This window comes from Microbacterium sp. (assembly GCF_031180975.1).
In the GTDB taxonomy this organism is placed as follows: Bacteria; Actinomycetota; Actinomycetes; order Actinomycetales; family Microbacteriaceae; genus Microbacterium.
On record NZ_JAPSLI010000003.1, the window covers coordinates 1 to 55,852 of the forward strand.

Sequence of the window (55,852 nt, forward strand, 5' to 3'; positions counted from 1 at the left end):
GCTAAGCCTCACAGCGCCGATGGTACTGCAGGGGGGACCCTGTGGGAGAGTAGGACACCGCCGGACTTCTCTTAAGCAAGATGGCCACCCAAAGCTGGGTGGCCATCTTGCGTTAACACCTCAACAGGGAGTCAGGATGTCGGAAGAGCAGCGAGACCGTCGCGACGGCGGGGACGGCGCGAACGATCGACGCCACGACTCCCCGCGCCAACCGCGCTACTCGGATTTTTCGCGAGAGCGCCGCCCGCAGTCCGGCGGCGATCGTCCGGAGCGCGGTGGTGACCGCCCGTACCGTGGTGATCGCCCGCAGCAGCAGGGCGGCGATCGCCCGTACCGTGGCGACCGTCCGCACCACGGCGGCGACCGCCCGCAGCGAGACGGTGACCGTCCGTACCGCGGCGACCGTCCGCAGCACAACGACCGTGACCGCCGTCACCAGGGTGATCGCCCCCAGCGCGACGGCGAGCGGCGCGGCTTCCCGCAGCGCGGCGGTGTGGACCGCCCGCGTTCCGAGTTCGCCCCGGTGCGCGAGCGGGTTCCCGAGCCGGAGATCCCCGAGGAGATCACACCGCGCGACCTGCACCCGGCCGCGCGCAACGAGCTGAAGACACTCAGCAAGGAGAACGCCGAGCAGGTCGCCCGCCACCTCGCGATGGCGGCCCGTCTGATCGACGAGGACCCCGAGCGCGCGCACGAGCACGCCCTGGCGGCATCCCGTCGCGCCGGCCGCGTCGCCGTCGTGCGGGAGACGCTCGCCATCACGTCCTACCGGATCGGCGACTTCGCCCTCGCGCTTCGCGAGCTGCGCACCTACCGCCGCATCTCGGGCAAGGACGACCAGATCGCTCTGATCGTCGACTCCGAGCGCGGCGTCGGTCGCCCCGACCGTGCCCTCGAGGAGGGGCGCGCGGTCGAGCGCTCCAGCCTGACCCCGGCCGCGCGTGTCGCGCTGGCGATCGCGATGTCCGGAGCGCGCCTCGACCGCGGCGAGACCGAACTCGCACTCGGCGAGCTCGAGATCCCCGAGCTCGACCCGGACCGCGCGTTCGAGTGGAGCCCGGCGCTGTTCTCCGCGCGCGCCGCCGTGCTCGAGGACCTCGGTCGCACCGACGAGGCCGCCTTCTGGACGCAGCGGGCCGAGGCCGCGGCATCCGCTCTCGGTCTCGACGACGACGAAGACGAGATCATCATCGAGGAGACCGAGCTCGAGGAGACAGAGGAGGAGAACGAGGACTGATGGGGCTGTTCCGCCGCGCCGCCGCGCCCGCCGCGCCGGCATCCACTCCGCTCACCGGACGTGACGTGCTTCTCGCCGACCTCGACGGCGTCGTCTACGCCGGACCCGGCGCGCTGCCGCACGCCGTCGACAACCTCAACCGGGCGGCCGAGACCGTCCGGCTCGGTTACATCACCAACAACGCCTCCCGCACCGACGCCTCGGTCGCCGAGCACCTCTCCAGCCTCGGCCTGTCCGTGCGCGCCGAGGAAGTCGTCACCAGCCCGCAGGCCGCCATGCGCCTGCTCGCCACGAAGGTCCCGCCGCCAGCCACGATCCTGATCGTCGGGGGAGAGGGACTGGTCGTCGAAGCCGAGAAGGCCGGTTACACCGTCACCCGCAGCGCGGAGGACTCCCCGCAGGCCGTGGTGCAGGGCTTCGCCCCCGAAGTCGCCTGGACCGACCTGGCCGAGGCCGCGTTCGCCCTGAAGGTGCCGGAGAACGAGGGCGGGATCCCGTGGATCTCGACGAACACCGACTGGACGATCCCGCGCGAACGCGGCGTCGCTCCCGGAAACGGCACCCTGGTGTCCGCCGTGCATACCGCCGTCGGCCGGCTCTCGACAGTGGCGGGCAAGCCCGAGACCCCGATCTTCAAGGAGGCGTTGGCCCGCTTCGGCGCCAGCAACGCACTGTTCCTCGGCGACCGCCTCGACACCGACATCCTCGGCGCCGCACGCGCGGGCATCGCCTCCGCTCTGGTCCTGACCGGCATCGACCGGCCCAAGCACGTGCTCGCCGCTCCGCCGGGATCCCGGCCGGACTACATCCTCGGCGACCTGCGAGAGCTGCACGAGCCCTACCCGGAGATCACCGAGAAGGACGGCGTGTTCACCGTCCGCGGTGCTTCGGTGCGCGTCGTCGACGCGGACGTCCACATCCTCGCCGAGGGGGCATCGCAGATCGACCTGCTCCGTGCCGGCGCGGCGGCCATCTGGGCGACCGGCCTCGCGATCTACGCGTTCCGGGTGCCGGAGAAGCTGTACGCCGACCCGTTCCACCGCCCCTGAGCGTCGCCGACGTCGGCCGGGGATCGGCGGGCTACAGTGGTCGGATGGAGCACACGCGAGAAGAGCCGACCGACGCGCTCTGGAGCAGATTGCGCCTGATCGAGGGACAGCCCCTCGCCGCCCGCGCCGAGGCGTATACGGCGCTGCACGACGAACTGATGAAGCGGCTGGAGAGCACGCCGCGCTCCGACGCGCGTGACGCCGCGCCGAGTCCCCGATGACCCGGCTGGACGCAGAACTCGCCGCACGCGGCCTCGCCCGCTCCCGCACGCACGCCGCGGCGCTCGTCGCGCAGGGCCTGGTGCGCGTCGACGGACGACCGGTCGTGAAACCCGCGACCCCTGTCACGCCGGACTCCGACATCGCCGTGGACGGCGGCGACCACTACGTCAGCCGCGGCGCTCACAAACTCGTCGCCGCTCTCGACGCGTTCCGGATCCCGGTCGAGGGGCGTCTCGCCCTGGACATGGGCGCCTCGACCGGCGGATTCACCCAGGTGCTGCGCGAGCGCGGCGCCGAGAAGGTCCTCGCGGTCGACGTGGGGCACGGCCAGCTCGACGCCCGGATCGCAGCCGACCCAGGTGTGATCGCCGTCGAGGGCTTCAACGTCCGCTTCATGGACGCCGCTCGTCTCGCCGAAGCCACCGGCGAGACGCCGCGCCCCGACCTCGTCGTCGGCGACCTGTCGTTCATCTCGCTGTCGCTGGTGCTGCCCGCCGTCGCCGCGGTCGCCGCGCCGGACGCGGACGTCGTGCTGCTCGTCAAGCCGCAGTTCGAAGTCGGCCGCACCGCCGTGCGCGGCGGACTGGTCACCGACCCGAACACCAGGGTGGATGCTGTGGAGCGGGTGCTGTGGGACGCGCACGACGCCGGGCTCGGCACCGCCGGCATCCTGCCCTCGCCGATCCTCGGCACGCACGGCAACGCCGAGTACCTCGTGCACCTCACGCCCGGCCGCGGCGGTGATCCGACAGAATGGACGGAGCAGATCGCACGCGCAGCAGGAGGACGATGAACGAGCGAAGCATCCTGGTCGTCGCCCACGCCCGGCGCGCCGACACCGTCGCCGCAGCGCTGCGGGTGGTGCGCGCGCTCCGCGACGCCGGAGCGACGCCGGTGCTCCCCGCCGCCGACCGTGACGAACTCGCCGCCGTCGAACCCGGACTCGCCGACGTGAGTCTCCTCGGGGCGGACATTCCCCTCGACCGGCTGGAGCTCGCTATCGTCCTCGGCGGTGACGGCACGATCCTCCGCGCCGCCGAGCTGGTCCGCGGCTCCGATGCACCGGTGCTCGGCATCAACATGGGCCACGTCGGCTTCCTCGCCGAGATCGACCGCGACGACATGGACAACGCCGTGCACCGCGTGATCGCCCGCGACTACGAGGTGGAGGAGCGCCTCGCGCTCTCCGTGCGCGTCAAAGACGTAGAGGGCCGTGTCGTGTTCGAGACGTGGGCGCTCAACGAGGCCACCGTCGAGAAGGCCAGCCGGGAACGCATGATCGAGGTCGTCCTCGAGATCGACGGCCGTCCGCTGTCGAGCTTCGGCTGCGACGGTATGGTCGTCTCCACCCCGACCGGGTCCACCGCCTACAACTTCTCCGCCGGCGGCCCGGTGATCTGGCCGTCCGTCGAGGCCATCGCCGTCGTGCCGCTGTCCGCGCACGCCCTGTTCGCCAAGCCGCTCGTCGTCGGCCCGGAGGCCGCGGTGGCCATCGAGATGCTCGAGCGCACCGACGGCACCGGCATCCTGTGGTGCGACGGCCGTCGTTCGCACGAGCTGCCGCCCGGCGCGCGCGTCGTGGTGCGGCGCTCGTCCCACCCGGTGCGGCTGGCGCGACTGCATCCCACCGCCTTCACGAACCGGCTGGTGCGCAAGTTCCAGCTCCCCGTCGAGGGATGGCGGGGCGCTTCATGATCGACGAGATGCGCATCCGCGGTCTCGGCGTCATCGACGACGCCGTGCTGCCCCTCGGCCCCGGCTTCACCGCTGTCACCGGCGAGACCGGCGCCGGCAAGACCATGGTCGTCACCGGGCTCGGTCTGCTGCTCGGCGCCCGCGCCGACTCCGGAGCCGTGCGGGCCGGTGCCGCCCAGGCGTCGGTCGACGGCGTCTGGCTGGTCCCGCCGCAGGGGCGGGTTGCCGAGATCGTCGCGGATGCCGGGGGAGAGCTGGAACCGGCAGGGGACGCCGCGGAACTGTACCTGTCACGCACGTTGACCGCCGAGGGGCGCAGCAGGGCCAGCGTCGGCGGCCGCGCGGCGCCCGCCGGCGTGCTCGCCTCGCTGGCCGAGGAGCTCGTGGTGGTGCATGGCCAGTCGGAGCAGCTGCGCCTGCGCTCCGCCGCCGCCCAGCGCGACGCGCTGGACCGCTTCGGCGGACCGGCGATCGGCGACGCCCGAGAGCGATACGCGGAACTTTTCCACCGCTGGCGTGAGCTCGACGCCCAGATCGCCGACCTCACCGGCAACCGCGACCGGCGCTCCGCAGAAGCCGCGCAGCTGCGCGAGGAGCTCGCCGAGATCGAGCAGCTCGACCCGCAGCCCGGCGAGGACGTCGCGCTCAACGAGCGCGCCGAGAAGCTCGCCAACGCCGAGGAGCTGCGCCTGGCGGCATCCGTCGCCCGCAACGCGCTCTCCAGCGAGGAGGACGAGCCGGACGTGGCCACCCTGCTCGCGGAGGCGCGCCGCTCGCTGGAGCGCGCGGGCGACCCTCAGCTCGCCGAGATCGGCGAGGCCGCGGCGGAGCTCGGCTACCGCGCCGCCGACCTCGCGCTGCAACTGTCCGGTTTCCTCGCCGACCTGGACGAATCCGGTCCGCACGAGCTCGCCGCCGTCGAGGAGCGCCGCGCGGCACTGGGCGGGCTGATCCGTCGGCACGGCTCGCTGGACGCCGCCCTCGAGCTGTGGCGGACCGGTTCCGCCCGTCTCGCCGAACTCGACGACGACGACGACCGCATCGAGCGGCTGCGCGAGGAAGCCGAGCAGTGCCGTGCCGAACTGGACGCCGCCGCGGCCACGCTGACCGCCGCCCGCACCGCGGCCGCCGAGCAGCTGTCGGATGCCGTGACAGAGGAGCTGCACGCGCTGGCCATGCCGGACGCCCGGCTGGAAGTGCAGGTCGCCCCCGGCGCCGAGTCCGCGCACGGCCGCGACGAGGTCGCGATCCTGCTCGCCCCGCACCCCGGCGCCGAGCCCCGACCCGTCGCTCGCGGCGCGTCCGGCGGTGAGCTGTCGCGCGTGATGCTGGCCATCGAAGTGGTGATCGCCGGCGCCGACCCGGTGCCCACCTTCGTGTTCGACGAGGTGGATGCCGGCATCGGCGGCGCCGCCGCCATCGAGGTCGGGCGGCGGCTGGCGCGACTGGCCGAGACGTCGCAGGTGATCGCGGTCACACACCTCGCGCAGGTCGCCGCGTTCGCCAACAACCACCTGTCGGTGGTGAAGTCGAACGACGGGTCGGTGACCGCCTCCAGCGTGCGCCGGCTCGACGGGAAGGAGAGGGAGGCCGAGATGGCCCGCCTGCTCTCAGGACTCGCCGACTCGGATGCCGCGCTCACCCACGCGCGCGAACTGCTCGAGCTGCGCTGACGCATCAGCGCAGCTCGCGGACCGACTCCCGCATGATGAGCGGCATGGGCACCCGCTCGTGCGCGAGTTCACGGTCGCCGATGAGCATCTCGACACCCCGGCGCGCCATCTCCTCGTACGGCAGCCGTGCGGTCGTCAGCCCAGGACGCTGGTAGTCGGCCAGCTCCTCGTCGTCGAACGAGATTACCGAGACGTCCTCGGCGACCTTCAGCCCGCGCTCCGCCATGGCCTGATAGATCCCGAAGGCGACGCGGTCGTTGCCGGCGATGAGAGCGGTAAGGCCGGGAGCCGACTCAAGCATGCGGGTTGCGAGCGTGAACGCGTCCGCAGGGTTCCAGTTCTGCATCGGGGCACGGGGAGCGTCGATGCCGGCGCCCGCCAGCACTGCGTCGATGCCCTCGAAACGCTCACCGATCGTCACCGTACGGCGCGGATCGGCGATCACATCCGGCAGCTCTCCAACGATGCCGATGCGGCGGTGGCCGTACTCGACGAGATGCCGGGCGACCGCCGATCCCGCCTCGCGTTCGGCGGGCAGGACACTCGGATGCTCGCGCGACGACGTGCCGTTCACGACGACGAGTGGCACCCGGTGACGAACTTTCGGCAGGTCGATCATGCGCGCCACCATCAGGCCGACGATGATGCCGTCCACCCGCCGGTCGACCATGGTCTCCACGGACTCGCGCAGCGACTCGGGGTCGCCCCCCGTCTCGGCCATGAGGACCGTGTGATCATGCGCCTTCGCCGAGTCGAGGACGCCGCGGATCATGCCCGACGCGAACCGGGTGATCGTGACTTCGTCGGAGATGAAGCCGATCGTCTTGGTCGTGCCCAGCCGCAGGCTCTGCGCAGCGGGGTGCGGACGGTAGCCCAGCTCTTCGGCTGCGGCACGGACCCGCTCGGCGGCCTCCGCCGAAAGCCGTGAACCGGGTCTATCGTTGAGGATCATGCTCACAGCAGCGCGTGACATCCCCGATAGGGCGGCGACGTCGGCCAGAGTCGGCCGGCGACCGGCTGCTGCGTTCATTGCGCCCCCTGCTCCGGACCACCCGACATCCTGGGAAACTTCTTGCGTCTCCCTCAGACGCGATGCTAGCATCCGATTGCTGAATCAATTCAGCAATCGGATCTCGCCTTGCTGAATGCATTCAGCTTGTCGTGATCGTACGCTCGCACAGCGCAAAGGAGCAACAGCGTGGTTGATATCTCGAGGAGGGCGATGCTCGGGCTCATCGGGCTCGGGGTCGCCGGCACCGCCCTCTCCTGGCCCCGGCTCACAGGTGGCGACATCCCGGGGCGTGGCGACGAGGCCCTCACCGTGGCGCTGCTCGGCACGGCGCAGGACGCTGCGGCACGGGCATCCTTGGTCGAAGGGTTCCAGCGCAAGCACCCCGACATCCCCGTCCGGATCGTGGCCATCCAGGGGCAGGACTGGAGCAACTACTTCGCCAAGATCCTGACCATGGTGGCCGCCGGCACGGCACCCGACGTGGTCACCGTCGCGACCGAGGGCACCCAGCTCTTCGCCTCGCGCATGGCGCACCCGCTGGACGACTACGTGCGCCGGGACGCCGCCGAGATCCAGGACTTCTTCGACGACGTCAGCCCCACGCTCGTCGAGGCGATGATGTACCAGGGGAGCCTGTTCCAGCTGCCACTCGGATGGAACGCCGCGAACGTCTACTACAACACCGAGGCGCTCAACCGGGCCGGTCTCGACCGCCCGCGCGACAACTGGACGGTGGACGACTTCTTCTCTGTCGCGCGCGCCATGCAGAGCGCGGCTCCCGGCAACTTCGTTCCGTACTTCTGGAACAACCGCCTGTGGGGTGGCGTGGTCCCCTGGCTGTACATCAACGAGACCAGCATCCTCACCGAGGAGAAGGCGTCCGGCGGCGACTGGTTCTGGAACCGGTTCTATCCGAACGAGACGCCGCGCGGCGGCGGCTACCTCTGGGAGAACGCCGACGCCCTCAACGAGCGCACCATCGAGAGCTTCTCCGTGCTGGAGACCATGGTGCGCGAGGGGATTGCGGCGAATCCCGCCCAGGGTGGCGGCAACGAACTGGTCGCTCTGTTCTCCACCGGCGCCGTCGGGATGACCCCGGCAGGCGGCTACTGGGTGCAGGGCCTGCACGATGCCGGATTCCGCAACGACGAGTACGACGTGACGTACTTCCCGAAGATGCGCGGCCAGCGTCATCAGTTCGGCGTCGACGGCTACGCGATCATGGAGACCTCTCAGCGCAAGGACGAGGCGTGGGAGTGGATCAAGTACAGCGCCTCCTTGGAGGGCATGCGCTTCGCGCGGCCCAAGCCGGATTCGAACGCCGCCCGGCGCTCGGTTAACGACGAGCGCTACAGCGCGGGTATCGGACCCGCGCACTGGAACGTGTTCTACGACACGCTCGACAATTTCCCCGACACGGGCCCAATCCCCGCGCCGCCGCAGCAGGCGGCCGTCGAGTCCGCCCTCATCAAGAACGTGGTCGGAGCGATCACGAACGGCCCTGACGGGGTCAAGCGCGGCCTGGAGACCATGCAGCGCGACCTCGAACTCGCACTGAAGGGACGCTGATGTCCATCACCACTGCACCCGTCGACCCCTCGACCACGCGCGCCAACGTCGTACCCAAGGGAGTCAGACCCGCGGGCGAGAAGAACCGCGGCAATCGCCTGCTCATCTGGGTGTTCCTCGCGCCGACCCTGATCGGGCTCGGGGTGTTCACCTTCATCCCGATCATCGGGTCCGTACTACTGGCATTCTTCCGATGGGACATCATCACGGCGCCGGAGTTCGTCGGCATGGACAACTTCGTCCAGCTCGCCGCGAATCCCACCGTGCGGGTGTCGTTCCTGAACACGATCGGTTTCGTCATCGTCGCAGTCATCGTGCAGCTCGCCGTGGCGCTCGGGCTCGCGGTGCTGGTGCAGTCCAAGATGCCGAACTGGCTTCGCACGTTCTTCCGTTCGTCGCTGTTCTTCCCGCTCATCCTGTCCGCGGCATCCGTCTCCCTGGTCATGGCGTACCTGTTCAACCAGGAGTTCGGTCTGGTGAACCAGGTGCTGTCGTTCTTCGGCGGGGAGAAGGTCGGCTGGCTCACCACCGGGTTCGGTGCCAAGGTCGTCGTGCTGCTGGTGTACGTGTGGCAGAACTTCGGCTTCACGTTCCTGCTCTTCATCGGCGGTGTCGCCGCCATCCCGAAGGAGGTCTACGAGGCGTCCTCGATCGACGGTGCTACCGGCTGGACCCAGTTCCGCCAGATCACGCTTCCGCTCATCAGCCCTACCATGCTGGTCGCCTCCGTGATGGCAATCATCGGCGCGCTGCAGATCTTCGATCAGCCGTACGTCCTCACCCGGGGCGGTCCCGGCGACGAGACGCGCACGGCGGTGATGGTGATCTACGAGTCCGCCTTCCAGCAGCTCGAGTTCGGCCTCGCCTCCGCGATCGGCATCGTGCTGACCCTCCTGATCATGCTGGTGACGGCCATCCAGTTCCAGCTCAGCAAGCGGTTCGTCTTCTACGGGTGAGGAAACAGACATGACCATCGAAGCAGTCCAGAAGCCCTCGCCGCTGCGCGGCCTCGGCAGGTTCGGCAAGTTCGCGTTTCTCGGCCTCGCGGTGTTCCTCACCCTGGCGCCGGTCGTCTGGACCGTCATCACCGCGATGACGCCGTCCAACCTCGAGACCGGTGCCGTCGAGTTCGGCTTCGGCGCGTTCATCGACGTGTTCAACCGCATCCCGGTATGGCTGTACACCTGGAACAGCGCCCTCGTCACGCTGCTGATCGCCGTCGGCCAGATGCTCAGCGCCGCCATGGCGGGCTATGTGTTCGCACGGTTCGAGTTCCGCAGCAAGAAGCTCCTGTTCGGACTCATCCTCGCCACGATGATGGTGCCGATGCAGGTCACCATCGTCCCGGTGTTCATGCTGATCCGCGGCATGGGCCTGGCCGACACCCTGCTGGCGCTGATCATCCCCGCGCTTCCCACGGCGTTCGGGACGTTCCTGATGCGGCAGTACTTCCTCGGACTCCCCGCCGAGCTCGCCGAAGCTGCTGAGATCGACGGCGCGGGTCCTTGGCGGGTGTTCTTCGGGGTGTACCTGCCTCTCGCGACCCCTGGGCTGGCGATCGTCGGCATCCTCGCGTTCAACTACCACTGGAACGAATTCTTCCGACCGCTGATCATGACGATCAGCGAACAGAACTTCACGCTTCCACTCGGTCTCGTCACCCTCCAGGGGAACCTCGGGACGGGCAGCGTCTCGACAGTGCTGGCAGGCGTGGTCATCTCGATGATCCCCGCACTGCTGGTGTTCATCTTCGGACAGAAGCCGCTGCGGGAGGGACTGACCGCCGGGGCCGGCAAGTGACGGACTCCGCGTTCCCCGCGCTGCACGGCCGGCCCGCCCAGGGGTGGGTCAACGACCCGAACGGGCTGGTCGTGCACGACGGCCGCTACCACGTGTTCTTCCAGTACAACCCGGATGCACCTGTGCATGCCGATATCCGGTGGGGGCATGTCAGCTCGTCGGATCTCGTCCGGTGGCGGGAGGAGCCGATCGCTCTCTCGCCTCGGCCCGGCGCGCCTGATGAGGCGGGATGCTGGAGCGGGAGCACCATCGTGGAGGACGGCGTCCCGACTATCCTGTACACCGGGGTCGACCGCCGTGGCTCGGGAGAGGCCGGCGTACTCCGGGCGGTGCCGCGTGACGCCGGACTTCAGGAATGGACGGTTGACGGGGGCACGATCCCGGGTACGGCCGGTGCCGGTGGACTCGAGGTGAGGGATCCGTATTTGTTCCACTTCGGCGGTCACCGGTATGCCGTGCAGGGCGCGGGAACCGCGGGCGGCGAGCCGCTGGTCGCCCTCTACACCTGCGACGACCTCGACCGGTGGAGGCCGCTCGGCGCCCTCCTCGACGCGGCGGACCCCGTGGCGGCGCAGCTGCCGCCGGTGCAGATCTGGGAGTGTCCGAACTTCTTCCCGATCGGTGACTGCTGGGTGCTGCTGCTGTCTCTGTGGCGCGCGGACGGCGGCCCGCTGGGACGCGGAGGTGTGGTCTGGCTGATCGGAGACCTGGAGCAGACGCCGGACGGTCCGCGATTCCGCCCGCAGAGCAGTGGCGTGCTCGACGGCGGCGACGTGTTCTACGCGCCGCAGGTGCTGCAGCACGGCGAACGCCGCCTGCTGTGGGGCTGGCTGCGCGAGCCGGTCGGTGAGACACGCGCTGTCGACGCGGGCTGGTCGGGAGTGCTGACCTTCCCACGGGAACTGTCCCTCGACGACGGCGAGCTGCGTTCGGCTCCCGCTGGGGAGCTGACCGCACTTCGGGCGGATCCGGTCCGGATCGGCGCCGACGGCAGCATCGAGGCGCAGGCTTACGAACTGTCCGGGACCGCCTCGGAGATCCGCCTCGTCCTCGCCGGCGACGCGGCCGAACCCGTCTACGCTTATGACGGGCCGCCCCGCGAGCACCGCATCCTCGTGGACGGCAGCGTCGTGGAGGTCTTTGCCGCCGGCGCTGCGCCGGTCAGCATCCGTACGTATCCCGCCCGAGGGCGGAAGTGGCGCCTCGACGCCGGCGAAGGGCTGCATGCCCGTGTACTTGCCCTCCCCACCGAAAACGGAAAGTAAGGACCCATGAACGCCCGCACCCCCGCTCTCCCCCACGCGTTCGGAAGCCTACCGTACGCGCACTTCGCGCCGCAGCGGAACTGGATGAACGACCCGAATGGGCTCGTGCACCATGACGGGCGTTACCACCTCTTCTTCCAGTACAACCCGGACGGCGTCGACCACGCGAAGATGAGCTGGGGGCATGCCTCGAGCACGGACCTCGTGCAGTGGGAGGAGCACCCTGTGGCGCTGCTCTGGCAGGACGGCGCGCAGATCTTCTCCGGCTCCGCCGTGGTCGACCACGCGAACACCTCCGGCTTCGGCACGGCGGAGAATCCCGCGCTCGCGGCGATCTACACCTCGGCGGCGCCCGGGCTGCAGAACCAGGCGCTGGCCTACAGCGTCGACGGCGGGACGACGTGGACCACCTACGGCGGCAATCCTGTGCTCGACCGCGGCTCGGCCGACTTCCGCGACCCGAAGGTGTTCCGGTACCGCGGGGCGGCGGGGGAGTACTGGGTGATGGTGGCGGTCGAGGCGGTGGAGCGCCGCGTGGTGATCTATCGGTCCGACAACCTGAAGCTGTGGACCCATCTTTCGGACTACGGCCCGCGTGGTGCTGTCGAGGGCGTTTGGGAGTGCCCCGATCTGTTCCCGCTCGCCGTCGACGGCGATCCGTCCGACGTGCGCTGGGTGATGCTGATCAGTCTCAACGAGGGAGCTCCGGGTGGGGGATCCGGCACTCAGTACGTCGTCGGCTCGTTCGACGGCGTCACCTTCACTCCCGATGACGACGGCGAGGACGCGGCCGTGCTCTGGCTCGACTACGGCCGCGACGACTACGCGGGCGTCACCTTCTCGGGTCTGCCGGAACAGGAGCGGACGCTCATCGCGTGGATGAGCAACTGGGACTACGCGAAGGACCTCCCGTATCGCGAGGACGAACCGCGTCGCGGGGCGATGACCCTGGCTCGCCGGCTGTCGCTGACAATGGTGGAATCGCGCCCGCGTCTGCGGCAGCAGCCGGTCGGGCCTGCCGTGCACAACGTGGCCGAGGCGTCCGGCATCCGGGTGGGTGACTGGACTGCACTGCCGGTCGCGCTTCCCCCGTGCGCTCGGATCGATCTTGCGATCGATCTCGCTGACGCCACCGGGGTCGAGCTGCGGCTCGGCCACGACGAGGAGCGGTCCGGCGGCATTCGCCTCGCCTACGACCCGCGCTCCGGAGTGCTGACCCACGATCGCACCCACGTCGCCGAGTGCTTCCCCGAGGCCTTCCGCACCGTCCAGGCGCTGCCCACGCGCTGCGGCAGCCGGCTCGAACTGACAGCCTGGATCGACGTCTGCTCACTCGAGGTCTTCGCAGACGATGGCGTGTCAGTGCTCACCGACCTCACCGATGTGGCGACCGGTGGGGGAGTGTCGGTCCGCAGCGTCGGCGGCCCGGTGCTGATCGAACGAATCGTGGTCGCGTCGCCGCAGGACTGATCGTGTCCAACCCGCGCTCTCCGGCCGGGGCTGATAGGATCGAAGCCCGTGATGAACTCTTCCACCGCGGGGAACGCGAACGACAACCCGACCACGACGAAGCACATCTTCGTGACAGGCGGTGTCGTCTCCTCGCTGGGCAAGGGGCTCACCGCGGCCAGCCTGGGCAACCTCCTCACCGCGCGCGGTCTGCGCGTCGTGATGCAGAAGCTCGACCCGTATCTGAACGTGGACCCGGGCACGATGAACCCGTTCCAGCACGGCGAGGTCTTCGTCACCGACGACGGCGCCGAGACCGACCTGGACATCGGGCACTACGAGCGCTTCCTCGACATCAACCTGTCGCAGGCCGCCAACGTCACCACCGGTCAGATCTACTCCCAGGTGATCGCGCGTGAGCGTCGCGGCGAGTACCTCGGCGACACCGTGCAGGTCATCCCGCACATCACCGACGAGATCAAGCGCCGCATGCGGCTGCAGGCCACCGAGGAGCCCCGCCCCGACGTCATCATCACCGAGGTCGGCGGCACCGTCGGCGACATCGAGTCGCAGCCGTTCCTGGAGGCCGCCCGCCAGCTGCGCCACGAACTGAGCCGCGACAACGTGTTCTTCGTGCACGTGTCGCTGGTGCCGTTCATGGGCGCGTCGGGCGAGCAGAAGACGAAACCGACGCAGCACTCCGTCGCGGCGCTGCGCCAGCTCGGCATCCAGCCCGACGCGCTGGTGCTGCGCAGCGACCGCCCGGTGAGCGAGAGCAACCGCAACAAGATCGCGCTGATGTGCGACGTCGACGCCGAGGGCGTCATCAACACCGTCGACCTGCCCAGCATCTACGACATCCCGTCCACGCTGAACGACCAGGGCCTGGACTCGTACATCGTGCGCCGCCTCGGGCTCGCCGCCGGCGAGGTCGACTGGTCGCGCTGGCAGAAGGTGCTGCACGCCGTGCACAACCCCAAGCTCGAGGTCACCATCGGCCTGGTCGGCAAGTACATCGACCTGCCGGACGCCTACCTGTCGGTCACAGAGGCGCTCAAGGCCGGCGGCTTCGCGCAGGAGACCAAGGTCAACATCCGGTGGATCCCGTCCGACTCGTGCGAGACGCCCGAGGGCGCGGCCAAGGCGCTCGCCGACCTCGACGGCATCTGCGTCCCCGGCGGCTTCGGCATCCGCGGCATCGAGGGCAAGCTCGGCGCGCTGCGCTTCGCCCGCGAGCAGGGCATCCCCACGCTCGGCCTGTGCCTCGGCCTGCAGTGCATGGTCATCGAGTACGCCCGCAACGTCGCCGGCATCGACGGTGCCTCCTCGACCGAGTTCGACCCGGAAACCGCCGAGCCGGTCATCGCCACCATGGCGGAGCAGGTCGAGATCCTCGACGGCGGCGACCTCGGCGGCACCATGCGCCTCGGCCTGTACGAGGCGGCGCTCGGCGAGGGCACCCTGGCCCGTGAGCTGTACGGCGCGGACGTGGCGTCCGAGCGGCACCGCCACCGTTACGAGGTCAACAACACGTACCGTCCGCGGCTGGCCGAGGCCGGGCTGTCGTTCTCGGGGCTGAACCCCGACCTCGACCTGGTCGAGTACGTGGAGCTGCCGCGCGACGTGCACCCGTTCTACATCGCCACGCAGGCGCACCCCGAGCTGCGCTCGCGGCCCACCTCACCGCACCCGCTGTTCCGCGGCCTGGTCGCCGCGGCCATCGACCGTCACCGTGCGAGCGAGCTGTTCAGCGAAGACGATGCCTGATCTCCGCGACGAGCCGTTCGAACCGGAGGTGCTCAGCAGCGACCTCGTGTTCGAAGGGGCCGTCTGGGACGTCCGCGACGACCGGGTGCGCTACGGCGACGGCGAGATCCGCCGTCAGTACGTGGCACACACCGGCGCCGTGGCGATCGTCGCCCTCGACGACGCCGGCCGCGTGCTGCTGATCCAGCAGTACCGGCATCCGATCCGCCACCGCGACTGGGAGCTGCCCGCCGGCCTGCTCGACGTGGCGGGGGAGGAGCCGCTCGTCGCCGCACAGCGGGAGCTGGCGGAGGAGGCCGACCTCGTCGCCGCGCACTGGGAGCCGCTGCTGTCGTCGTGGACGACCCCCGGCGGCAACGACGAGATGATCCACCTGTTCCTCGCCACCGGGATCTCCGACGCCGACACGGCGCACGCCCGGATCGACGAGGAGGCCGACATCCGCGTCGAGTGGGTGCCGCTGGCGGATGCCGTGGACGGCGTGCTGTCCGGCCGGCTGCACAACGGCATCCTGTCGCTCGGGGTGCTGGCGGCATCGCACCGGCTGCGCGACCGGAGCTGACCGTGCGGCTCGATCGGGCCCTGGACGCGTACCTGCGGCATGTCACGATCGAGCGCGGCCTGTCCGCGCACACCGTCGCCGCCTACCGGCGCGACCTGGGCGGCTACCTGGACTGGCTCGCCGAGCGTGGGATCGAGACGACGGATGCCGTCACCGCGGCCGTCGTGAGCGACTTCGTCGCCGAGCGCTCGCGCGCCGAACCCCCGCCGGCCGCCACCAGCCTCGCCCGGCTGCAGTCGTCGGTGCGCGGGTGGCACCGTTTTCTGGCCAGGGAAGGCATCGAACCCGACGACCCGAGCGCCCGACTGCGGCCGCCGAAGACGCCGCAGCGGCTGCCGAAAGCGCTCACCATCGACCAGGTGGAACGGTTGCTGGCCGCCCCGTCCGCCGACGAGCCGATCGGCATCCGGGACCGCGCCCTGCTCGAACTGCTGTACGCGACCGGCGCGCGTGTCTCGGAGGCGGTGACGCTCGACGTCGACGACCTCTCCTACGGCGACGTGCTGCGGCTGCGAGGGAAAGGCGACAAGGAGCGCATCGTGCCGGTCGGCTCGTACGCCCGCGCTGCCGTGGACGCCTACCTCACACGCGTGCGCCCTGCCCTGGCGGCGAAGGGCAGGGCGACGTCGCGGCTGTTCCTCGGCGCCCGCGGTGTGCCCCTGTCGCGGCAGAGCGCCTGGCTGGTGATCCGATCGGCCGCGGAGCGTGCGCAGATCACCGCGGAGGTGTCGCCGCACACCCTGCGGCACTCGTTCGCGACGCACCTGCTGCAGGGCGGCGCGGACGTGCGGGTGGTGCAGGAGCTGCTCGGACACGCGTCGGTGGCGACGACCCAGATCTACACGCACGTCTCGGTGGATGCGTTGCGCGACGTCTACGCGACCTCGCACCCGCGCGCACGCTGAGACGCAACGGCGGCCCCGCCGCGCGCCGGGAAGGCGGCGAAAGGGCCTGCCGCTACAATCGACCAAGCACGGAAGGCGGGAAACGGTGGCGCAGAAAGCGGCGAAGTCCAGGTCCAGGGCGACGAAGGGGGACGACACCCCCATCGGCCCGACCGGTCGCCCGTACCGCGGGTTCCCCACCCCGCCGCCGCTCGACTCGCACGGGCCGGCGCGGATCATCGCGCTGTGCAACCAGAAGGGCGGCGTCGGCAAGACGACCACCTCGATCAACCTGGCCGCGTCGCTCGCCGAGTACGGCCGCAAGGTGCTGGCCGTGGACTTCGACCCGCAGGGCGCCCTGTCGGCAGGTCTCGGCATCCAGACCCACGACGTGCCCACCGTGTACGACCTGCTGCTGGACACCAAGCGCGACGCGCACGAGGCGATCGTGGCGTCCGCGACGCCCGGCCTCGACGTGCTGCCGGCGAACATCGACCTGTCCGCCGCCGAGGTGCACCTCGTGAACGAGGTGGCCCGTGAGACGATCCTGTCCCGCGTGCTGCGTCAGGTCACCGGCGAGTACGACGTCATCCTCATCGACTGCCAGCCCTCGCTGGGACTGCTCACCGTGAACGCGCTCACCGCCGCGCACGGCGTGCTCATCCCGCTCGAGTGCGAGTTCTTCGCCCTGCGCGGCGTGGCGCTGCTGATCGAGACCATCGACAAAGTGCGCGACCGACTGAACCCGGCCATCAAGCTGGACGGCCTGTTGGCCACCATGTACGACCCGCGCACGCTGCACTCCCGCGAGGTGCTCGAGCGGGTGGTGGAGGCGTTCGGGGACGACGTGCTGGAGACCGTGATCGGCCGCACCGTGAAGTTCCCCGACGCCTCGGTGTCGGGCGTCCCGATCACCGAGTTCGCGCCGGAGCACGCCGCCGCCCAGGCGTACCTGCGACTGGCGCGGGAGCTGGTCGCCCGTGGCGCCGTCGCCTGAGGACCTCTCCGTCGTCGGGGCCGGCGAAGGGTTCCGCGTCTCCCTCGCCAACTTCGACGGCCCGTTCGACCTGCTGCTGAACCTCATCTCCAAGCACGAACTCGACATCACCGAGGTGTCGCTGAGCAAGGTCACCGACGAGTTCATCTCGTACTTGAAAGACCTCGACGGTGAGAAGGAGCTCGACCAGGCTTCCGAGTTCCTCGTCGTCGCCGCCACGCTCCTCGACATGAAGGTGGCCGGTCTGCTGCCGCAGGGCGAGCTGGTCGACGCCGAATCGGTGGCGCTGCTCGAGGCCCGCGACCTGCTGTTCGCGCGGCTGCTGCAGTACCGCGCGTTCAAAGAGGTCTCGGCCTGGTTCGCCCGTTGCCTGCAGCGCGAGGACCGGCGGCACGTACGCGCCGTCCCGCTCGACGAGAAGCACCGCCGCAAGACGCCGGAGCTGGTGTGGTCGCTGAGCAAGGAGGACTTCGCGGCGCTCGCGATGCTCGCGTTCGCCCCGAAGGAGATCCCCACCGTGGGGCTCGACCACCTGCACGCACCGCTGGTCAGCATCCGCGAGCAGGCGGCGATCGTCGTGACGCTGCTGCGCAGCAGCGAGTCGCTGACCTTCCGCGAGCTGGTGACGGGGGTGACCGAGCCGGGCATCGTCGTGGCCCGCTTCATCTCGGTGCTCGAGCTGTACCGCCACGCCGCACTGTCGTTCGAACAGCTCGAACCGCTCGGAGAGCTCACCCTGCGCTGGTCGGCCGACAGCTGGTCGGACGAGCAGCTGGCCACGTTGGGAGCCGACTATGACCGTTGAAGGGACCACGATGGAGGAGGATGTCGTTCTCGAGACGCCGCTCGCCGAGCGTGTCGAGGCGATCCTGATGATCGTCGATGAGCCGATCGGGCTGGTCGCGCTGGCCGCGGCCGTGCACGCGCCGGTGGCGGCGGTGGGGCAGACGCTGGAGCGGCTGGTCGAGGACTACGACGGCCGCGGCTCCGGGCCGCGGCGCGGATTCGAGCTGCGGGAGGTCGGGGGCGGTTGGCGGTTCTACGTCCGTGAGGACCACGACGACCTCGTCGCCGACTTCGTCGGCGGGCAGGCGCCGGCGCGGCTCTCCCAGGCGGCACTGGAGACGCTCGCCGTGATCGCCTACAAGCAGCCGGTCACCCGGGGGCAGGTCGCCTCCATCCGCGCCGTCAACGTCGATTCCGTCGTGCGCACCCTCCTCGCCCGCCGCCTCATCACCGAGCTGTTCGCCGACGCCGAGACCGGCGCGATCAACTACGGCACCACCGACGCGCTGCTCGAGCACCTCGGCATCAACTCTCTCGACGAGCTGCCGCCCATCTCGCCGCTGCTCGACGACGGCGCCGACGGCTTCGACGAAGGGACGTTGCGATGACCGACCCTCAGCCCGACGGCATCCGCCTGCAGAAGGCGCTCGCGAACGCCGGCGTCGCCTCGCGCCGGGTGATCGAGCAGTACATCGTCGAGGGGCGCATCCGCGTGAACGGTCGCACCGTCACCGAGCTCGGCACCCGCATCGACCCCGAGCACGACCTGGTCGACGTCGACGGCACGGCCGTGCAGCTCGACGTCTCCAAGCGGTACGTGATGCTCAACAAGCCCACCGGTGTCGTCAGCTCGATGAAGGACGAGAAGGGGCGGCCGGACCTGCGCCGCTTCACCAAGGACTGGCCGGAGCGGCTGTACAACGTCGGACGGCTGGACGCCGAGACCAGCGGGTTGCTCATCCTCACCAACGACGGCGAGCTCGCCCATGTGCTGGCGCACCCGTCGTTCGGCGTCATCAAGGTGTACATCGCCAAGGTGGAGGGAACGGTCACCGCCCAGACCATCGCACGCCTGACCCGCGGCATCGAGCTCGAGGACGGTCCGATCCAGGCTGACAAGGCCCGACTGATGGACGTGTCGCAGGGGGCGAGTCTGGTCGAGCTGACCCTGCACTCCGGGCGCAACCGGATCGTCCGGCGCATGATGGCGGCCGTCGGCCATCCCGTCATCGAACTGGTGCGGCGACAGTTCGGCCCGCTGCACCTGGGAACGCTCCCGGCCGGCAAGGCCCGCGAGCTGACTAAAATCGAACGTGGTGCGCTGCTGACTCTCGCGCGCCAGGATTCCCCTGCGGACGCGGGTGCGAACGACAAGCAGGAGACCGAGTGACCCCCTCTCTTCCGCCGCGCACGGACGTCGTGCCGGCACCCGGCGTCGCGCCGCGCGTCTCGGGGACCGTGCGCATCGTCGGGGCGGGTCTGCTCGGATCCAGCATCGGGCACGCCCTGCGCGCCAAGGGCGTGGACGTGGTGCTTGCGGACGCCTCGCCGGCACAGCTGCGCCTGGCCATCGACTACGGCGCCGGCCGCGCCGAGCGCGTCGACGACAGCCCCGCGCTGATCGTCGTCGCCGTGCCGCCGGATGTCACCGCTGACGTGATACAGGCCGAGCTCGAGCGGTACCCGGATGCCGTCGTCACCGACGTCGCCAGCGTCAAGCTGGAACCGTTCCACCAACTCATCCGCCGCGGCGTCGACCTGACCCGCTACATCGGATCGCACCCGCTCGCCGGGCGTGAGCGCGGCGGCGCCATCTCGGCGCGCGCCGACCTGTTCATCGGCCGCCCCTGGGTGGTGTGCCGCGACGAGCAGACCCGCGCCGCGGACCTCGCTCTGGTCGAGGCGCTCGCGCTGGACCTCGGCGCGATGCCGCTGGAGATGACCCCGGAGGAGCACGACCGCTCGGTCGCGCTCACCTCGCACGTGCCGCAGGTGGTGGCCAGCCTGCTCGCCGCCCGCCTCGCGGCCGCCGACGAGGGTGCCCTGCGTCTGGCGGGTCAGGGCGTGCGGGACACCACGCGCATTGCGGCATCCGCTCCCGAGCTGTGGGTGCAGATCCTCAGCGCCAACGCCGAGCCGGTCGTGGAAGTGCTCGACGCGCTGGCCGACGACCTGCGCGGGGTGGCCGACGCGCTGCGCGATCCCGAGGCACCCGGCGCCCGTCGCACGGTGGCGGATGCCATCCGGCAGGGCAACGAGGGCGTGGAGCGGCTCCCCGGCAAGCACGGCCAGAACCGCCGCTTCGAGCAACTCGTCGTCATGGTGGACGACACCCCCGGTCAGCTGGGGCGTCTCTTCGGAGAGCTCGGCGAACTCGGCGTCAACGTCGAGGACCTGCGGCTCGAGCACTCGCCGGGTGCGCAGTTCGGTCTCGCCGAGATCAGCGTCGCGCCCGCGTCGCTGCGCGGCGCGATCGAAGGACTCGAGGAACGCGGATGGCGGATTGCGGGGAACACCAATGACTGACGTGCACCGTTTCATTGCGATCGACGGCCCGGCCGGCTCCGGCAAATCCAGCGTCTCGAAGGCGGTCGCCCGCCGGCTCGGCTTCGGCTATCTGGACACCGGCGCCGCCTACCGGGCGCTCGCCTGGCACGTGCTGGAGAGCGGGGCCGACACGGCGGATGCCGAGGCGGTGCGCCGTGCGGCATCCGACTTCCCGCTCGTGCAGCGACTCGACCCCGACGACCGCCGCGTGCTGGTCGGCGAGGTGGACGTCACCGACGCGATCCGTGAGCCGCGGGTGTCGTCGGCGGTGAGCGGTGTGGCCCGCGTGCCAGAGGTGCGCGCGCAGGTCAACGACATGTTCCGCCGCGTCGTCGCCGAGGCCGAGTACCCGGCCGTCGTCGTGGAAGGCAGGGACATCACCACGGTCGTCGCACCGGACGCGCCCGTGCGCATCCTGCTGACCGCGGCACCCGAGGTGCGCGCCGCGCGCCGCGCCGCCGAACTGGCGGGCGAGAACGCGGCGGCGGTCGCCGAGGCGCTGCACAAGCGTGACGCCTCCGACAGCAGCGTCGTCGACTTCCTGAACGCCGCCCCCGGCGTGGACGTCGTCGACTCGACAGAACTTGATTTCGCGCAGACCATCGATGCCGTACTCTCGGTCATCGCTCGGCGGCGCAGTGTGGAAAGAGGAACGGACAATGGCTGAGGACGAGTACGAAGGCGCGCCCGACCAGCTCGCGGAGAAGATGGCCGAGCTAGACGAGGAGCTCGCCGAACAGCGTGCCGCGGCGCTGCGCGCCTCCCTCGCCGACTACGAGCTCGAGGACGAGGATGCCGACCTCCTGGAGGGCGTCACGCGTGGCGAGGACGGCATCGAGTACCTGCCCGCGCTGCCCGTTGTCGCGATCGTGGGACGCCCGAACGTGGGGAAGTCCGCGCTGGTGAACCGCATCCTCGGCCGCCGCGAGGCCGTCGTCGAGGACACCCCTGGCGTGACCCGCGACCGGGTGACGTACAAGGCGGAGTGGATGGACCGGCGCTTCTCGCTGGTCGACACCGGCGGCTGGGAGCCCGACGCGAAGGGCATCGACCGTTCGGTCGCCGCCCAGGCGGAGGTCGCGATCGACCTGTCCGACGTGGTGCTGTTCGTCGTCGACGCGATGGTCGGCGCCACCTCGACCGACGAGCACGTCGTGCGGCTGCTGCGCAAGAGCGGCAAGCCGGTGTTCCTCGTCGCGAACAAGATCGACGATGCCCGCCACGAGCCCGAGGCGGCGGCGCTGTGGAACCTGGGTCTGGGCGAGCCGTACCCCGTCTCGGCCATCCACGGCCGCGGCGTCGCGGACCTGCTGGACGCCATCATGGCGAAGCTGCCCGACGTGTCGGCGGTGGCGAAGGCCGAGATCGGCGGCCCGCGCCGCGTGGCGATCCTAGGCCGGCCGAACGTGGGCAAGTCGTCGCTGCTGAACAAGGCGGCGGGGGAGGAGCGCGTGGTCGTCAACGACCTCGCCGGCACCACCCGCGACCCGGTGGACGAGATCGTCGAGCTGGGCGGCAAGATGTGGCGGCTGGTCGACACCGCCGGCATCCGTCGCCGCGTGCACCTGCAGCAGGGTGCCGACTTCTATGCGTCGTTGCGGACATCGGCCGCGCTGGAGAAGGCCGAAGTCGCCGTGGTCGTGCTCGACGTCAGCCAGCCGATCAGCGTGCAGGACCTGAACATCATCGACATGGTGCTCGAGTCCGGCCGCGCGCTCGTGCTCGCCTTCAACAAGTGGGATCGCCTGTTCGACGACGACATGGAGGGGCAGGACCGCCGCCGCTACCTCGAGCGCGAGATCGAGCAGGATCTCGCGCACGTGGCGTGGGCGCCGCGGGTGAACATCTCGGCGAAGACCGGCCGTCACCTCGACAAGCTGGTTCCCGCGCTCGAGAAGGCGCTGGAGAACTGGGACCGTCGCATCCCGACCGGCAAGTTCAACGCATTCCTCACCGAGCTGGTCGCCGCCCACCCGCACCCGCTGCGTGGCGGCAAGCAGCCGCGCGTGCTGTTCGGCACGCAGGCGTCGACGCGTCCGCCCACCTTCGTGCTGTTCACGACCGGCTTCCTCGACCCCGGCTACCGCCGGTTCATCCAGCGGCGCCTGCGCGAGCTGTACGAGTTCGAGGGCACCCCGATCGTCATCAACATGCGGGTCAGGGAGCGGCGCCAACGCTAGCCTCCGCGCGCGCTCTCGCGGGATAATGGGAGCGGATGCCGCAACACCGCGGCATCCGCAGCGCATGCCCACAAGGCCCGCCGAAAGAGGACGCGATGACGCACCACACCCTGCCCCTGCCCGATTTCACCCACGAGCGGGTGGAGGTGATCACCGGGCGCCGGAGCGGACTGTTCATCGCGGTGGCGCTGCATTCGTCCGTGCTGGGATCCGCCCTCGGCGGGGCGCGGCTGTGGACGTACCCGCACTGGAGCGACGCACTCGGCGACGCGCTGCGACTGTCGGCCGCGATGACGCTGAAGAACGCGGCGGCCGGCCTCGACGCCGGTGGCGGGAAGTCGGTGATCGGGCTGCCCGAGGGCACCGTGCTGGATGCCGAGCGGCGCCGTGACGCTTTCCTCGACCTCGGCGACGCCGTGGAGATGCTGGGCGGCCTGTACCGCACGGCGGAGGATGTCGGCTCGACGACCGACGACATGCTCGTCGTGAGCGAGCGGACGCAGCACGTCGTGGGGCTGCCGTCGGCGGTGGGCGGCTCGGGCGAGCCGGCCGGCCCGACCAGTCTCGGCGTGCACGCGTCGCTGCAGGCGGTACTGGAGCGGCTGACGGGTTCGCCGGATGCCGCGGGGCGGCGCATCATCATCTCCGGTCTCGGTCAGGTGGGCGGGCGGCTGGCGTCGCGTCTCGCGGACGAGGGCGCGCAGCTGATCGTCACTGACATCAACCCGGCGCGGCGCGCGTTCGCCGAGGAGCTCGGCGCGATGTGGGTGGAGCCGGGCTCCGAGCACCTGGTCGCGGCCGACGTGTTCGTCCCCGCCGGGATCGGCGGTGTGCTCACCGACGAGGTGATCGACGCGCTGGACGTGAAGGCGGTGTGCGGGCCGGCGAACAACCCGCTCGCGGACCACTCGGGTGCGGATCGTCTGGCGGAGCGCGGGATCCTGTACGCGCCGGACTTCGTCGTGAACGCCGGTGGCGTGATCTACCTCGACCTCGAGGCGAAGCACCTCGGCACCACCGAGGAGATCATGGCGCGGGTGGCGGGCATCGGCGACACGGTGCGCCGGATCCTGGACGACGCCGAGGCGCGCGGTGTCACGCCGCTGCAGGCCGCGGAGGAGCTGGCGGCGCAGCGTCTGCGCGCCGGTGCGAGCGTCGGTGTGAACTGAACTCATCCTCGTTTGTCCTTCTGGTTTTCGTTCTCGCGCGGCGGCGGCGCGGCTGTGTAAGGCTGGACGGGTGACGATCATCCCGCCTGAGCCCGGAGAGCCGCGCCGCCCCGACGGCCCGCGCGACAGCGGCGACGCCTGGGTGGTGGCGCCGACGGGCGAGAAGTACTGGGGCAGGTTCGGTGCGGCCGGCATGCTCGCCGTCGACGCGCAGCGCGGTGTGCTGCTGCAGCACCGGGTCGGCTGGAGTCACTTCGGCGGCACGTGGGGTCTGCCTGGCGGTGCGCTGCACGAGGGGGAGCCGGCGCTGGAGGGTGCGCTGCGCGAGGGTCAGGAGGAGGCCGGGATCCCCGACGGTGCGCTGCGGGCGCGGTTCTCGAGCGTGCTGTATCTCGGGTTCTGGTCGTACACGACCGTCGTCGCCGACGTGCTGGAGCCGTTCGACCCGGTGATCAGCGATCCGGAAAGTCTGGCGCTGGAGTGGGTCCCGGTGGACGAGGTGCTGTCGCGGCCGCTGCATCCCGGGTTCGGGAAGGCGTGGCCGATGCTCAGCGAGTTGCTGAGAGCCAAGCCCGCGATCGTCGTCGACGCCGCGAACGTCGTCGGGTCGGTGCCGGACGGCTGGTGGAAGGATCGGGCCGGCGCTGCCGGCCGACTGCGTGATCGTCTGGAGGGTTGGGCGCGGCAGGGCGTCGCCGCCGGCGATCTCGGCCTGGGCGGTCACCGCTGGTACCCGCCCGTCTCGTTGGTCGTCGAGGGGCAGGCGCGTCGGATCGCGGATGCCGGGGACGCGGGGGACATGGACCAGGTGTCGGGCGTGACGGATGCGGGGGATCGGGGAAACGCGGGTCGAGCGTCGGGTGTCACGAATGCCGGGGGCGCCGGCAGGGGGCGCGTTGGTGTGACGGGCGTCGGGGATGTCGCTCGTGGAGCGGTGGTTCCCGACGCTGCGGTTCCGGCGAGTGGCGCCGTGCAGCGCGTGACCGTCGTGCGGGCGGAAGCCGCCGGAGACGACGCCATCGTCGCGGAGGCCGAGCGACTTGTCGCAGCCGGAACGGACGTGACGGTCGTGACGAGCGACCGCGGCCTGCAGGACCGCATTCGGCATCTCGGAGCCGCTGTCGAGTCCGTCGGCTGGTTGCTGCGGCAGCTGCCGGACGCCCGCTGACCGAGTTGCACTTTCCTGGGCTGCACTGACCGGCGTCGACGCGGCGCGTCGTTGCCTGGCCGCCCGGCGACGTCATGGTCGGTTCGATCCTGCGCGGTACCGTTCAGGTGACCGGCGCCGGAACGGCCCATTCCGGAAGATCGGGCTCGGGTGCGTCCCAGCTCGTGCCCTCCCGCCCACTCATGCCTCCGCGGTCACCTGTTCCGTCGGCCCCACTCTGGCCCTCATGCCCACTCTGGCCCTCATGCCCACTCTGGCCCTCATGCCCACTCTCGCCCTCGAGATCAGTTGTGCCCTCGGGATCACGGGTGCACGCCGACCCAGGCGTCGGGATGAACATGACCCGGCGGGTGGGGTGGTCGGTGTAGTGGCGGCCGAGGGGGCTGGTCCAGTGGATGGAGCCGTCCGCGGTCTGACGCGCGGTCCACCGGTGTGCGTCGGGGACGTCGGGGTGTTTGAGGGCGTGGTGGGTGAGGCAGAGGTGGCTCAGGTTGTCGGTGGCGGTGGGGCCGCCGAGGGCGTGGTCGTGGTTGTGGTCGATCTGGCAGCGGTAGACGGGCATGCGGCAGCCGGGGAACCGGCAATGCTGGTCGCGGGCGCGCAGGAACCTGCGCATCGGCTCCGTGGGCGTGTAGGTGTCGGTGCTGGTGACCAGGCCGGTGGGGTCCAGGAACAGGCGGGTCCAGCCGGTGTGGTTCCCGGCAAGATGGCGGGCGATGTCCGGGTCGAGCGGCCCGTGCCCGTCGAGGGAGGCGGGGTGGTCGTCGGCGCCGGTGAGGGTGGTGGCGTTCACGGTGATCTGGATGCGGGCGGTGATGTTGCCCAGTGCGGGGCCGTGCACGGTGGACGGGTCGGTGGTGAGCAGCAGGTCGGTGAGCAGGTCCGCCCGCATCTGATCCAACGTGCGGGTATCCGCTGTGATGTGGATCACATCGGGATGATCCTCGGCGTCGGCACGCACCCGCGCCAGGATCTCCGCGACCTCGGGGTCGTTCATCCACGCGGCGGGGTCGTCGTCGACGGGCTGGTCTGCGAGCTCATCGCCGGGTGGGGACCCACGATCGGAGAACTCCCCGTATCCGGGCGGTGGGGGTGGGAAGGGGTCGGTGGTGAACGTGTCCCCGTCACCGAAGATCACGTCCGCGGGATCGCCCGCCTCACCGCCGGTTGTGTCGCGGCTGGTGTCGGCGACGTTGTGCGAGCCGGTCGCAGCGTCCGCAGAAATGTCCTCCGTCTCGGCGGCGCTTCCATCCGCTCCGCCGGCCCCGGCGTCCTCGCGGTGGTCCGCCTCGCCGGCCTCCGCGTCACTGTTCTCCGCGTCACGGGCCTCCGTGGCGTCGGTCTCGGCGTCTGCTTCCGGCGCCTCCGCCTCCGCGCGCCCGGCCGCGGCCTCGAACTCGTCGTCGTCGGTGATGACCGGTTCGGGTTCGTCCTGTGCGGCGTCGGTGTGGGCGCGGTGTTCGGCTTCGGCGAGGCGGATGGCGAGCAGGATGGCGTCGATGTCGGGTTCCCGGTCGGCTTCCTGCGCGATGCGGGTGAGCCGGTCATGGATCGCCACCGCGAGATACTCCGGCAGGATCGCGGTCAACAACGCCAACCCGTCCCCGACGGAGCGCACCGTCACGGCGCGTTCGGCTTTGGCGTTGCGGTGCCGTTCGGTCACGCTCTGCCCGGCCAGGGCGGCGGCGACCTGCCGGGCGTGCGCCCGCGTCCGCGACGGGGAGTCGGTCTCGGCGACCACCAGCACGGCGGCCTGGTACAGGTCGATCACGTCCGGGTCGGCCTGGCCGGCGCGGATCGCGGCAGTGATCGGGGACAGGGCGCGGGCGATCTCCCGGGCATGCGCGGCGTCGATCCGACCCTCCTCGAACGCAGCCCGCACCGCGGGCAGCTCGTCCATGATGGTCACCGCGTCCAGGAACGCGTACTCGACCGCCCCCTTCGACACCCGCCCAGCCGCGGAGTACTCCGCCACCATCGACCGGTAGATCGAATCCCGATGCGCCGGATTCTCACGGATGTCCTCATCCAGCATCCGCATCCGCTCCGCCGCCAACCCCGCCAACCGAGCCTCCAACTTCGCGATCTCACGGCGAGTACGCACCCACTCATCCAGCAGCGCCTCACGCCGCTCGAGATCCAGAAGCTCCATCGCCATACCTCAAGATTAGAACGGATGTTCGGATGTGTCAAGCATCTTCTTGATGATTTTCTAGTCGTCCAGGCCCGCATCGCGACCGCGAAGCCGGTCGATCTCGCGCCGCTCACGCTTGGTCGGACGCCCTGCACCGCGGTCGCGGACGGCGACCATCGCCACCGGCTCGCGGGGCGGTGTCCGGTCTTCGTATGCCGTCACGGCTACAGGTGCGCCCACACGCTTGGACAGTGTCTGCCGCACGACGAGGATCCGATCGAAGCCGGCGATGCGCACCCGCACTTCGTCGCCGGGCTTGACGGTCTGCGCGGCCTTGATTCGATCGCCGTTGACGCGAACGTGACCGGCGCGGCAGGCTGTCGTGGCCGCCGAGCGCGTCTTGTAGACGCGAATCGCCCACAGCCAGCTGTCGATACGGACCGGTGCGGTCATCTCAGCCATCGGAGTCCTCCTTTTCGCAGGCTGCGCAGCGCACCCGCGACGATCAGTCCCTGGCCGATCGTGTACGTCAGGATGACGGCGGGACTCGTCCAGCCTGGCATCCCGTCGGGGAGGAACAGCCGGAACGCGAGGATCGAGTCGCTCGCCAGGAAGAACGCGCCGCCGATCGCCACAAGACGGCCGCAACGCGCCGAGGTCGCCGCGGTACCGGCCGGCACCAGACCGTACGCGGCGAGAGGGCTCTGGACCGCGAGCGTGACGACGTGGACGGCCGCGACGACGATGTACGGCACACAGCTGAGGGTGTTGGCGAGTCGGATGCCGCGGCGCATGCCTTCATCGTAGGAGCGGGCACTGACATCGTCCGCGCCTGGTCAGGACGTCAGTTCGCGCCTCACCAGGACGCGTCCGCCGGTGAGTCTGCCGGCCTGCCGGAAGCCCTGCGCGAGGAAAGTGGACAGGGTTCCGTGGAAGAGGTCGTTGGACCGATGCTGCCCCTCCGACGTGTCGACGGGGTACGCCTCGATGAGGCGCGCGCCCGATGTCGCGGCGTAGTCGACCGCGGCGCGTAGGAGTTGGGCGTTGAGTCCCAGTCCGCGATGGTCGCGGCGGACGACGAAACAGGTCACCGCCCAGACCGAGGAATCGTCCAGAGGCTCGGCCGTCGTCGCGACGATCGCTCGGGTGCGCAGGATCCGCTGCTGCTCGGATCGCGGCCCGATGCGGATCCAGCCGGCGGGGGAGCCGTCGACGTAGGCGACGAGCCCGGGTGGCGGGCCGGTGCGGATTTCGTCGCGGAGCATCTCGCGCCGCTGCTCGACCGTGGTCGCGTTCCAGTCCTTGTTGCTGATGACCGGCCAGATGCACTGGCAGCTGCGCGCGTCGCCGCCGCCCGAGAACGAGTGCTGCACGTCGTCCCAGCGGTCGATGGTCGCCGGCTCTGTCGTGATGGTCGCCATGTCGGGCAAGCTACGCCCCACCTCAGACATCGGCAAGGGCGCGGTCGCGCCACGCCCGAGGGTGCCGGTTCGCGAGCCTTCTGGCGGTCGGCTAGGATAGGGGAGTTGCCCGCGCGCAAGCGCGGTTGTCCACGGGCTGTGGCGCAGCTTGGTAGCGCACTTGACTGGGGGTCAAGGGGTCGCAGGTTCAAATCCTGTCAGCCCGACAAAAACCCCGATCAGAAGGTAATTCTGATCGGGGTTTCCTCGTCTTTTGCGCGCGATGTCACCGCAGGTGTCACCAGCAAAAGGCCAATGTCACCGCGACACGCGCGGCCTGTTTTGGAGCGCTGTCTCCCAAGATAGCGCTCTTGGTCGCTTTGTGCCTGCATGAGTTGTTCGTTCGGAGCCTGTCTCCAAAGAGCCAAGATCTCAGGTTCAATTTGCCTTTGCTCAGGACGAACGGCACACGATAGCCACCCCCAGATCGCTCAGTGTTTCGGACGACGCCGCCGTCTACTTGGGGGAGGGGTCGGCCGCCCGAACCTGAAGAAGTGGAGCTCCGAGGGGTGGCGTGGGCCCAAGCACGCCAAGATCGGCGGCTCGGTGCTCCACCCGCCGAGCGACCTCGAGGTCTTCGTCGAATCGAAGCTGATGGCGTGATCATGTGCATCGATCTCAGTGCGATCACGGACCCGCAGTTCAACGCCGACATGGACTACGCCGCGGCCATGCAATACGCGGCTAGTGCGGTGCGTGAGCTGCTCGCCGAGGATTTGGACCTCACATCCCCTGAGCTGCGCCAAACGCTCGCCGAGAAGGCCGAGCAAGTGCGTCACGCCTGCCCATCAGAAGTCCATGTTCATCGCCTGGTCCACTTGATGGTCGACATAGTCGACGTAGCGCTGGAACCTATCGGGATCGTCAGCGAGTGACCGGACCAGGTCGCGGAAGCCGACATCGAAGCGCACGTCCAGCCCTGACTGGATCCACGTGCTTGCCTGGGGCACGGCGGTCGCGAACCATTCGTCGAACTCGTCGAAGAGCGCGAAGACATCACGAATAGTCCCATTGGTGGCGTTCGGCAACGAGAGGAACGATCGCCCGCGCATCGAGCTCACCCCGATGGGTAATGCACCGACATCTGGTACGTGCGCGTACACAGTCGTTTCGTTCCCTTTCTCGAAGCCGCCATGAGTGTACGTGTTGCGCCAGCGCTCCATGACATTGACCAGCTTGTCAAGATAGACCTTGGCCTGCCCCGTCTTGCCAAGCACACGTTCGTACTTGAGTCCCCACCTCTGGCCGATGAATTCAATGAGGCGGTCTTCCGATGGGTCGAACCCTGCGAACGGTAGCGAGAGGACGAGGTCGTGCTCGAGTCGGCTCAGGAAGGCGGTGATGGCGGCGACCACGTCGTGCGTCGAGTTGAGCTGCATCACTGCGGCACCGCTCGTGAACGACCATCCCGAGATGCCGAACCCGTCTCCTGGCTTGATCTCTAGGTGCTCGTCTTCTACCACCGCCGGATTGAGCGCGCGGTCGCGGAAGTACTCGTAGGCCTGTTCCAACCGGCGGTGTTGGTTGACGACGGTAGCGTCGCCGGAGTCCACCAGCCGGTCGGTGTTCGCATTGATTCCCTTCTCGACGACCTTGGTCGCCGAGATGAGCTTCTTCTTCGTCTGTGTGAGACGGGTCTCGATCTCTGACTCACTCAAGCCGTCGCCCGCTATGCGCAAGCGCAAGCCGAACTTCTGGTGCGCCACCTCGTAGCGCACCCCCTCGCGAACGAACGAGACCCACCAGGCGACTTTCTCTCCTGGCCCGAAGCGCTCCAGGCCCGCGAGCTTGAGCGCGAGCCCCATGACAGCAGGAATCGGGCACTCGTCGAGCCCGATGGTGATTCGGGATAGCGGACCCCATGACGCTACGAGATCGGACCCGGTCGGTCGCTCGAAATCACGGAGCATGGTCGTGCGCAGCCGATGACCTAGCGCGGCAGCATTGGGAAGTTCCTCCATGCTCAAAGGATCCGGGCGTTCGACGGGTCCTTGTCCGGCGTGAAGCCCACGAAGTCGACAATCGTGCCAACGACCCACAGGTGCGTGAAGACCTCGCCGTACTCGACTTCATCCGGTGCAGCGACTGCCATGAGGGGCCTTTCGACGGGGTATTGCGCGCCGAACGGCGTCTGCGTCCCAGGGTATCTTCGACGTCTGACACAGACCCGCCCCCCAGGGGGCGAACTCGCGGACGACAGCGTGCGGCCGAATCTCAATCGAGCGTGCTGTTAATGCGTTCGAAGAGCTTCTCGAACCTGTCCAGAGTGGCGTCGCCCAGCCCGTCGAGGAGGTCAGGGTGGCGAAGGAGCGCGTCGGCCGGAGCGTGATGGCGGAACGCCTTGTACGGCTTCTCCAGGCGCTTCACGATTCGATCGCCAGGACCCAGATCAGCCTCGGCAATCGACTTCGAGAACGCCTTGTTGAAGAGGGTGAGGTAGTCGCCGATCTCAAACATGTCCTCGACGTCCGAGTGCTTGTTTCCGGTGATCTCGCTGACCTGGATGATTCGCTCACGCTTTAATCGAGCCGCGTCCACCGCCTTGTCGAGCCGGTCGGCTCCCTCCGTCCCGGAGTCGACGAGCACCGTCACATCAAGGTTCTGCCCCATCAAGGAGACGAAGGCGGGGATGTTCGACGCGCCGCCGGCAGGGAGGACGCGCCACTTCTCATCGAGCCCGGTCCGCCCCAGATCCGTCAGCCGCCTGCTCAGGGCATCGAGGTACACGAAGTCGCTCGGTCCTTCGACGAGAAGGTTCGTTGATCCGATGAACAGGTGCTGCGCGATGTCGTAGCCCAGCGCCGCCTGCAGCGGGAACAGGCTTCCCTCGCGGACTTCGAGCGCCTCCTGTGTCACGGTCGCGCCCTGGTCCGGGCCGCCGTCCTCGACGATCCGCACCCGGTGGATCTTGTCGGTCTCGACCATGAACGGGCTGTGCGTCGTATAGATCACCTGCACGGCCTCCGCCAGCCGCTCGTTGATGAACTGCAGGAAGTCCGCCTGAGCTCGGCCGTGGAGCGTCATGCCCGGCTCGTCGAGGAGCACAACGACAGGCTCCTTGCGCGACTCGAACTCGGTGAACGCCGCCAGGAACGAGAAGAACCAGCGGAATCCCGAAGAGCGCTGCGAGAAGTTGTTCGTGAACGCGTGGCGAGTATCTTCGACGCGGATCTCCAGGTAGGTCTTCTTGACCTCTAGGTTTTGCGCGTACGTCTCAGCGACCTCGATCTTCCGGTCGATGTCGAACTGCACCCTCAGGTTTTTGTTCTGCTTCCAGTAGTTGAAAACCTCGCTGGTGAGCTCGTGCCCGACCGCCTCGAGCTCGGCTTTGCGGTCCTCGTAGTCATCATCCGCCAGCGCGGCCGGTGTCGTTTCCGCGAGCCTCAGCAGCGCGCGTGCGGTCTGAGCCGGGGAAGATCCGACCTCAGTGTTCGCTTCAGCCAATGCGCTGACGTCGATGCGTCCGTCCAGCTGCGAGTAGTCGGAGAAGTAGAAGAAGCTCGGCAGGTGCGGCTGGAGTGTCGCCACGATGACGCCCCATGTTGTCGCCGCGACGCCGCCGGGCAACGTGGCCAGCTCCGACCGGATACGAGTGACTTCCTCCGTGGTCTTCTCGATCTGCCCATCGCTGCTGTCGGCGAGCAACGCCGTGCACACCTTCTCGATGCCGTCGAGGTCACGAACTTCTTTGAACTGATCTGCGGTCTTCTTCCGCAGATCGGACCGTCCGAGAAGATTCTCGACGGCCGTCTGGCCGTCGTGCTCGAAGTCCCAGAATGTACTGTCGTCGCCGTATCGCTTGGAGAGGCTCACTGTTTCACTGGCGAAGACGCCTTCGCCCAGGACGTCGATGACTAGCCGCTGTTCGGCAGCGTCGAGTTCGAATTCCGCCGTGATCGGCACGGCTTCCTTGAGCAGATCCTTGCGCCTGTCCCGAGAAAGCAGCCACCGCGGATAGTCCTGCTGCTCGTTGAATCCCGCGTCGCCAACGGGGTTGAGACGGTAGAGCGCCGACAGAATGGCAGTCTTCCCGGACTCATTCATCCCGACAAGGCAGGTCACTTCGTCGTCGACAGCGATTACTCCGCTGTCAAGAATGTTCCGAAACTTCCGCACCTGGAAATTGACTAGACGCAAGACTGCCCCTTCGCACTCAATTAGGACGCCGTTGGATCCCTGCGGTCAGCCTATCGGTGGGCTGAGACGCTGACGCCCACCCAAGCAGTCGGCTCTCCCCGCGATGATCTGTGGCGGCCAATACACTCTTGCCAGAGGAGGTCAAAGTGAATCAGCACCATGACTGGCTTCCTCGCCATCATCTTGGTGTCGCCGCCACGCTGGCGCATGCGGACGAGGTCATCGCCCAGGCGGCCGGCTTGCTCCACGAGTATCAGAGCCAGGACGACGGGGTCTTCCAGCTCGAAGAGGTGCCAGTCGTCACGTACAGCGAGACGGTGGTGACTGGCGTCGCTCCCATCCCTCGGAAGGTGCCACTGCTCGTCGCGGACGCTTTGGTCTCGCTGCGCAATGCGATCGAGCACACAATCTTTGCGGAGGTTGAGTTCCGAGACGGCGTGCTCGGGCCGAAGGCCGCTCGACTCGTCGAGATGCCCGCAGCCACCTCGTACGACGATTTCCAGGAGTGGATCGACCGCCGGCGGAGGAACGGACCTCCATCCCTACAGCGCGGCAGCGAGCTCGTGCGCCGGATCGAGGGGTTGCAACCGTTCCAGCGCACGCTGGCCCAGGAGGAGCACCCGATGGCGCTGCTCGCGTCGCACACCAACTATTCGAAGCACCGCGCGCCCGCGATCACAGCGGTGCGCCTCGCGGCCATCCACCGTGAGGACCAGACGCCTCCTTCGATGGCCGATGTGAAGCGGTTTCCCGAAGTGCCCCTGCAGGTCGGAGACGTGATCGCTCGCACACCGCGAGGCGTCCGCGTTCCCGTGGCGCTGTTCCCGACGGTCGGTATCAATCGGCCCGGAACTGATCGTTGGCCGGTCCTCATGAAAGAGCTCGATGAACTGTCCCATTGGGTGCGGGCCCAGGCTGTTCCGCGTCTGATCACGGGTTCCGAGCCGCCGTCGCCCGCGCTTCCGACGCGATACGACATCTCAGTGGGCCACGACGACGAATGGCAAGCATTGTCCGTTGGATCCTCAGTCTCAGCCGCCGAACGTCACCGCGAACGAATCGGAGCCGCCTTCGCGCGTGTTGACATGCTCGCAACGCTCTCGGACATCGACGGTGCCCCAAGCCGCGAGCAGCTTGCGGCATGGTTGGAGTCTCTCAACGACAAGGATCTCATCGCTCGTATGGAGCAGATGCAGGTCCGGGACAACCGGGATCCTGCAGTCATTCTCTACAATCACGGGATTCTGCAACGCATGCTCGGCGATGCTCGGCTTTTCGCATGCGAGGACAGTGACGCGACGAACTGAGCGTCAGAGCAGGTGCTCGAACGGGTCGACCAGGCTCTGCACGCCGTGCTCCGCGCACACGAACGCCGGGTCGGGTTCGCAGTCGCCGCCGCAGACCGAGCACGTCCCGTAGTCGTCGCTGGTGGGCACGCGGATCGGTACGCCGTCCAGGCTGCTCTTCTTCTCGTACTCCACGCGCCCAACCCTGTCCGTCGGGCCTGAGCAACAATGGAAGCACCACGAGCACGCCGAGAGGAGCAGCCCCTTGACCGACAGAATCTACTACGAGGACCAGGCGGACTGGGCTCCTTTTAGCTACTGCGCGCTCTAGCGCTACTTCGACCGCCTGGCCGAGTACGTCGGCCCGACTCCTGCTCAGCTGCAGCAGCTGAGCACCGCTCGGCACGGGTGCAAGCCAAGAAGACCGGGATCCGCGACGAGGAACTCGCGGCGATCGATCCGACCCGGATGCCTGCGGAGAGCCGATGGCTGCTCAGGGCGGTGCTCGTCTCGCAGCAGCGCTACGACTTGGCGCTCGAGAAGTTCCCGAACCTCGGGGCGCTGGCCCAGGCCGTCCCCTCGGCCGTGCCGAAGGGACTCGCCCAGTACCCGGCGTCCGTCCGGGCCGCGCTCGACTCCGTCGGGGCAGTAGCCACGGTCGGCCGCCGTGCCGATCAGTTCCGCGAAGAGAAGAAGTGATCAGGCACCGCGCGAGTTCGACTGGTCCATCGACCCGACTGCTCGCTCGGCTACAGCTACGCAGCATTCGAGGGGGCGTAGTTCGCCTACGTGTCCAGGAAGTCCCACTCGCTGCCCAGCACCCACCGGAGCGCAGAGAGCTTCCCGTTCAGCATGCCGAGCTCGAAGTCGGTGTACGGCCCGAGCTGGCCGGGCTCCGTGTAGGTTTCCTGGACCCGTCTTCGCCCGGGGCCAGCGATCTTCAACAATCGCTCGAGTTCGTCCACATCGCCGTCGTCTTCAAGCCTGTACTCGTACTGCAGCGAGTGGTGATACCAGATCCGGTCGAAGAACTCCTTCTCCGCATCCGTGATCTCGCCGAGCCTGCGGGGCTCCTCGACGAAGTCCGAATCGGCAAAGAGCTCCTCGATCTCTTCACCGAAGTGGTCCAAGAGAATGCCGTTCAGTCCGTCGACGCCGAGCGCGTACGTGGAGCCCTCGGCAGCGAACAACTCGGCGATGTCGGCGTGGGGCTCCCTCTTGTCGCCGCCGGCTGCGGAGAAGTCATCGCTGTTGGACGTCACGAACGCATGCGGGTCCGTACTGAGGTCGGCCTCGCCGCTCGCCGTGGCGTACAACTCGATGAGCAGCGCGTCGGCGACGCTGTTGCGCTGGCGGTGCAGCGGGGCGCGCTTCTCCAGGCCTCTGCTGACCACCGACTCGTGCTCGCGCGCGGTGGGCTCGACCGCCGTGCCGCCTCGCAGCAGAGCCAGCACGTCGTCGAAGTTGCGGGTGGTCATCGCTCCGATCAGCGGGACGTCCCGAGCGAGGTCGGCGACCAGCTCGGCGGCGTCCTCCATGTCCGAGCTCCCGTAGTCCTCGAGATCCCGCTTCATGTCCTTGAACCGCTGCTTGATCGAGGACGTCATGGAGTGCTCGATCCGCTCCCTGTTCCGCTCGAACTCCTCGATCACCAGATCGGGCACGAGAAGCTGGGGCTCGCCCTGGTGCACCAGCACCCGCAAGCTCACGATCCACCGCTGCGCGTCCCGTCGCTTCGAGAGGTCGAGCCATGTGGAGGTGTCCACGAACAAGCGCAGCATAGGCCCAGGCTATCGGCCCAGTTGCACGCAGAGTCCCCGCCGCCCCTTCACGAGCGAAGGTAATCAGTCGTCCAATGGTTCAGGAACAGTCCCCGGGCGTCCTTCTGGTGCCGGATCCGGTGGATCGTCGGCTCCGAGAGGATCGATCGGCGCATCGGTTCGAGAGCATCGGCGACGATGCGGCCCAGGTGCGCGAGGATCTGGATCTGGCCCGTGGAGTGGCCGAGCAGCAGCGGTGCCATTTCGCTGAGAGTGGATTCGCCTGGCTCCGCCGGCGTGCCGAAGTTCACGCCGCCTTCGACATGGGCGTAGTAGCGGATCACGCTCCTGGCCGTGAGATCGTTGCTCTCTGCGAGTCCGACGACCGTCTTCAGGAAGTCCTCGAGCCCCACGGATGGCGTCTCCGGGCCGCCGATCATTTCCTCGCCCCGGATCCCGAAGTGGCGCGTCAGCCCCTCGGCGGCGAGCACGTCCTCGAACTCGTGCCACGAACGGATGCGGAACTCGACTGGAACCTCGGGCCGAGCCGACTTCACGGTGTTCAGCAGAGCGGCCGTGTCGGTGAGCAGCTTCCGCAGGAGTGGCGCGATACCCAGAAGCTCGTACCTCGTCTGCGCTTCAGGGCTGATGCTCCGGCGGCGCACGTCGTCGACCGTTTCGACGAACAGCCATTCCGCGAGGATCATCTGCTCGCCGGTGTCCCGCGCCATCAGCCCGCGTTCTCGTTGAGCGTTGCGGCCTTGAGGACGCTGCTCACCGTGCCCACGGACACACCTACGGCGGAGGCGATCTCGCGTATCGACTGCCCCTTCTCGCGGCGGGCCAGGATCGCGGCCCTCTTGTCCTGGTCGACCACCCGGGGTCGGCCGCCGACCTTTCCACGAGCGCGTGCTGCGTCCAGTCCGTGCTTGGTCTTGCGCACGATGTCGCGCCGGCGGTCCTCGGCCAGCGCGAGCGCTAGGTCGAGGATCAGGCTCCGCTCGGTGTGCTCGCCCTGCGCGATGCCGTCGAGCACCTTCACGGCGATGCCGCGCTCGAAGAGGTCGGTGAGGACGATCAGTCCTTCGAGGAGGCTGCGTCCGAGCCGGTCCACCTCGTGCACCGTGAGCATGTCGCCGTCGCGCATGTACTCCAGCGCCGCCGCCAGGCCGGGGCGGTCCTCGACCTTGAGCTTCCCGCTCACTTTCTCCTCGAAGACCTTCACGCAGATCGGATCGAGTGCGTCGTGCTGCCTCGCCGTCTCTTGGCCCTTCGTGCTCACTCGCACCAGTCCGACCAGCGCCATGACCATCACTCCGTTCAATAAACGTGTTCAGTTGTCTGCTTCCAGCGTACCGGTTGATGAACGAGTATTTGAACGCTTGTCGCCCTCTTGGGCGTGTCGTTTCGACCACGTCTCAGGTGTTCAGCAGACGACCGATTTCTGAACATTCGGGAGGTCGCTACAACTGGAGTTGGGCACAGCGCAGAAGACTTCGCTCACGTCGATCCCTCGTGTCGCCGGCACTAGCCGCCCCCGCCGTTCAACCAGCAGTCTCTGTCCGTACCGGCAAGTACGCTGGCTCAAGGACGTGCTGCGACGCTTCAGCGCGTACAGGAGGAGAGGCGGGGTCATGGCTCGAGATGTCGAGATCGCAATTCGCGAGCATGACTATGCGGAGGCGATGCTCCGGCTGCATAAGGCGATGGCGACCCGCGCCGGACGGCGCAGGCTAATCGCTGCCATCGGGCTCCTTCTACGGCCATCGGTCGCGATAGCGGCTGGGATCATGGACGACTCCGTGGCACTGGACGAGCTCGTCGAGCTCGTCCACGAAGTGGCGAATGCCAACGCTGATGCCGCAGATCTCGTCGTCAAGGCTGAGGCCAACAGAGTCTTCCTGGAGATGGTCGTATGGCTTCGTGCCACGATCGCGGAAGAAGCTCCCGCCGCAAAGGAGTCGCTCGAGATCGGCGCAAGATCTCACGGGTACCCGAGCCTGCCCCAGGCCCTCCGCATGCTTGAGCGCCACGGCGAGCTCTACGAGAAGGACGGGCTAGTCCATCGCGGCCCGAAGCCTCCCGAGACGTCGACGGCCGATGTCCCGCCCTTCAAGCAATACATGGCCACGCGTGAGGACTTGGACGCCGCACAGGCAACGTTCTACGAGGAGCGCTTCAAGCCCGGGTTCCTCCGGGGTGAGCGCATCGAGCTCGGCGACAGCATCTCCTACGGCTACGTGCTGTTCGGTGAGGTTGCCAGTGAGAGCGGCTACGAGGATCTCGCATACCTTCGCGGCTTGTTCTTGCGGGCCTGCGACTTCTACTCGGGCACCTCGCTGGCCGGTCACGCAGCTCGATGGGCGTCAGATACGTTCCTGTTGGAGGAGAACTATCAGGCGGCATACGACCTCCTCGCCGCCGATGGGCTGATATCCCTCGAGACATACATCGGGATCGCGGATCAATTGGTCGATTCGCGGGTCACAGGTCAGATGGCATGGGACTGGACGACGTCCGCGCGACTGAGGCCCTACGGCGTCAAGCACAAGGACGCCGTGCTTGCCGAGGTGGAGCGGGTTCTCGACGAAGAGCACAGGGCTCGTGGCCGGAGCATCGTGCTCGACCTGTGGGACGCCTTGGCGGTGCAGCGCGCGAAGGAGCAGGCACCGCCAGCTTGGGTTACTGATTTGCTCGGATCGATCGACTCGGAGCTTCACTTCATGCAGCTCTACGGCGGTCGAGAATCTCCGTCATTTCGCGGGCTGATCGGTCCTGAGTCGCCACCGATAGCATGGCCGTCCCCAGACGCGTCCGGGCTCGCGACGTACTCCACCTACGGCTTCCATCTCCTGGTCCGCGACTACTTGCACGGCGTGTTCCGCGAAGCGGAGAACACGGTCAGAGAGAACGCCGGCATGCCGCGAATCGGTGAAGGCTGGGTCTCGGAGGTCGACTTGTATCACCGTCTGCGAGACGCGTTCACCGAAACTAGAGTCATCCATCAAGGGCGTCCTCGGTGGCTCGGGCAGCAGTCACTCGACATTCTTTTCCCTGCGTGGAAGGTAGCGGTCGAGTACCAGGGAGAGCAGCACTCGCGGCCGGTCGAACTGTTCGGAGGGGAGGCTGCATTTGCCGCCCAGCAGGAGCGCGACGAGCGCAAGAGGCGACTCTGCCGCGAGAACGACCACGCCCTCATCGAGGTGTTCCCGGGGTACGACATCGAGGAAGTGCTCGCGCAGGTGACGCGCACTCGAGCTGAGTTGCAAGCACATGGATCCGGAGCGCTCGACTGAACGTCCTGCCCAGAACGAGAACAACCCCGGCGTTCCCGCCGGGGTTGTTCTCTGTTGATCCGTCTCTAGTGTTTCCAGCCGGGCACCACCTCCGGCCTGATCTTCGACTCCGGCCCTTCCAGCACCGGGCAGCCGGAGCCCTCGATCGCCTGGTACAGCGCGTCGGTCTCTCCAGCGCCTCGTCGTGCGGCAGGTCCTGGTACGCCCTGTGCAGCCAGTAGACGTCCGCGCCCGGCTCGGAGCCTTCGAAGCAGGCCTCGGCGGAGCTCCGGGCGCGAAAAAACGGGCGACCCTTCTTGGGTAGGCCTTGAAAACGCGATCTGATGTCGTGTGTCACTCAGTCGTCGAGGCCGAACTCGTCTGTCACCTGCTCGATGGTGAACTTCTGGCGCAGCTTCGCCGCGGTGTTCTGGTTTGCAAACATCCCGTTCTTCCACACCGCCTGCTCTCGCGGCACCGTCGTGGTCCATTCGACGGGCACGACCCACTCGGCGCTGTCGTCTTCGTCGTCGCCCTCGTGGCGGTAGGTGCCGACGAGCGGGATGCTCTGCAGCGGGGTCTCGACGCCGTCGACGTCGACGAGCGCCTCGTCGAAGCGGCGGGCCTCGCCGATCACGGTCCCGACGCCGACGTAGCCAGCTTTGGGGATGTGCACGAAGACGCGCGCGCCGATCGGCAGGTTCTTCAGGGTCCGGGAGAACCACGCGCCGCCGCCGCCCGAGACGAAGCCGTACTTCTGCCCGTCCGCCCACTGGCGGGTGCCGCTGTCCTCGCCGAATGCGACGTACCAGTCGCTGCCGTTCCATGCCTCGCGGGTCTTCGTCTGCCGGGCGGGCGCAGCGCCGGGAGCCTGCTGGCCTTCGTTTTCGACCAGCCAGGTGCGGGCGAGGTACTTCGCCCCGTTGTCCTCGAAGTGGCGGAAGAAGACGACGTTGATCGGCACGGCGAAGCCCTCGTTGAGGAACCGGACGATGCGCTCGGTGGCGGCGTCGACGCTCGCGGCGACGATGGTGAACGTCTGCGTGCTGTTGACCTCCTCGGGGAGGGTCTCGTTGAAGCACTCCGCGAAGGCTTCCTCGAGCGCGACGCCGGGCTTGTACGCCTGGAAGATGGCTTGGATCTGGGTGCGGCCGAGCCCCGCGACCCAGGATCCGTAGTCCAGGGCCTGGGCCGTGACGTCGCGTGGAGTCTTATCGCGCTTGAGCTCGATGACGTGCACTGCGGCGGTCTCGTCGAGCGCGAGCAGGTCGATGAACCCGCCGAAAGCCGTGGGGACCTGGCGGCCGATGATCAGGAGCGTCTCGCCGAGCATCGAGGGGTCGGACTCGATGTACGTCTCGAGCTGCGACTCGAGTCCGATCGAGGTCGGGACGATGCGGCTGAGCCGGCCGCCGTCCGCGCGCCACAGGCCCATTTCAACTGCCATTGCTGTTCACCCTCCACCACCGTGAGGCGTCCGGTCGCCTGGCCATGAGCCTATCGAGAAGTGCTCTGCGGTCGAGCGAGTCGGCTGTACATCCGATGCCGGGCCGCGATCTAGTTATGAGCAGGCATAGTCAATTCATAGTTTGCCTGACAAGCCGTGCTCAGATGCTGTGCCGCCAGTTTCGCCTACGTCGCGCTGTCGCTGGTCATCGTGGCGAACCTGCTCTGGGACGCCTTCGAGCGCGAGGCGTAGGACATCGCTGACGAGAACCTGCCCCAGTTCCCGTCGAGTTAGTAGGCCGTGAATCAATGGCGACGATCCCGGGAACACTCAGCAGACCGAACCTCTCGCTCGCGACCGTGTCCTCAGGTCCAAGATCCACTGCGTACTCCCGCGGATCGCTCCAGATCTCAGGTTCTCCACCGGGCTTCATAAGTGCCTCTCGAGCCCCTCGAGAATGTCACCGTTAGTGTCACCGCTAGGCGCAGGATGTCACCGGAATCGACGGGAACTGTCGGGAACCGTGATCGCCCGCGAGACCTACTCCCATAAGGGATCAACGGCTATTAGGCGCTCGTGATGTAGATCACATCGCTGGCTCAAGGGGTCGCAGGTTCAAATCCTGTCAGCCCGACGTAACGTAACGAGGAGAGGCTCGATCCGTATGGATCGGGCCTCTCCTCGTTGCTCGCGTTCGCAAAGCGGGGCCACGCGGCGCCGGGGGATGCCCCTGGTGGGAGTCGGTTTCTCATCGGGGCTTCGTCATCTCCAAGGGTCCGGCCGAGGGGCCGTCGACGGCGTCGCGGAGCGAGGTGACCCGGAACGCGCTCACCCCGGTGAAGAGGCTGATCGCTGCTGCTCCTGTTCGGGTCGGTGTTCCAGCCCGAGGATCGGGTTGCCGTATACGGACTGCACTTCGCAGATCACCACCCGGTATTCGCCGAGCCATTCCCCGTACCGGGATTTCGCGAGCCGATGCGTATCCATGCCCATGAGTTGCTTCAGGGCGTTCATATCGGTCCAGTAGTAGACCTCGGCATGTAGTCCCGTGTCTTGGTTGTGCCACGCCTCCTCACCGAGAAACCCCGGAATCTGCCGGGCGCGTTCGGCGATCTCGCTATCAATGCGGTGGAACTCGTCGGTGAGGTTCTTCGTCTCGAAGATGAACGTGGAACTGTACTTGGGTGTCGCGCTCATGCGGCTCTTTTCCCGGCTTGCTGGTGGTCGTGGCGGCGTTCGGTGGAGCGTCTGCCGCCGCGTTGCGCCGCAGCACCGGCAACGATGACGAGGCTCATGCCGGCTAGCTGCACGATCGTCGGGGTCTGGGCGAGTACGAGCAGGCCGATGAGGATGCCGAATGCGGGTTCGATCGACAGCAGTGTCCCGAACGCGGTGTGGGTCATACGGCGTAGGGCGAGCATCTCGAGCCCGAAGGCGATCACCGGGGTGATCAACGCAATCCCTGCCGCAGCCGGCAGCACCCACCAGGTGAACTCGCCCCCGAGCACCTGCGGAAGCCCGACTGGGAGTGTGGCAATGGCGGCGACGGGGATCGTGAGCGAGAGGCCGCTGATACCGGAGAATCGGTCGCCGACATGCTGGGTGAGCAGGTTGTAGAGGGCCCAGCAGGTGCCCGCGGCGAGGGCGAAGCCGACACCTGCGAAGTCGATGCGCCCGTGCCACGGCTCCGTCAGCAGTACGACGCCGACGAATGCGAGGGCGGGCCAGAAGAGGGCCTTGCGGCGATTGCTCATGAGCCCTGCGACGGTGAGCGGGCCGAGGAATTCGATCGCGACGGCGGTTCCGAGCGGGATGCGTTCGACAGCGGCGAGGAAGAATGTGGTCATGAAGCCTGTCACCACGCCAAGTGCGATCAGCGCGGGCACGTCCTTGCGTCGCAGGGAGTGGATCGCAGGCCGGGCGATGACCCACAGGAACACGGCGCCGAAGCACATGCGCAGCCATGCAGTGCCCGCCGCGCCGACCTGCTCGATCACCGGCACGGAAACCGCGTTCGACAGCTGTACGGCGAGCATCGCGGCGACCGCCATCGACCACGGCGGCATCCCGGTTGTCCAGCGCGTGATGGCCATCATGCTCCCATCAGGCGACGGGTCACCCGCACGTCGGGACCGAGCGGCGCCAGTGCTTCGGTGAGCGCGTCGACTGCAGAGCCGAGGTCCTCGTCAGTGGCCGGGGTGAGCGCGTCGAGGATGAAGAACGCCGTGCGGGTGTCGTCGCTCAGGCCCGTTCGGCGGCCCTGTCGCCAATTCCACCGCCGGCACGTCACGCCCGCATCGTCGCACCAGACGACTTCACCAGGCTCTGGGTGCTCGGTGACAGGCTCGCCGCTCGCGGTGGTGTCGAACGGTTCGGCGCCGGTGGCGCGAATCAGATGCGCTGCCCCCTGGTAGCGGTGGAGGTCCTCGCCCCCGATCGGGATCTGGTGCAGCACCGAGACCGCGTTGTAGGCGTCGGTGAGCGCGTTCACCCGCGGCAGGGCGTGTGCGGCCCGGCGGGTCAGGGCTTCGAGACTGTTCCTGGTGCGCTGCGGCCTCGCCCCGAACGCCCGGTACGCCAGCCGCCACGCGGCGATGTGCGGCAGCTCTTCCACGGGAGAATCCGCGAGCAAGCGAGCCGCATGGGTTTCGGCAGCGCTGATGAGCTCGTCCACCGCGTTGCACCCTCCCTGCGCGGTGGTGGTGGGGGTGAGGCCGTCGATGACGACGAGCATCGTCCGATAGTCGGAGCGCAACTCGAACACCGCCTCATCGATCGTCGCGGCGGCGAGGAACTCGTCTGGGGTGGTGTCAGGCATTCCGGCTCTCCGTTCGGTGCGCAGCACCCACGCCCGGTTCGAAGACCGTGAGCGAGAACCGCGCCGAATCTGCAGTGGTGTTCGCATAGGCATGGGCGATGTCGCCGCGGAAGGACAGTGCGTCGCCCGCCTGGAGCTCGAAACTGTCGTTGCCTACGGTTACGACCACCGTGCCGCCCTGGACATGCAAGAGCTCGCGCGTGCCATCGCTGTGCGGCCCGCTCGCGTGCTGCTCGCCGGCTGCGAGAGTCCAATCCCAGAGCTCGACCACGTCCGGCGGTTCAGTGCCCGCGACGAGCACACCCTGTCCGCCCTGTTCCCCGGTCCACAGCACTGCGCCTTCACCGCGTGGAGTGAGTTTCGCGGCGAGCGGGTTCGGCGGTTGCACTAAGGCCGGCAGGCCGACACCAAGCGCGTCAGAGAGCCGCAGCAGGGTTCCTACGCTGGGATTCACTGAGCCTTGTTCGACGTTCACGACCATGCGCCGACTCACACCTGCGCTGACGGCGAGCTGGTCGAGCGTCCAGCCCCGGCTCTTGCGTTCCTGCTTCACCCGTGCACCGATTGCACGCGCGAGTGACTCCGCTCCCTCATCCATCAAGTGCATTATACTGCACTTGATGGGCAGTGCCGCGACGCCGCCCGAAACGAGTTAGCACAGGTGTCACACCAGGCGCCGTCAGCAAGACGATCTTCCCGCTCGGGGTCAGGTGGGAGGATAAGTCGGATGATCATCGGGGAGCGACGGCACTGACGCCCGTCTTCACGACCACCTACGATCGCCCCGTGATTGACGCCGGCGTCTTCCTCGACTCACAAGGGCGCCCGATCGACTACGGCAATCGCTGGGGCGGAGGATCCCCACCCGAGGATGCCTACTCGGCGGACTCGCACCCGCAGCGCTTCGCGCCGCTGCACACGATCGCGGACGCTCTCCTCGCCTACCTACGGGAGCGGTTCGTCGTCGAGATCGTCGACAGCCTGGATGTGAGCTCGGATCTGATCCGGCCGCCGCTCGATCCGGCACGCGCTGAGAGGGTCACGCCGCTCGATCCGTCCTGCGCCTCGCTCACCTTCGTGTACACCCGCTACCCCGGGGTCGTCGTCCACGCGGGGCTTCTCCACGACTTCGCCTTCCCGATATGCGGATGCGATGCGTGCGACGAGAGACGTGGGAGTCCCAGGCCAAGGAGTTGGAGCGGTGCGTTTTCGCCGTGGTCGGCGGCACCTATCGCGAACGGATCCGACCTGGAGAACCGCTCGGGCTCGAGTATGCACTCACCTTCCCTGACGGCGCAGCCTCGGGCAGATCCGCCACTGACCCGGTTGAGCGGCTTCGGGCAGCCGAGCCTTTTCTCCGACGACTGGACGAGACGTGGCAGTCTTGGTCGCTCAACTCCTGACGATTCCGCGGCGGATGATGGCCTCCGTGCCCACCGGCTCGCGGATCGGAACCGCGGCGGCTACCGCCCACCCCTCCCCGCCCTCCGCCTGACGCGACGGTCGATCAGCAGCGCCACGATCACGCCGGCGATGGCGGTCGTCGGCACGAGGAAGGCGAACAGCGCCGCCAGCTCGAGCGGAAAGCCGTTCCCGCCGTCCAGGGCGCCGCCGGCGAACAGGGCGATTGCGACGGCATCCTGCACGACGAACCCGGCCACGATCCCGAGCACCAGACCCAGCGCTCCCACCCCGATGGGCCGAAGTGGGCTTGCGGCACGAGGCGGCGGGGGAGAGGCAGGCGGCAAGGGTGCAACAGGGTGTGGACCCGGCGCCTGCCTGGGCGGCGGCGGGACGGCGCCACCGCCCGCGACCGGATCCTCCGGGCGCGGCCACCATCCCTGTGCCAGATACTCCCGGTACCGGGCGGCATCCCGCGCCTGCTCGTCCGCGCCGTCGTCCGGCATCCGACCGCTCCCTTCAGAACCCTGATTCATCTCCCGTTCCCCTCCCGCTCAGACCGCGCGTCGGCGTGCGGCGGCCTGGATGCCCCACGCGACCAGCCCGGCGATCGCGCCGGTCAGGGCGCTGGTGAACATGCCGCTGAACACCGCGGCGACGCGCGGAATGATCAGCGCCGCGGGGCTGTCTCCGAGCGCGGGCGGGTCGCCCTGGAACGCCGCGTCCCAGAGCAGCTGATGCGTGACCACGAGCATCACGCCGAAGATCACGCCGATCACCAGCACCGTCAGGAACGCGTTCGGCACCTTCTTGACCACCGCTGCGGCGATCCACACGGCGAACGGCCCGAGCGCGAGAACCCAGTTGATCACGTCGCCCTCGTCGATGATGTGCAGATCGTGCAGGATGACCCGGGGCAGCGCGAGAGCCGCCAGCCCGACGAGCGCCAGGAAGGAGAACCCGAGGCCGGAGCGACGGTCACCGGACCCAGCTGCGGGTGTCATGTCGTAGTTCATGCCGCCACGCTAGGTTTGCCGACATCCGCTTCTCGTCCTCCCCGGGGCGACAAACCGATCGCATCCGGGCGACAGCGACACGCAACCGCCTCAGCGCCGCCGGTGCTGGATCGCCCGAGACGCCGACCGATCACCTTGCCTCGTCGGCGAGCCGATGCAGCGCGATCGCCGAGCGCACGCAGACGATCAGCGCCCCCGACCCGACCGCGGCGCCGACCAGCGAGAACAGCGGCACGCCGGGCGGAACGCTCGGACCGCCCACGTGCAGCACGAGCACCAGGGCGACGACGCCGAGCACCACCCCGAATGCGCACCCCGTGAGCGCCCCGAGGATCCGCAGCCGCCAGGCGCGTCTGCTCCGCTCACGTGCGTCCGATGTTCTCGCGGCGGCGGCCCGTGTCTCCGTCAGCACGTCGAGGTTGCCGGGGAGCCGCCGCAGATACTGTGCCACGCTCAGCGATTGCGCGGCGGCGACCGCACTCGCCAGTGCGGGGTCGATCAGCCGTGTCGCCACGGCGCCCACGCGATCGAGGATGAGCGCGGCGTAATCGGACTGGCCGTCCAACATGGCCACGGCCTCCTGCAGCGTGGCCATCGTGCGGACCGCTGCGGCGAGGTTCCCCGGCACGGCCAGCCCACGTCGATGGAACAGCCGCAGCAGCCCATCGCTCAGCGCCGCCGTGTCCGGCTCGATCGCGACTATCGTGAACAGTGCACCGATGTCGCGGCGCAGGTCCTGGTCGTCTTGCCGTGCCCCGCCGATCGTCAGATGGCGGATCGCCAGCACGGCGGCGTGCGCGTCCTCCGCGCGGAGCGCCAACAGGAACGAGGCGAGCAGTTCACGCTGCTCCCTGTCGATCACCGCAACCGACCCGAAGTCGATCAGACCGAGCGCACCGTCGTCAGCGATCATGATGTTCCCGGCGTGCAGGTCGGCGTGGAAGATGCCGTCGATCAAGATCTGCCGCAGCACGCCGTCGATCAGCTCTCTCGCGATCTCCCGCCGCCGGGACGGAGCCAGCCGTTCCAGCATTCCGGCAGCGGATGCCAGTGGGCGGCCGTCCATCCGCTCCATCACGAGGACCCGCTCCGTCGACAACTCCGGGTGTACGCGAGGGAGCACGATCGCCGACCCGGAGCGCTCCGCGGCCGCCCGGATCAGCGCCCCGTTGCGTCCCTCGACCCGGTAGTCGAGCTCGCCGCGCAGCGATGCCGCGAGATCCTCCATGAGCCGGTGCACACGGGCGCGTCGTGCGGCGTCCGACCGCCGTTCCACATGAAGGCACAGGCGCAGAGCGATGTCGATGTCCACCTCGACCTGCGCTCGCGCAGCCGGTCGCTGGATCTTGACGATCACCTCCTCGCCGCTCGCGAGTCTCGCCGCGTGCACCTGCCCGATGGATGCCGCCGCGAGCGGCACCGGGTCGAGGCGGGTGAAAACGGTGGCGGGCGGGCGCTCGAGCTCCTCGGACAGCACGCCCTCCATCACGCGCCAGTCCTCTGCATCCGCCTGCGTCTGCAGAGTCGCCAGCTGATCGGCGAGTCGGGCGGGGACGACGTCGCGGCGTGAGGCGAGCACCTGACCGAGCTTGACGAAGGCGACGCCGGCCTCGTTCAGCGCGCCCACGAGCGGTGGCCCGAGGTCCTCCACGCGTCCGCTGCCCCGTGCAGCAGAGGCCCGAGCCCGTGACGCATCGCGACGCGGACGATCTGCAGATACCTCACCGTGCGCCGCAGCCGGTCGCGACCTCCACGCAGCCGGGCGAGCAACCCCTTACGCCGATACGACGGCCGGAGGAACTCCCACCCCGCGACGAACGCCGCGCACAGCGCGAGCGCCCAGAGCGCCGACACCAGGACCGCCAGCACGTCGCCGGGGAGGAACGAGCCCTGCGCGAGTGCTTCCGCGTCGACGCCACCGGTCTCGCCGACCGCCAGAAAGGTGGCGGGGAGGATCACGAAGAACCCGACCGCGCCGGTGAGGACGGTGCGGCCCAGCCCGACCCGAGCCCCGAGCAGCCACCGGACGATCAGACCGAGCACAACGACGTAGACCACGACCAGGACGGTCGCGAGGAGTGACGCCAGCATCCGATCCCGTTCCTTCCCAGCGGCCGGCAGCGAACGTGCCGGGGCCGAACCCATCATCGGCATGCTCACCCACCCGCGGCCGTCCCTCCACGACGACAACCGGCATCGCCCCCGAGCGACCCAGACGTGGTTCGGGATCAGCGTCGGACGTCGTCCGCTGCGAGTGACCGGCCACCGGGCGCGCGGCGGACGATGTCGGTCGGAACCGAGAACCGCGACACGAGAAGACGGAGAACCGCCGTGAGCCTGCATGAACCGAACCTCACCGTGATCCCGCTGGACCGTTCCTCGGCGCCACGCGTCGCCGAACTGCTGGGGCGCGGCATGGCCGACAACCCGATGCATGTCGCGGTGTACCGGGGCGATGACAGGCGTCGTGCGCAGGGCCACGCACGCATCACCCGGGCCCTGCTCGCATCGTCGTCGGCGAGGGAGATCGAGGGCGTCGAGCAGGCGGGTGCACTCATCGGCGTCGCCGCGGCAGCACCTCCCGGGACGTGCCGGCCCGGCGCCCTCGCGCGCATGCGGCTGCTGACGGTGGCGGGCTCGCTCGGACCGGCCACTTCTACAGCGGATTCGGCCACGTCGTCGTGGGGGAGCGGGAGATCCTCGGCGTTCCGACGTGGTTCATGCGCCGGCCGCCGGCCTGAGCCTCACTCGATGACGAGTCCCGACCGGTGCGCCATGACGACGAGCTCCGGACGGTCTCGCGCACCGAGCTTCCCGAGGATGCGGCTGACGTACGTCCGCGCGGTGGCGGGACTGAGATGCAGTCGGGCTGCGATCTCGTCGTTCGTGTCGCCGTGCCCGATCCGGGCGAGCACCTCCCGCTCCCGGCTGCTCAGCAGCTCCAGTCGCGGGTCGGGCGTGGCGGCGGCCTGTCCGGACGCGACCAGATTCATCAGCCGCTCGGTGATGGCGGGCGAGAGCAGGCGCTCGCCGCGGCCGGCGCGGCGGACGGCGTCGCGCAGCGCGTCGCGCGGCGTGTTCTTGAGCAGGTAGCCGACCGCGCCGGCCCGGATGGCCTCGACGATGTCGTGATCGTCATCGAAAGTGGTGAGCACGACCACGTGCGTGCGGGCCAGCGCGTCGTCGGCGCGAATGGCGCGCGTCGCCTCGATGCCGTCCATGACCGGCATCCGCAGATCCATCAGCACCAGGTCCGGGCGATACTTCCGCGCGGCCTCCGCCCCGCGCCTGCCGTCGGTGGCCTCGGCCACGACGGTGATGCCCTCGTCGCGGGTGAGGAGGGTGCGCAGGCCTGCACGCACCAGGTCCTGGTCGTCGACGAGGATGACCGTGGTCATGCGCTCACCGCCAGCGGAATCGACGCGCGCACGGCGAAGTCGGCGCCCGCGCGCCCGGCGGAGAACGTGCCGCCGAGCAGGTTGGCGCGTTCCCTCATACCGACCAACCCTGTGCCGTCACCCGCGGCGGCGTTCGCCGGCGTCGGCGCTCGCTCGGAGACCCCGTCGTTGACGATGCTCACCTGCACTTCGCCCTCCTTCTGATCGATGTCCACCCGGATGTGCGACGGGACAGCATGCCGCACGGCGTTCGTGATCGACTCCTGCACGATGCGGTACACCGCCGCCTCGACTGCCGGCGGCAGCGGTCGCGCCACAGAGATGCGCGTGTCGACCTCGACTCCCGCCTGTCGCGCCGGGTCCACGGCCGAATCGAGGTCGGTGATCCGCAGCGGCGCCGGCGCCGCCCCCTCCTCGCGGCGCAGGCCGGCGACGGTGCGCCGCAACTCCTCGAACGACGCGGATGCCGTACCGGCGATCACCCGCAGCGAATCCCTGACCGTCGCGTCGTCGGCATCCGTTCTGCTCTCCGACTCGACCGCCTCGTCGGCGATCTGCGCGTGCAGGGCGATCACGGTCAGAGCGTGGCCGACCGAGTCGTGCAGCTCCCTCGCGATCGCGAGCCGTTCCGCCGTGGTGCGCCGCTCCGTCTCGCGTCGGTATCGTTCGGCGACAAGGCCGGCGATCTCGGACGCCTGCCGGCGCAGCGCACGGCGCGAGCGCACCCCGTCTCCGAGGGCGATCGCCCCGCCCAGGAGCAGCGCGTGCCCGGGGAGCTCGTAGCCGACGACCACGGCGGGATCCTGACCTGTGGCAAGGCGATAGGCGATCGACACGGCGAGCACCGACACCGATGCCACGATCGGAGCGACCAGCCGCCCCTGCTCCGCCGCGGAGAACACGGCGGCGGCGAGCGGCACCGAGACACCGATCGCCGGGTACCCGGCCGCGTAGTACGACAGCACCGCTCCCGCCGACAGGAGCACGACGATGACCGGATACCGCCGACGGACCAGCATGAGGCCGCCGAGCCCGACGGCCCACAGATACGCCCACCCTTCGGGCTGAGTGTTCTCGACGTCGGCCGCGATGAACAGCGACACCACGAGGGCCACCCCGATGCCGAGCAGGACGTCCAGCACCCACGGAGCCGGTTGGGAGTCGTCGTCGACCCCGCCGGGACGCACGGGCACGAGAGGCTTCTCGGTCATGCGTTCATGGTAGGTCGGGCATGCACGGGCCGGCAGTCGCCTGCGGGCGACATCGGCGGCGGCCCCGACATCCCAGGCGTCACCCCGTTCGATCCGCCCTCGCAAGCAGCACCCGCACGGCGACGTCACGCAGCGCCGCGCCGCGCTCGGCCGTCGCGACCCGGTTGAGGATACGCGCGGCGGAGACGATTCGGCGCGTCCGTCGCCGGCGAAGCCGATCGTATCGGCGCAGGGCGTCGTCGATGGCGGTGTGCGCCTCGAGCGCATCGGCCAGGGCGACGGCGTCGACCAACGACTCGCAGGCACCGCGACCAAGGTTCGGCGCCATGCCGTGCGCCGCGTCGCCGAGCAGCACGACGCGATCCTTGGCGTACCGCTGTGCCAGCGAGACGTCGACGAGCGTGCGCCGGTCGATCTCCGCGCCATCGAGCTGGTCGAGCACGCGCTGCACACCGGGATGCCAGGTCGCGAACGCGTCGCGGAGCAGATCGGCGCTCCGTCCGCTGTCGCCCGCGCCATCTGCTCTCCCGCCCGGCCCGCTCTCGACGCGGCTACGGCGGAGACAGGCGAACCAGTTGGTGCGTCCGTCGTCCATCGGGGTGATGCCGAACAGCATGCCGGCACCCCACGTCTCCGACACCGACACCACCGGTCGCTCCAGCACCCCGCGGAACGCCACCGTGCCGAGCGGGCGCTCGACTCCGACGCCCCAGTGCCGGGCGCGGATCGCGCTGTGCACGCCGTCGGCGCCGACGACGAGGTCGGCTTCCGAGAGCGCGTCGGTTGGATTCCATCGCTGCCCCCACAGCACGGCGTCTTCCGGCAGCCGTTCGAGCAGCGACGTGAGCAGTCTCTCCCGCGAGATCAGGTACGCCGCGCGGGAGTCGGGGATGCGGCCGATCACCGCACCGCGCGGGTCGAGGATCGCGGCGCCACGGCTGAACGCCGCTCGACGGCGCACGGGCTCGGCGGCGCCCAGCCGGTCCAGTACGCGCATCGCCTCCGGCCACATGCCGAGCGCCGTGCCGCCGGGCGCCAACGCGTCACGTCGCTCGTGCACCCGGACGCTCCAGCCACACGCGTGCAAGGCCGCCGCGGTGGCAAGACCCGCGATCCCCCCGCCGACGACGACGGCACTCCTCGTCATGGCGCATCCTCCTCGGTCCCCCGGCGCAGACAGGTGTGGAACATGAGCACATGCTCCGTCCGCCTTGCGCCTCGCTGCAGTCGTCGCGGGGCGACGCATCTGTCGATGTCGGGCGGACGAGACCCGCGCCCGTGCGTCCGTACCGTGCTGGCATGTCGCTCACACTGGACGCGCCTCGCCCTCGCCGGAACCCGTGGCGGAAGGGGCGTTTCGCCGGCCCTGCCATCCTCGCCGGGTCGCTGCTGACCGTCGCGGCGACGTTCACGGCATGCGGGATGGACTCTGGGTTCGGTGATTCATCGGTGTTCGTCCCTGACGCGCCCGCCTCATTCGACACACCGCTGCCGATCCCGCCCCTGGCGGATTCCACCGTGGTCGACGGCGTGCGGGTGTTCTCCCTCACCGCGCAGGAAGGGCGCACCGAGTTCCTGGATGGCAGACCGACCACCACCTGGGGGTTCAACGGCGACTATCTCGGCCCGACCCTGCGCGCGGAACGGGGCGAGAAGGTCGCCGTCGAGGTGCGCAACCGGCTCGACGAGACGACGACCGTGCACTGGCACGGCATGCATCTGCCGGCAGCGATGGACGGCGGCCCCCACCAGCCGATCGCCGCCGGTGGCGAGTGGCGGCCGGAGTGGCGCATCGATCAGCCCGCGGCGACGCTCTGGTACCACCCGCACCCGCACGGGCAGACTGAGGAGCACGTGCTGCGGGGCCTGGCGGGGCTGTTCCTCCTCGACGACGAGAACAGCCGCCGCCTGGCCCTGCCTGCGCAGTACGGTGTCGACGACATCCCGCTGATCGTGCAGGACAAGAAGTTCCGCGACGACGGCGAGTTCCAGTTCGACTCCGAGGGGAACGAGATCGGTCTGCTCGGAAACGTCGTCCTCACCAACGGCGCGTGGGGAGCCGCGCTCGACGTCACCACCGAGCTGGTGCGGCTGCGAATCCTCAACGGTTCGAGCGCGCGCACCTATGATTTCGCCTTCGAGGACGGACGCGAGTTCTCCTTGATCGCCACGGACGGAGGGTTGCTCGAGTCGCCGGTGAGCACCGACCATGTGCGACTGTCGCCGGGGGAGCGGGCCGAGATCGTCGTGCGGCTCGCGCCCGGCACCGAGGTCATGCTCCGGTCGCAGCCGGCTGACCTCGGTGATGTGGTCGTGCCGGCGGCGTTCGGCGGCACCGACGAGTTCGACGTGCTGCTCCTGCGCGCCGCCGACACGCTGCGCCCGTCGCCGCCGCTGCCGGCGCGGCTCGCCGAGATCGACCGGCTCCGCGAGGAGGATGCCGACAACCACCGCATCTTCGAAGTGCAGGACCGTCAGATCAACGGCCGCAGCATGGACATGGACCGCATCGACGAGATCATGCAGATCGGCTCGACCGAACTCTGGCGGGTGACGAACCTCGACCGCTTCCCGCACAACTGGCATGTGCACGACGTGCAGTTCCAGGTCCACGACATCGACGGTGCGCCGCCGCCCCCCGAGCTGCGCGGCTGGAAGGACACCATCTACCTCGAACCGCGCCGGGCCTACCGCATAATGATGCGGTTCGAGGACTACGTCGACGACGAGAAGCCGTACATGATCCACTGCCACCTGCTGCTGCACGAGGACGAAGGGCTCATGTCGCAGTTCGTCGTGAGCAGGGACGGGCCCAGCCGCAACGCGGACGGCGACGGCCAGAGCGGAGGGCACGCGCATTGACCGGTCGTGATGCGGATCGCCCTCCGCGCGCCCGCGCCCGGTCCAGCCGGCGCTGAATCCCTCCGGCGCCGCGATCAGCGCCGTTCCGCCCGGCCCTCGGCGCGTGCGTCCCGTCCGGCGCCGGCACGGCCGGCGTCCCGCGCGTCGTGCGCCGTCGTCAACGCGGCCGCGAGCGGGTCGTCGTCCTCGCCGACGAAGACATCCGGCCGTACGCCGACCTGATCCCAGTTCGATCCGGTTCTCGGGTCGATCGGTGCGCCGGTGGAGATGTACACGTGGAAGCCGCTCGGCTCGGCGAAGCAGTGAACCGGGTTGGCCGCGCCGACCGTCCGCCGGCCCACGACGGCGCCTCGTCCCGTGCTCTGCAGCGCGTACGCCATGCCCTCGGCGGCGGATGCCGTCCGCTCGTCCACCACGGCGAAGACGGGCATGTCGCGCAGCCTCGACCGCCCGCGGGCGGGGCGCGTCCATTCGTCGTGCTCGCCTCCGCCCGCTCTCCGGAACGTGACCACGTGGACCGGCTCGGCCCCCAGGAGCGGGGTCAGAAGGCGGGTCACCATCGTCGGCCATCCGCCCGGGTTCTCGCGCAGGTCGATCACCGCGACATCGCACTCCTCCAGCCGCCGCAGGCACTCCTCGGCGAGGTGGGCGGCGCGCGCGTCGCTGGGGTCGTCGAACCGACGCACCGTGAGCACCCCGATCCGTCCGGTGCGGCGGAACGACAGGGCGGGGCCGCCACGCCGGTCCTGCGATGCCGCGGTGAGGGACGGGGGAACGCCCCAGGAGACCGAGAAGTGCCGGTCGTGCCTGCGCAGCAGTGACGTCAGCTCGGACGCGAGCGCCGAGCAGGCGATTCCGGGGCGGCGGGCCTCAGACGCCCGCAGGTCCTCCGCGCAGACGCGCGCCACGGCGGGGAACACGTAGTTCCTCTCGATGAGATCCGCGATCGCGAGCATCACGCGGCGCTGATCGGCGGGAAGCAACCAGCGCTCGCGCCTCGGGCGCTCCGTACTGGTGGTGTTCTCCGGCATCCGGCATCCCTCCACGGTGAGCAGTGCCTGCGAGCGTAGGCGAGGGAGGGTGGTCGCCGCGTCGCCGGAGAGCGTCGTCCCAATCGCCCCCGGGCGACTCTCCCCGCCCCTCCGCTCACCCGATCTGCAATGATCTGCGTATGCATGCAGGTGACCGAACGTGTGGCCTCGACCCGGCGAGCCCGTTCGCGGAACTGGCCGCCGAGGTGTTCCGGCTGCTGGCCGACGCGACGCGCGTGCGGATCGTGCTCGCGCTGCGACGGAACGACGAGCTGCCGGTGAACAGCCTCGCCGAGATCGTCGGGAAGTCGCCGGCGGCCGTGTCGCAGCATCTCGCCAAGATGCGCATGGCGCGCATCGTGACCACGCGGCAGGACGGGCAGCGGGTGTTCTACCGGCTCGCCAACGAGCACGCCGGCCAGCTCGTGCGGGATGCCGTCTTCCAGGCCGAGCACGCGCTGAGCGACCGGCCCCGCCACCACCACAGCGCCGGTGCCGACACATGACTAAGCGCAGCCACCGGAACCCCGGCCACACCCACCACGACCACGGCCTCGACAACGATCACGACGCCCACCCTCGCGGCATCGCCGGCGTGCTGCACCACATCTTCGTGCCGCACAGCCACGACGCCGCCGACGCGATCGACGATGCGCTCGAAGCCCACACCGAGGGCGTCCGCGCCCTGAAGATCAGCCTCGTCATCATGCTGGCCACCACCCTCGCGCAAGCCGTGATCGTCGCGTTCTCGGGGTCCGTCGCGCTGCTCGCGGACACGATCCACAACTTCTCCGACGCGCTCACCGCGGTGCCGCTGTGGGTCGCCTTCGTGCTGTCGCGGCGGGCGCCGACGCGCCGGTACACCTACGGGTTCGCCCGCGCCGAAGACCTCGCCGGGCTGTTCATCGTCCTGATGATCGCCCTCTCCGCCGCCGTCGCGGCCTGGCAGGCGGTCGAGCGCATCCTCGACCCGCGGCCCATCTCACACCTCGGCTGGGTGATCGCGGCAGGATGCATCGGGTTCCTCGGCAACGAGATCGTCGCCGTGTACCGCATCCGTGTCGGCCGCCGGATCGGCTCGGCGGCGCTCGTCGCCGACGGCGTGCACGCCCGCACCGACGGCTTCACCTCCCTCGCCGTGGTGCTCGGCGGCATCGGTGTCCTGCTCGGCTTCCCCCTGGCCGACCCCATCGTGGGGCTCCTCATCTCCGCCATGATCGTCGTGCTGCTGATCGGCACCATCCGCTCCGTGGGGCGCCGCCTCATGGACGGCATCGAACCCGAGCTCGTCGACTGGGCAGAGCACGCGCTGCAGCACGTTCCGGAGATCGTCTCCGTCGACCGCGTGCGCCTGCGCTGGGTGGGACACCGCCTGCACGGCGATGCCGTGGTGCGGGTGCCGGACGTCACCCTCGCCGAGGCCGACCGGATCGCCGCCGCCGCGGCGGCATCCGTCAGACGCCATCTGCCGAACGTCGACGACCTGCTGGTGCGGATGACGACGGGGGAGGACCGGTCGTCCTGATCGCCGGCGCGGCGAAACCCTGCAGCGCAATGGACCGGCACCCGCGGCGGCCCGGCGCCC

56 protein-coding genes, 1 tRNA gene, 1 rRNA gene and 1 pseudogene are annotated in these 55,852 nt (G+C 69.0%); 33 read left to right on the forward strand and 26 right to left on the reverse strand.

Features of this window, described 5'->3' with window-relative positions; genetic code table 11:
* Nucleotides 1-66: ribosomal RNA gene (gene rrf, locus RIF65_RS15150) — 5S ribosomal RNA — on the forward strand; the annotation flags it as partial.
* A gap of 46 nt (nt 67-112) precedes the next feature.
* Here the strand turns inward: rrf and RIF65_RS04750 are convergent.
* Entirely contained in the window at nt 113-436 is a 324-nt protein-coding gene (locus RIF65_RS04750; protein ID WP_309066858.1) for a hypothetical protein, read from the reverse strand.
* A 57-nt stretch (nt 437-493) separates the two neighbouring features.
* On the opposite strand from RIF65_RS04750, the gene RIF65_RS04755 reads away from it, so the two are divergent.
* From RIF65_RS04755 to recN, 6 genes are read left to right on the forward strand one after another with little or no spacing between them, the layout of a single operon-like run.
* A complete protein-coding gene (locus RIF65_RS04755) occupies nt 494-1,237 on the forward strand; it encodes a hypothetical protein (RefSeq protein WP_309066857.1) in 744 nt (247 codons plus the stop codon).
* Nucleotides 1,237-2,286, forward strand: coding sequence for an HAD-IIA family hydrolase (locus RIF65_RS04760; protein WP_309066856.1), 1,050 nt, complete (start codon nt 1,237-1,239; stop codon nt 2,284-2,286). Before RIF65_RS04755 ends, RIF65_RS04760 begins: the two co-directional genes overlap by 1 nt.
* A gap of 44 nt (nt 2,287-2,330) precedes the next feature.
* Nucleotides 2,331-2,507: a hypothetical protein gene (locus RIF65_RS04765; protein WP_309066855.1), complete on the forward strand. Its 177-nt coding sequence runs from the start codon at nt 2,331-2,333 to the stop codon at nt 2,505-2,507.
* Complete coding sequence (locus tag RIF65_RS04770) at nt 2,504-3,301, forward strand: TlyA family RNA methyltransferase (protein WP_309066854.1); 798 nt, start codon at nt 2,504-2,506, stop codon at nt 3,299-3,301. Before RIF65_RS04765 ends, RIF65_RS04770 begins: the two co-directional genes overlap by 4 nt.
* Nucleotides 3,298-4,203, forward strand: a complete 906-nt coding sequence (locus RIF65_RS04775; RefSeq protein ID WP_309066853.1) for an NAD kinase — start codon at nt 3,298-3,300, stop codon at nt 4,201-4,203. The genes RIF65_RS04770 and RIF65_RS04775 overlap by 4 nt, the downstream gene beginning before the upstream one ends.
* A complete protein-coding gene (gene recN, locus RIF65_RS04780; protein ID WP_309066852.1) occupies nt 4,200-5,876 on the forward strand; it encodes a DNA repair protein RecN in 1,677 nt (558 codons plus the stop codon). The genes RIF65_RS04775 and recN overlap by 4 nt, the downstream gene beginning before the upstream one ends.
* A 4-nt stretch (nt 5,877-5,880) precedes the next feature.
* Here recN and RIF65_RS04785 read toward each other — a convergent pair whose 3' ends face one another.
* Nucleotides 5,881-6,978, reverse strand: coding sequence for a LacI family DNA-binding transcriptional regulator (locus RIF65_RS04785; protein ID WP_375142126.1), 1,098 nt, complete (start codon nt 6,976-6,978; stop codon nt 5,881-5,883).
* Nucleotides 6,979-7,074: 96 nt separating this feature from the next.
* Here RIF65_RS04785 and RIF65_RS04790 point away from each other — a divergent pair, with 96 nt between their 5' ends.
* The 17 genes from RIF65_RS04790 (at nt 7,075) to RIF65_RS04870 (ending at nt 25,031) form a co-directional block, all read left to right on the forward strand.
* Complete coding sequence (locus RIF65_RS04790) at nt 7,075-8,457, forward strand: extracellular solute-binding protein (protein ID WP_309066850.1); 1,383 nt, start codon at nt 7,075-7,077, stop codon at nt 8,455-8,457.
* The gene (locus tag RIF65_RS04795; RefSeq protein ID WP_309066849.1) at nt 8,457-9,413 is read left to right on the forward strand and encodes a carbohydrate ABC transporter permease; all 957 of its coding nucleotides are present in this window, start codon (nt 8,457-8,459) and stop codon (nt 9,411-9,413) included. Before RIF65_RS04790 ends, RIF65_RS04795 begins: the two co-directional genes overlap by 1 nt.
* A 10-nt stretch (nt 9,414-9,423) precedes the next feature.
* Nucleotides 9,424-10,257 carry a carbohydrate ABC transporter permease gene (locus RIF65_RS04800; protein WP_309066848.1) on the forward strand — a complete coding sequence of 278 codons (834 nt, stop codon included), beginning with the start codon at nt 9,424-9,426 and terminating at the stop codon, nt 10,255-10,257.
* Nucleotides 10,254-11,522 carry a glycoside hydrolase family 32 protein gene (locus RIF65_RS04805; RefSeq protein ID WP_309066847.1) on the forward strand — a complete coding sequence of 423 codons (1,269 nt, stop codon included), beginning with the start codon at nt 10,254-10,256 and terminating at the stop codon, nt 11,520-11,522. The genes RIF65_RS04800 and RIF65_RS04805 overlap by 4 nt, the downstream gene beginning before the upstream one ends.
* 6 nt (nt 11,523-11,528) lie before the next feature.
* A complete protein-coding gene (locus tag RIF65_RS04810) occupies nt 11,529-12,992 on the forward strand; it encodes a glycoside hydrolase family 32 protein (RefSeq protein ID WP_309066846.1) in 1,464 nt (487 codons plus the stop codon).
* Nucleotides 12,993-13,043: 51 nt separating this feature from the next.
* A complete protein-coding gene (locus RIF65_RS04815) occupies nt 13,044-14,738 on the forward strand; it encodes a CTP synthase (RefSeq protein ID WP_309066845.1) in 1,695 nt (564 codons plus the stop codon).
* Nucleotides 14,731-15,300, forward strand: coding sequence for an NUDIX hydrolase (locus tag RIF65_RS04820; protein ID WP_309066844.1), 570 nt, complete (start codon nt 14,731-14,733; stop codon nt 15,298-15,300). The genes RIF65_RS04815 and RIF65_RS04820 overlap by 8 nt, the downstream gene beginning before the upstream one ends.
* Nucleotides 15,301-15,302: 2 nt before the next feature.
* The gene (gene xerD, locus RIF65_RS04825) at nt 15,303-16,205 is read left to right on the forward strand and encodes a site-specific tyrosine recombinase XerD (protein ID WP_309066843.1); all 903 of its coding nucleotides are present in this window, start codon (nt 15,303-15,305) and stop codon (nt 16,203-16,205) included.
* An 85-nt stretch (nt 16,206-16,290) separates the two neighbouring features.
* A complete protein-coding gene (locus RIF65_RS04830; RefSeq protein WP_309066842.1) occupies nt 16,291-17,181 on the forward strand; it encodes a ParA family protein in 891 nt (296 codons plus the stop codon).
* Nucleotides 17,165-17,986 carry a segregation and condensation protein A gene (locus tag RIF65_RS04835; protein ID WP_309066841.1) on the forward strand — a complete coding sequence of 274 codons (822 nt, stop codon included), beginning with the start codon at nt 17,165-17,167 and terminating at the stop codon, nt 17,984-17,986. Before RIF65_RS04830 ends, RIF65_RS04835 begins: the two co-directional genes overlap by 17 nt.
* Nucleotides 17,976-18,575 carry an SMC-Scp complex subunit ScpB gene (gene scpB, locus RIF65_RS04840; protein WP_309066840.1) on the forward strand — a complete coding sequence of 200 codons (600 nt, stop codon included), beginning with the start codon at nt 17,976-17,978 and terminating at the stop codon, nt 18,573-18,575. Before RIF65_RS04835 ends, scpB begins: the two co-directional genes overlap by 11 nt.
* Nucleotides 18,572-19,357 (forward strand): pseudouridine synthase, encoded by a 786-nt coding sequence (locus RIF65_RS04845; RefSeq protein ID WP_309066839.1) that lies wholly within the window; start codon nt 18,572-18,574, stop codon nt 19,355-19,357. The genes scpB and RIF65_RS04845 overlap by 4 nt, the downstream gene beginning before the upstream one ends.
* Complete coding sequence (locus tag RIF65_RS04850; protein WP_375142127.1) at nt 19,354-20,493, forward strand: prephenate dehydrogenase; 1,140 nt, start codon at nt 19,354-19,356, stop codon at nt 20,491-20,493. Before RIF65_RS04845 ends, RIF65_RS04850 begins: the two co-directional genes overlap by 4 nt.
* Complete coding sequence (cmk, locus tag RIF65_RS04855; RefSeq protein WP_309066838.1) at nt 20,486-21,181, forward strand: (d)CMP kinase; 696 nt, start codon at nt 20,486-20,488, stop codon at nt 21,179-21,181. Before RIF65_RS04850 ends, cmk begins: the two co-directional genes overlap by 8 nt.
* Complete coding sequence (gene der / locus RIF65_RS04860; protein ID WP_309066837.1) at nt 21,174-22,694, forward strand: ribosome biogenesis GTPase Der; 1,521 nt, start codon at nt 21,174-21,176, stop codon at nt 22,692-22,694. Before cmk ends, der begins: the two co-directional genes overlap by 8 nt.
* A gap of 95 nt (nt 22,695-22,789) precedes the next feature.
* Nucleotides 22,790-23,863, forward strand: a complete 1,074-nt coding sequence (locus tag RIF65_RS04865) for a Glu/Leu/Phe/Val dehydrogenase family protein (protein WP_309066836.1) — start codon at nt 22,790-22,792, stop codon at nt 23,861-23,863.
* Nucleotides 23,864-23,933: 70 nt separating this feature from the next.
* A complete protein-coding gene (locus tag RIF65_RS04870; RefSeq protein WP_309066835.1) occupies nt 23,934-25,031 on the forward strand; it encodes an NUDIX domain-containing protein in 1,098 nt (365 codons plus the stop codon).
* A gap of 103 nt (nt 25,032-25,134) precedes the next feature.
* Here RIF65_RS04870 and RIF65_RS04875 read toward each other — a convergent pair whose 3' ends face one another.
* Genes RIF65_RS04875 through RIF65_RS04890 form a run of 4 tightly spaced genes read right to left on the reverse strand, consistent with a single transcriptional unit; the run spans nt 25,135 to nt 28,586 of the window.
* Nucleotides 25,135-27,189 (reverse strand): HNH endonuclease signature motif containing protein, encoded by a 2,055-nt coding sequence (locus RIF65_RS04875; protein WP_309066834.1) that lies wholly within the window; start codon nt 27,187-27,189, stop codon nt 25,135-25,137.
* Nucleotides 27,190-27,243: 54 nt separating this feature from the next.
* A complete protein-coding gene (locus RIF65_RS04880) occupies nt 27,244-27,618 on the reverse strand; it encodes an RNA-binding S4 domain-containing protein (RefSeq protein WP_309066860.1) in 375 nt (124 codons plus the stop codon).
* Nucleotides 27,615-27,959, reverse strand: coding sequence for a lysoplasmalogenase family protein (locus RIF65_RS04885; protein WP_309066833.1), 345 nt, complete (start codon nt 27,957-27,959; stop codon nt 27,615-27,617). Before RIF65_RS04885 ends, RIF65_RS04880 begins: the two co-directional genes overlap by 4 nt.
* A gap of 42 nt (nt 27,960-28,001) precedes the next feature.
* Nucleotides 28,002-28,586 (reverse strand): GNAT family N-acetyltransferase, encoded by a 585-nt coding sequence (locus tag RIF65_RS04890; protein WP_309066832.1) that lies wholly within the window; start codon nt 28,584-28,586, stop codon nt 28,002-28,004.
* Between the two features lie 132 nt (nt 28,587-28,718).
* On the opposite strand from RIF65_RS04890, the gene RIF65_RS04895 reads away from it, so the two are divergent.
* A tRNA-Pro gene (locus RIF65_RS04895) sits at nt 28,719-28,792 on the forward strand.
* Nucleotides 28,793-29,413: 621 nt separating this feature from the next.
* Here the strand turns inward: RIF65_RS04895 and RIF65_RS04900 are convergent.
* The 3 genes from RIF65_RS04900 to RIF65_RS04910 form a co-directional block, all read right to left on the reverse strand.
* On the reverse strand, nt 29,414-30,586 hold the full coding sequence (locus RIF65_RS04900) for a hypothetical protein (protein ID WP_309066831.1): 1,173 nt from the start codon (nt 30,584-30,586) through the stop codon (nt 29,414-29,416).
* A 2-nt stretch (nt 30,587-30,588) separates the two neighbouring features.
* A complete protein-coding gene (locus RIF65_RS04905; protein WP_309066830.1) occupies nt 30,589-30,717 on the reverse strand; it encodes a hypothetical protein in 129 nt (42 codons plus the stop codon).
* Between the two features lie 122 nt (nt 30,718-30,839).
* Entirely contained in the window at nt 30,840-32,741 is a 1,902-nt protein-coding gene (locus RIF65_RS04910; RefSeq protein ID WP_309066859.1) for an AAA family ATPase, read from the reverse strand.
* Between the two features lie 167 nt (nt 32,742-32,908).
* Here RIF65_RS04910 and RIF65_RS04915 point away from each other — a divergent pair, with 167 nt between their 5' ends.
* On the forward strand, nt 32,909-34,069 hold the full coding sequence (locus RIF65_RS04915; RefSeq protein WP_309066829.1) for a hypothetical protein: 1,161 nt from the start codon (nt 32,909-32,911) through the stop codon (nt 34,067-34,069).
* A 3-nt stretch (nt 34,070-34,072) separates the two neighbouring features.
* Here the strand turns inward: RIF65_RS04915 and RIF65_RS04920 are convergent, their stop codons facing one another.
* Nucleotides 34,073-34,243 (reverse strand): hypothetical protein, encoded by a 171-nt coding sequence (locus RIF65_RS04920; protein ID WP_309066828.1) that lies wholly within the window; start codon nt 34,241-34,243, stop codon nt 34,073-34,075.
* A gap of 213 nt (nt 34,244-34,456) precedes the next feature.
* On the opposite strand from RIF65_RS04920, the gene RIF65_RS04925 reads away from it, so the two are divergent.
* A complete protein-coding gene (locus RIF65_RS04925) occupies nt 34,457-34,747 on the forward strand; it encodes a hypothetical protein (protein ID WP_309066827.1) in 291 nt (96 codons plus the stop codon).
* Nucleotides 34,748-34,833: 86 nt separating this feature from the next.
* Here the strand turns inward: RIF65_RS04925 and RIF65_RS04930 are convergent, their stop codons facing one another.
* From RIF65_RS04930 to RIF65_RS04940, 3 genes are read right to left on the reverse strand one after another with little or no spacing between them, the layout of a single operon-like run.
* Nucleotides 34,834-35,829, reverse strand: a complete 996-nt coding sequence (locus RIF65_RS04930; protein ID WP_309066826.1) for a PIN domain-containing protein — start codon at nt 35,827-35,829, stop codon at nt 34,834-34,836.
* A 47-nt stretch (nt 35,830-35,876) separates the two neighbouring features.
* Nucleotides 35,877-36,539 carry a hypothetical protein gene (locus RIF65_RS04935; RefSeq protein WP_309066825.1) on the reverse strand — a complete coding sequence of 221 codons (663 nt, stop codon included), beginning with the start codon at nt 36,537-36,539 and terminating at the stop codon, nt 35,877-35,879.
* Entirely contained in the window at nt 36,539-37,114 is a 576-nt protein-coding gene (locus RIF65_RS04940; RefSeq protein WP_309066824.1) for a recombinase family protein, read from the reverse strand. The genes RIF65_RS04935 and RIF65_RS04940 overlap by 1 nt, the downstream gene beginning before the upstream one ends.
* Before the next feature lie 328 nt (nt 37,115-37,442).
* Here RIF65_RS04940 and RIF65_RS04945 point away from each other — a divergent pair, with 328 nt between their 5' ends.
* Nucleotides 37,443-39,104 (forward strand): hypothetical protein, encoded by a 1,662-nt coding sequence (locus tag RIF65_RS04945; protein WP_309066823.1) that lies wholly within the window; start codon nt 37,443-37,445, stop codon nt 39,102-39,104.
* A gap of 337 nt (nt 39,105-39,441) precedes the next feature.
* On the opposite strand, the gene RIF65_RS04950 is transcribed toward RIF65_RS04945, so the two are convergent.
* The 5 genes from RIF65_RS04950 to RIF65_RS04970 all read right to left on the reverse strand — a co-directional run bounded on the left by RIF65_RS04950 (nt 39,442) and on the right by RIF65_RS04970 (nt 43,946).
* Nucleotides 39,442-40,530, reverse strand: coding sequence for a hypothetical protein (locus tag RIF65_RS04950; RefSeq protein ID WP_309066822.1), 1,089 nt, complete (start codon nt 40,528-40,530; stop codon nt 39,442-39,444).
* Nucleotides 40,531-41,358: 828 nt separating this feature from the next.
* On the reverse strand, nt 41,359-41,727 hold the full coding sequence (locus RIF65_RS04955) for an antibiotic biosynthesis monooxygenase family protein (protein WP_309066821.1): 369 nt from the start codon (nt 41,725-41,727) through the stop codon (nt 41,359-41,361).
* Entirely contained in the window at nt 41,724-42,623 is a 900-nt protein-coding gene (locus tag RIF65_RS04960) for an EamA family transporter (protein ID WP_309066820.1), read from the reverse strand. The genes RIF65_RS04955 and RIF65_RS04960 overlap by 4 nt, the downstream gene beginning before the upstream one ends.
* Nucleotides 42,623-43,348 (reverse strand): B3/B4 domain-containing protein, encoded by a 726-nt coding sequence (locus RIF65_RS04965; RefSeq protein WP_309066819.1) that lies wholly within the window; start codon nt 43,346-43,348, stop codon nt 42,623-42,625. Before RIF65_RS04965 ends, RIF65_RS04960 begins: the two co-directional genes overlap by 1 nt.
* On the reverse strand, nt 43,341-43,946 hold the full coding sequence (locus RIF65_RS04970; RefSeq protein WP_309066818.1) for an XRE family transcriptional regulator: 606 nt from the start codon (nt 43,944-43,946) through the stop codon (nt 43,341-43,343). Before RIF65_RS04970 ends, RIF65_RS04965 begins: the two co-directional genes overlap by 8 nt.
* Before the next feature lie 188 nt (nt 43,947-44,134).
* Here RIF65_RS04970 and RIF65_RS04975 point away from each other — a divergent pair.
* Both RIF65_RS04975 and RIF65_RS04980 read left to right on the forward strand, forming a co-directional pair.
* Nucleotides 44,135-44,452, forward strand: a pseudogene (locus tag RIF65_RS04975) (DUF6226 family protein); the annotation flags it as partial.
* Between the two features lie 44 nt (nt 44,453-44,496).
* A complete protein-coding gene (locus RIF65_RS04980) occupies nt 44,497-44,751 on the forward strand; it encodes a DUF6226 family protein (RefSeq protein ID WP_309082498.1) in 255 nt (84 codons plus the stop codon).
* A 60-nt stretch (nt 44,752-44,811) separates the two neighbouring features.
* Here the strand turns inward: RIF65_RS04980 and RIF65_RS04985 are convergent, their stop codons facing one another.
* The 7 genes from RIF65_RS04985 to RIF65_RS05015 all read right to left on the reverse strand — a co-directional run bounded on the left by RIF65_RS04985 (nt 44,812) and on the right by RIF65_RS05015 (nt 51,521).
* A complete protein-coding gene (locus RIF65_RS04985; RefSeq protein ID WP_309066816.1) occupies nt 44,812-45,039 on the reverse strand; it encodes a hypothetical protein in 228 nt (75 codons plus the stop codon).
* A gap of 264 nt (nt 45,040-45,303) precedes the next feature.
* Nucleotides 45,304-45,765: a hypothetical protein gene (locus RIF65_RS04990; protein ID WP_309066815.1), complete on the reverse strand. Its 462-nt coding sequence runs from the start codon at nt 45,763-45,765 to the stop codon at nt 45,304-45,306.
* A gap of 130 nt (nt 45,766-45,895) precedes the next feature.
* A complete protein-coding gene (locus tag RIF65_RS04995) occupies nt 45,896-47,416 on the reverse strand; it encodes an ABC1 kinase family protein (RefSeq protein WP_309066814.1) in 1,521 nt (506 codons plus the stop codon).
* Complete coding sequence (locus RIF65_RS05000) at nt 47,380-47,856, reverse strand: hypothetical protein (protein ID WP_309066813.1); 477 nt, start codon at nt 47,854-47,856, stop codon at nt 47,380-47,382. The genes RIF65_RS04995 and RIF65_RS05000 overlap by 37 nt, the downstream gene beginning before the upstream one ends.
* 653 nt (nt 47,857-48,509) lie before the next feature.
* Entirely contained in the window at nt 48,510-49,163 is a 654-nt protein-coding gene (locus RIF65_RS05005; RefSeq protein ID WP_309066812.1) for a response regulator transcription factor, read from the reverse strand.
* A complete protein-coding gene (locus tag RIF65_RS05010) occupies nt 49,160-50,374 on the reverse strand; it encodes a sensor histidine kinase (protein WP_309066811.1) in 1,215 nt (404 codons plus the stop codon). Before RIF65_RS05010 ends, RIF65_RS05005 begins: the two co-directional genes overlap by 4 nt.
* A gap of 79 nt (nt 50,375-50,453) precedes the next feature.
* Nucleotides 50,454-51,521: an FAD-dependent monooxygenase gene (locus RIF65_RS05015; protein ID WP_309066810.1), complete on the reverse strand. Its 1,068-nt coding sequence runs from the start codon at nt 51,519-51,521 to the stop codon at nt 50,454-50,456.
* Between the two features lie 152 nt (nt 51,522-51,673).
* Here RIF65_RS05015 and RIF65_RS05020 point away from each other — a divergent pair, with 152 nt between their 5' ends.
* Complete coding sequence (locus RIF65_RS05020; RefSeq protein ID WP_309066809.1) at nt 51,674-53,236, forward strand: multicopper oxidase family protein; 1,563 nt, start codon at nt 51,674-51,676, stop codon at nt 53,234-53,236.
* Nucleotides 53,237-53,310: 74 nt separating this feature from the next.
* Here the strand turns inward: RIF65_RS05020 and RIF65_RS05025 are convergent, their stop codons facing one another.
* Nucleotides 53,311-54,267, reverse strand: a complete 957-nt coding sequence (locus RIF65_RS05025; protein ID WP_309066808.1) for a S41 family peptidase — start codon at nt 54,265-54,267, stop codon at nt 53,311-53,313.
* Between the two features lie 140 nt (nt 54,268-54,407).
* Here RIF65_RS05025 and RIF65_RS05030 point away from each other — a divergent pair, with 140 nt between their 5' ends.
* Together RIF65_RS05030 and RIF65_RS05035 are read left to right on the forward strand one after the other, a co-directional pair.
* On the forward strand, nt 54,408-54,773 hold the full coding sequence (locus tag RIF65_RS05030; protein ID WP_309066807.1) for an ArsR/SmtB family transcription factor: 366 nt from the start codon (nt 54,408-54,410) through the stop codon (nt 54,771-54,773).
* Nucleotides 54,770-55,792: a cation diffusion facilitator family transporter gene (locus RIF65_RS05035; RefSeq protein ID WP_309066806.1), complete on the forward strand. Its 1,023-nt coding sequence runs from the start codon at nt 54,770-54,772 to the stop codon at nt 55,790-55,792. Before RIF65_RS05030 ends, RIF65_RS05035 begins: the two co-directional genes overlap by 4 nt.
* Nucleotides 55,793-55,852: the final 60 nt, after the last annotated feature.

Coding starts and splice junctions, on each gene's coding strand:
- RIF65_RS04760 (WP_309066856.1), top strand. CDS start 1,237: ATGGGGCTGTTCCGCCGCGCCGCCGCGCCCGCCGCGCCGGCATCCACT.
- RIF65_RS04765 (WP_309066855.1), top strand. CDS start 2,331: ATGGAGCACACGCGAGAAGAGCCGACCGACGCGCTCTGGAGCAGATTG.
- RIF65_RS04770 (WP_309066854.1), top strand. CDS start 2,504: ATGACCCGGCTGGACGCAGAACTCGCCGCACGCGGCCTCGCCCGCTCC.
- RIF65_RS04775 (WP_309066853.1), top strand. CDS start 3,298: ATGAACGAGCGAAGCATCCTGGTCGTCGCCCACGCCCGGCGCGCCGAC.
- recN (WP_309066852.1), top strand. CDS start 4,200: ATGATCGACGAGATGCGCATCCGCGGTCTCGGCGTCATCGACGACGCC.
- RIF65_RS04785 (WP_375142126.1), bottom strand. CDS start 6,978: ATGCTAGCATCGCGTCTGAGGGAGACGCAAGAAGTTTCCCAGGATGTC.
- RIF65_RS04795 (WP_309066849.1), top strand. CDS start 8,457: ATGTCCATCACCACTGCACCCGTCGACCCCTCGACCACGCGCGCCAAC.
- RIF65_RS04800 (WP_309066848.1), top strand. CDS start 9,424: ATGACCATCGAAGCAGTCCAGAAGCCCTCGCCGCTGCGCGGCCTCGGC.
- RIF65_RS04810 (WP_309066846.1), top strand. CDS start 11,529: ATGAACGCCCGCACCCCCGCTCTCCCCCACGCGTTCGGAAGCCTACCG.
- RIF65_RS04815 (WP_309066845.1), top strand. CDS start 13,044: ATGAACTCTTCCACCGCGGGGAACGCGAACGACAACCCGACCACGACG.
- RIF65_RS04820 (WP_309066844.1), top strand. CDS start 14,731: ATGCCTGATCTCCGCGACGAGCCGTTCGAACCGGAGGTGCTCAGCAGC.
- scpB (WP_309066840.1), top strand. CDS start 17,976: ATGACCGTTGAAGGGACCACGATGGAGGAGGATGTCGTTCTCGAGACG.
- RIF65_RS04845 (WP_309066839.1), top strand. CDS start 18,572: ATGACCGACCCTCAGCCCGACGGCATCCGCCTGCAGAAGGCGCTCGCG.
- cmk (WP_309066838.1), top strand. CDS start 20,486: ATGACTGACGTGCACCGTTTCATTGCGATCGACGGCCCGGCCGGCTCC.
- der (WP_309066837.1), top strand. CDS start 21,174: ATGGCTGAGGACGAGTACGAAGGCGCGCCCGACCAGCTCGCGGAGAAG.
- RIF65_RS04865 (WP_309066836.1), top strand. CDS start 22,790: ATGACGCACCACACCCTGCCCCTGCCCGATTTCACCCACGAGCGGGTG.
- RIF65_RS04875 (WP_309066834.1), bottom strand. CDS start 27,189: ATGGCGATGGAGCTTCTGGATCTCGAGCGGCGTGAGGCGCTGCTGGAT.
- RIF65_RS04880 (WP_309066860.1), bottom strand. CDS start 27,618: ATGACCGCACCGGTCCGTATCGACAGCTGGCTGTGGGCGATTCGCGTC.
- RIF65_RS04885 (WP_309066833.1), bottom strand. CDS start 27,959: ATGCGCCGCGGCATCCGACTCGCCAACACCCTCAGCTGTGTGCCGTAC.
- RIF65_RS04890 (WP_309066832.1), bottom strand. CDS start 28,586: ATGGCGACCATCACGACAGAGCCGGCGACCATCGACCGCTGGGACGAC.
- RIF65_RS04900 (WP_309066831.1), bottom strand. CDS start 30,586: ATGGAGGAACTTCCCAATGCTGCCGCGCTAGGTCATCGGCTGCGCACG.
- RIF65_RS04905 (WP_309066830.1), bottom strand. CDS start 30,717: ATGGCAGTCGCTGCACCGGATGAAGTCGAGTACGGCGAGGTCTTCACG.
- RIF65_RS04930 (WP_309066826.1), bottom strand. CDS start 35,829: ATGCTGCGCTTGTTCGTGGACACCTCCACATGGCTCGACCTCTCGAAG.
- RIF65_RS04935 (WP_309066825.1), bottom strand. CDS start 36,539: ATGGCGCGGGACACCGGCGAGCAGATGATCCTCGCGGAATGGCTGTTC.
- RIF65_RS04940 (WP_309066824.1), bottom strand. CDS start 37,114: ATGGCGCTGGTCGGACTGGTGCGAGTGAGCACGAAGGGCCAAGAGACG.
- RIF65_RS04945 (WP_309066823.1), top strand. CDS start 37,443: ATGGCTCGAGATGTCGAGATCGCAATTCGCGAGCATGACTATGCGGAG.
- RIF65_RS04950 (WP_309066822.1), bottom strand. CDS start 40,530: ATGGCAGTTGAAATGGGCCTGTGGCGCGCGGACGGCGGCCGGCTCAGC.
- RIF65_RS04955 (WP_309066821.1), bottom strand. CDS start 41,727: ATGAGCGCGACACCCAAGTACAGTTCCACGTTCATCTTCGAGACGAAG.
- RIF65_RS04960 (WP_309066820.1), bottom strand. CDS start 42,623: ATGGCCATCACGCGCTGGACAACCGGGATGCCGCCGTGGTCGATGGCG.
- RIF65_RS04965 (WP_309066819.1), bottom strand. CDS start 43,348: ATGCCTGACACCACCCCAGACGAGTTCCTCGCCGCCGCGACGATCGAT.
- RIF65_RS04970 (WP_309066818.1), bottom strand. CDS start 43,946: ATGGATGAGGGAGCGGAGTCACTCGCGCGTGCAATCGGTGCACGGGTG.
- RIF65_RS04980 (WP_309082498.1), top strand. CDS start 44,497: ATGCGATGCGTGCGACGAGAGACGTGGGAGTCCCAGGCCAAGGAGTTG.
- RIF65_RS04990 (WP_309066815.1), bottom strand. CDS start 45,765: ATGAACTACGACATGACACCCGCAGCTGGGTCCGGTGACCGTCGCTCC.
- RIF65_RS05000 (WP_309066813.1), bottom strand. CDS start 47,856: ATGCTGGCGTCACTCCTCGCGACCGTCCTGGTCGTGGTCTACGTCGTT.
- RIF65_RS05005 (WP_309066812.1), bottom strand. CDS start 49,163: ATGACCACGGTCATCCTCGTCGACGACCAGGACCTGGTGCGTGCAGGC.
- RIF65_RS05010 (WP_309066811.1), bottom strand. CDS start 50,374: ATGACCGAGAAGCCTCTCGTGCCCGTGCGTCCCGGCGGGGTCGACGAC.
- RIF65_RS05015 (WP_309066810.1), bottom strand. CDS start 51,521: ATGACGAGGAGTGCCGTCGTCGTCGGCGGGGGGATCGCGGGTCTTGCC.
- RIF65_RS05020 (WP_309066809.1), top strand. CDS start 51,674: ATGTCGCTCACACTGGACGCGCCTCGCCCTCGCCGGAACCCGTGGCGG.
- RIF65_RS05025 (WP_309066808.1), bottom strand. CDS start 54,267: ATGCCGGAGAACACCACCAGTACGGAGCGCCCGAGGCGCGAGCGCTGG.
- RIF65_RS05030 (WP_309066807.1), top strand. CDS start 54,408: ATGCATGCAGGTGACCGAACGTGTGGCCTCGACCCGGCGAGCCCGTTC.
- RIF65_RS05035 (WP_309066806.1), top strand. CDS start 54,770: ATGACTAAGCGCAGCCACCGGAACCCCGGCCACACCCACCACGACCAC.